Source organism: Micromonospora sp. NPDC093243, assembly GCF_044753725.1.
Taxonomy (GTDB): domain Bacteria; phylum Actinomycetota; class Actinomycetes; order Mycobacteriales; family Micromonosporaceae; genus Micromonospora.
Genome location: NZ_JBIVNT010000002.1, coordinates 370,842 through 427,266 on the forward strand (window position 1 = coordinate 370,842; position 56,425 = coordinate 427,266).

56 protein-coding genes (1 of these 56 running past the window's edge) are annotated in these 56,425 nt (G+C 72.6%); 40 read left to right on the forward strand and 16 right to left on the reverse strand.

What is annotated here, in order from left to right:
• Positions 1-2,389, forward strand: a 2,389-nt coding sequence (locus tag ACIP9D_RS06510; RefSeq protein WP_350868174.1) for an ATP-binding protein, incomplete at its 5' end; no start/stop codon positions are given.
• Positions 2,386-2,940 (forward strand): response regulator, encoded by a 555-nt coding sequence (locus ACIP9D_RS06515; protein ID WP_350868172.1) that lies wholly within the window; start codon positions 2,386-2,388, stop codon positions 2,938-2,940. The genes ACIP9D_RS06510 and ACIP9D_RS06515, both read left to right, overlap by 4 nt.
• Before the next feature lie 15 nt (positions 2,941-2,955).
• Here ACIP9D_RS06515 and ACIP9D_RS06520 read toward each other — a convergent pair whose 3' ends face one another.
• Positions 2,956-3,291, reverse strand: coding sequence for an STAS domain-containing protein (locus tag ACIP9D_RS06520; protein ID WP_350868170.1), 336 nt, complete (start codon positions 3,289-3,291; stop codon positions 2,956-2,958).
• 139 nt (positions 3,292-3,430) lie between these two features.
• On the opposite strand from ACIP9D_RS06520, the gene hemL reads away from it, so the two are divergent.
• Genes hemL through ccsB form a run of 6 tightly spaced genes read left to right on the forward strand, consistent with a single transcriptional unit; the run spans position 3,431 to position 9,464 of the window.
• Positions 3,431-4,768, forward strand: coding sequence for a glutamate-1-semialdehyde 2,1-aminomutase (hemL, locus tag ACIP9D_RS06525; protein ID WP_350868168.1), 1,338 nt, complete (start codon positions 3,431-3,433; stop codon positions 4,766-4,768).
• A gap of 5 nt (positions 4,769-4,773) precedes the next feature.
• Positions 4,774-5,421, forward strand: coding sequence for a histidine phosphatase family protein (locus tag ACIP9D_RS06530; protein WP_350868167.1), 648 nt, complete (start codon positions 4,774-4,776; stop codon positions 5,419-5,421).
• A complete protein-coding gene (locus tag ACIP9D_RS06535; RefSeq protein WP_350868165.1) occupies positions 5,421-5,993 on the forward strand; it encodes a TlpA disulfide reductase family protein in 573 nt (190 codons plus the stop codon). The genes ACIP9D_RS06530 and ACIP9D_RS06535 overlap by 1 nt, the downstream gene beginning before the upstream one ends.
• Entirely contained in the window at positions 5,993-6,817 is an 825-nt protein-coding gene (locus ACIP9D_RS06540; protein ID WP_350868164.1) for a cytochrome c biogenesis protein CcdA, read from the forward strand. The genes ACIP9D_RS06535 and ACIP9D_RS06540 overlap by 1 nt, the downstream gene beginning before the upstream one ends.
• The gene (locus ACIP9D_RS06545) at positions 6,817-8,481 is read left to right on the forward strand and encodes a cytochrome c biogenesis protein ResB (RefSeq protein WP_350868163.1); all 1,665 of its coding nucleotides are present in this window, start codon (positions 6,817-6,819) and stop codon (positions 8,479-8,481) included. The genes ACIP9D_RS06540 and ACIP9D_RS06545 overlap by 1 nt, the downstream gene beginning before the upstream one ends.
• Entirely contained in the window at positions 8,481-9,464 is a 984-nt protein-coding gene (ccsB, locus tag ACIP9D_RS06550; protein WP_350868162.1) for a c-type cytochrome biogenesis protein CcsB, read from the forward strand. The genes ACIP9D_RS06545 and ccsB overlap by 1 nt, the downstream gene beginning before the upstream one ends.
• A 134-nt stretch (positions 9,465-9,598) precedes the next feature.
• Here the strand turns inward: ccsB and ACIP9D_RS06555 are convergent, their stop codons facing one another.
• Entirely contained in the window at positions 9,599-10,075 is a 477-nt protein-coding gene (locus tag ACIP9D_RS06555; RefSeq protein WP_350868161.1) for a MarR family winged helix-turn-helix transcriptional regulator, read from the reverse strand.
• A 70-nt stretch (positions 10,076-10,145) separates the two neighbouring features.
• Between ACIP9D_RS06555 and ACIP9D_RS06560 the strand changes: the two genes are divergently transcribed.
• From ACIP9D_RS06560 to mqnP, 3 genes are all read left to right on the forward strand, one after another.
• Entirely contained in the window at positions 10,146-10,754 is a 609-nt protein-coding gene (locus ACIP9D_RS06560; RefSeq protein WP_350868160.1) for a carboxymuconolactone decarboxylase family protein, read from the forward strand.
• Positions 10,755-10,823: 69 nt separating this feature from the next.
• On the forward strand, positions 10,824-12,284 hold the full coding sequence (locus ACIP9D_RS06565; protein ID WP_350868159.1) for a menaquinone biosynthesis decarboxylase: 1,461 nt from the start codon (positions 10,824-10,826) through the stop codon (positions 12,282-12,284).
• Positions 12,284-13,195, forward strand: a complete 912-nt coding sequence (gene mqnP / locus ACIP9D_RS06570; RefSeq protein ID WP_350868158.1) for a menaquinone biosynthesis prenyltransferase MqnP — start codon at positions 12,284-12,286, stop codon at positions 13,193-13,195. The genes ACIP9D_RS06565 and mqnP overlap by 1 nt, the downstream gene beginning before the upstream one ends.
• A 49-nt stretch (positions 13,196-13,244) precedes the next feature.
• Here mqnP and ACIP9D_RS06575 read toward each other — a convergent pair whose 3' ends face one another.
• Positions 13,245-14,225, reverse strand: a complete 981-nt coding sequence (locus ACIP9D_RS06575) for a terpene synthase (RefSeq protein ID WP_350868157.1) — start codon at positions 14,223-14,225, stop codon at positions 13,245-13,247.
• Positions 14,226-14,420: 195 nt separating this feature from the next.
• On the opposite strand from ACIP9D_RS06575, the gene ACIP9D_RS06580 reads away from it, so the two are divergent.
• Positions 14,421-15,050, forward strand: coding sequence for a UbiX family flavin prenyltransferase (locus tag ACIP9D_RS06580; protein ID WP_350868156.1), 630 nt, complete (start codon positions 14,421-14,423; stop codon positions 15,048-15,050).
• Between the two features lie 73 nt (positions 15,051-15,123).
• Here ACIP9D_RS06580 and ACIP9D_RS06585 read toward each other — a convergent pair whose 3' ends face one another.
• Positions 15,124-15,390, reverse strand: coding sequence for a BldC family transcriptional regulator (locus tag ACIP9D_RS06585; RefSeq protein WP_350868154.1), 267 nt, complete (start codon positions 15,388-15,390; stop codon positions 15,124-15,126).
• A gap of 268 nt (positions 15,391-15,658) precedes the next feature.
• On the opposite strand from ACIP9D_RS06585, the gene ACIP9D_RS06590 reads away from it, so the two are divergent.
• From ACIP9D_RS06590 to ACIP9D_RS06600, 3 genes are read left to right on the forward strand one after another with little or no spacing between them, the layout of a single operon-like run.
• A complete protein-coding gene (locus ACIP9D_RS06590; RefSeq protein WP_350868152.1) occupies positions 15,659-16,117 on the forward strand; it encodes an Lrp/AsnC family transcriptional regulator in 459 nt (152 codons plus the stop codon).
• A gap of 50 nt (positions 16,118-16,167) precedes the next feature.
• Positions 16,168-16,998, forward strand: a complete 831-nt coding sequence (locus ACIP9D_RS06595) for an SDR family NAD(P)-dependent oxidoreductase (RefSeq protein ID WP_350868150.1) — start codon at positions 16,168-16,170, stop codon at positions 16,996-16,998.
• Positions 16,999-17,023: 25 nt separating this feature from the next.
• Entirely contained in the window at positions 17,024-18,115 is a 1,092-nt protein-coding gene (locus ACIP9D_RS06600) for a PLP-dependent cysteine synthase family protein (protein WP_350868149.1), read from the forward strand.
• Positions 18,116-18,163: 48 nt separating this feature from the next.
• On the opposite strand, the gene ACIP9D_RS06605 is transcribed toward ACIP9D_RS06600, so the two are convergent.
• The 4 genes from ACIP9D_RS06605 to ACIP9D_RS06620 all read right to left on the reverse strand — a co-directional run bounded on the left by ACIP9D_RS06605 (position 18,164) and on the right by ACIP9D_RS06620 (position 24,308).
• On the reverse strand, positions 18,164-18,784 hold the full coding sequence (locus ACIP9D_RS06605) for a putative glycolipid-binding domain-containing protein (RefSeq protein ID WP_400449601.1): 621 nt from the start codon (positions 18,782-18,784) through the stop codon (positions 18,164-18,166).
• A 138-nt stretch (positions 18,785-18,922) separates the two neighbouring features.
• Entirely contained in the window at positions 18,923-20,707 is a 1,785-nt protein-coding gene (locus tag ACIP9D_RS06610) for a DEAD/DEAH box helicase (protein ID WP_350868146.1), read from the reverse strand.
• 228 nt (positions 20,708-20,935) lie between these two features.
• On the reverse strand, positions 20,936-22,672 hold the full coding sequence (locus tag ACIP9D_RS06615) for a hypothetical protein (protein WP_350868144.1): 1,737 nt from the start codon (positions 22,670-22,672) through the stop codon (positions 20,936-20,938).
• 112 nt (positions 22,673-22,784) lie between these two features.
• Positions 22,785-24,308: a C40 family peptidase gene (locus ACIP9D_RS06620; protein WP_350868142.1), complete on the reverse strand. Its 1,524-nt coding sequence runs from the start codon at positions 24,306-24,308 to the stop codon at positions 22,785-22,787.
• Positions 24,309-24,541: 233 nt separating this feature from the next.
• Here ACIP9D_RS06620 and mqnE point away from each other — a divergent pair, with 233 nt between their 5' ends.
• From mqnE to ACIP9D_RS06640, 4 genes are all read left to right on the forward strand, one after another.
• A complete protein-coding gene (gene mqnE, locus ACIP9D_RS06625; protein WP_350868141.1) occupies positions 24,542-25,711 on the forward strand; it encodes an aminofutalosine synthase MqnE in 1,170 nt (389 codons plus the stop codon).
• Between the two features lie 23 nt (positions 25,712-25,734).
• Positions 25,735-26,157 (forward strand): hypothetical protein, encoded by a 423-nt coding sequence (locus tag ACIP9D_RS06630; RefSeq protein WP_350868139.1) that lies wholly within the window; start codon positions 25,735-25,737, stop codon positions 26,155-26,157.
• A 70-nt stretch (positions 26,158-26,227) separates the two neighbouring features.
• A complete protein-coding gene (locus ACIP9D_RS06635; RefSeq protein ID WP_350868138.1) occupies positions 26,228-26,518 on the forward strand; it encodes a DUF4229 domain-containing protein in 291 nt (96 codons plus the stop codon).
• A gap of 68 nt (positions 26,519-26,586) precedes the next feature.
• The gene (locus ACIP9D_RS06640; protein ID WP_350868136.1) at positions 26,587-27,069 is read left to right on the forward strand and encodes a hypothetical protein; all 483 of its coding nucleotides are present in this window, start codon (positions 26,587-26,589) and stop codon (positions 27,067-27,069) included.
• A 54-nt stretch (positions 27,070-27,123) separates the two neighbouring features.
• On the opposite strand, the gene ACIP9D_RS06645 is transcribed toward ACIP9D_RS06640, so the two are convergent.
• Positions 27,124-28,488, reverse strand: a complete 1,365-nt coding sequence (locus ACIP9D_RS06645; protein ID WP_350868134.1) for a C39 family peptidase — start codon at positions 28,486-28,488, stop codon at positions 27,124-27,126.
• A 214-nt stretch (positions 28,489-28,702) separates the two neighbouring features.
• Between ACIP9D_RS06645 and ACIP9D_RS06650 the strand changes: the two genes are divergently transcribed.
• From ACIP9D_RS06650 to ACIP9D_RS06665, 4 genes are all read left to right on the forward strand, one after another.
• Entirely contained in the window at positions 28,703-30,577 is a 1,875-nt protein-coding gene (locus ACIP9D_RS06650) for a M14 family zinc carboxypeptidase (protein ID WP_350868132.1), read from the forward strand.
• 439 nt (positions 30,578-31,016) lie between these two features.
• The gene (locus ACIP9D_RS06655; RefSeq protein WP_350868130.1) at positions 31,017-31,952 is read left to right on the forward strand and encodes an ABC transporter substrate-binding protein; all 936 of its coding nucleotides are present in this window, start codon (positions 31,017-31,019) and stop codon (positions 31,950-31,952) included.
• A 31-nt stretch (positions 31,953-31,983) separates the two neighbouring features.
• A complete protein-coding gene (locus ACIP9D_RS06660) occupies positions 31,984-33,081 on the forward strand; it encodes an iron ABC transporter permease (RefSeq protein ID WP_350868128.1) in 1,098 nt (365 codons plus the stop codon).
• Entirely contained in the window at positions 33,078-33,878 is an 801-nt protein-coding gene (locus ACIP9D_RS06665) for an ABC transporter ATP-binding protein (protein ID WP_350868126.1), read from the forward strand. The genes ACIP9D_RS06660 and ACIP9D_RS06665 overlap by 4 nt, the downstream gene beginning before the upstream one ends.
• Positions 33,879-33,884: 6 nt before the next feature.
• On the opposite strand, the gene ACIP9D_RS06670 is transcribed toward ACIP9D_RS06665, so the two are convergent.
• From ACIP9D_RS06670 to ACIP9D_RS06680, 3 genes are all read right to left on the reverse strand, one after another.
• Positions 33,885-34,652: a VOC family protein gene (locus ACIP9D_RS06670; RefSeq protein WP_350868125.1), complete on the reverse strand. Its 768-nt coding sequence runs from the start codon at positions 34,650-34,652 to the stop codon at positions 33,885-33,887.
• 93 nt (positions 34,653-34,745) lie between these two features.
• Positions 34,746-35,483, reverse strand: coding sequence for an ABC transporter permease (locus tag ACIP9D_RS06675; RefSeq protein WP_350868123.1), 738 nt, complete (start codon positions 35,481-35,483; stop codon positions 34,746-34,748).
• Between the two features lie 10 nt (positions 35,484-35,493).
• Complete coding sequence (locus tag ACIP9D_RS06680; RefSeq protein ID WP_350868121.1) at positions 35,494-36,420, reverse strand: ABC transporter ATP-binding protein; 927 nt, start codon at positions 36,418-36,420, stop codon at positions 35,494-35,496.
• Between the two features lie 116 nt (positions 36,421-36,536).
• On the opposite strand from ACIP9D_RS06680, the gene ACIP9D_RS06685 reads away from it, so the two are divergent.
• Positions 36,537-37,136 carry a hypothetical protein gene (locus ACIP9D_RS06685; RefSeq protein ID WP_350868120.1) on the forward strand — a complete coding sequence of 200 codons (600 nt, stop codon included), beginning with the start codon at positions 36,537-36,539 and terminating at the stop codon, positions 37,134-37,136.
• A 53-nt stretch (positions 37,137-37,189) separates the two neighbouring features.
• On the opposite strand, the gene ACIP9D_RS06690 is transcribed toward ACIP9D_RS06685, so the two are convergent.
• Both ACIP9D_RS06690 and ACIP9D_RS06695 read right to left on the reverse strand, forming a co-directional pair.
• Positions 37,190-39,280 carry an AAA family ATPase gene (locus tag ACIP9D_RS06690; protein ID WP_350868119.1) on the reverse strand — a complete coding sequence of 697 codons (2,091 nt, stop codon included), beginning with the start codon at positions 39,278-39,280 and terminating at the stop codon, positions 37,190-37,192.
• A 170-nt stretch (positions 39,281-39,450) separates the two neighbouring features.
• On the reverse strand, positions 39,451-40,278 hold the full coding sequence (locus ACIP9D_RS06695) for a carbon-nitrogen hydrolase family protein (RefSeq protein ID WP_350868117.1): 828 nt from the start codon (positions 40,276-40,278) through the stop codon (positions 39,451-39,453).
• A 101-nt stretch (positions 40,279-40,379) separates the two neighbouring features.
• On the opposite strand from ACIP9D_RS06695, the gene ACIP9D_RS06700 reads away from it, so the two are divergent.
• The 3 genes from ACIP9D_RS06700 to ACIP9D_RS06710 are packed head-to-tail and all read left to right on the forward strand — an operon-like array spanning position 40,380 to position 43,204.
• Complete coding sequence (locus tag ACIP9D_RS06700) at positions 40,380-40,961, forward strand: metalloregulator ArsR/SmtB family transcription factor (RefSeq protein ID WP_350868115.1); 582 nt, start codon at positions 40,380-40,382, stop codon at positions 40,959-40,961.
• Between the two features lie 41 nt (positions 40,962-41,002).
• Positions 41,003-42,319 (forward strand): MFS transporter, encoded by a 1,317-nt coding sequence (locus tag ACIP9D_RS06705; RefSeq protein WP_350868114.1) that lies wholly within the window; start codon positions 41,003-41,005, stop codon positions 42,317-42,319.
• Between the two features lie 33 nt (positions 42,320-42,352).
• Positions 42,353-43,204: a menaquinone biosynthesis protein gene (locus ACIP9D_RS06710; RefSeq protein ID WP_350868113.1), complete on the forward strand. Its 852-nt coding sequence runs from the start codon at positions 42,353-42,355 to the stop codon at positions 43,202-43,204.
• Between the two features lie 51 nt (positions 43,205-43,255).
• Here ACIP9D_RS06710 and ACIP9D_RS06715 read toward each other — a convergent pair whose 3' ends face one another.
• Complete coding sequence (locus ACIP9D_RS06715) at positions 43,256-44,218, reverse strand: hypothetical protein (RefSeq protein ID WP_350868111.1); 963 nt, start codon at positions 44,216-44,218, stop codon at positions 43,256-43,258.
• Positions 44,218-45,174 (reverse strand): hypothetical protein, encoded by a 957-nt coding sequence (locus ACIP9D_RS06720; RefSeq protein ID WP_350868110.1) that lies wholly within the window; start codon positions 45,172-45,174, stop codon positions 44,218-44,220. The genes ACIP9D_RS06715 and ACIP9D_RS06720 overlap by 1 nt, the downstream gene beginning before the upstream one ends.
• 368 nt (positions 45,175-45,542) lie before the next feature.
• Between ACIP9D_RS06720 and paaA the strand changes: the two genes are divergently transcribed.
• The 13 genes from paaA to ACIP9D_RS06785 all read left to right on the forward strand — a co-directional run.
• Positions 45,543-46,610 (forward strand): 1,2-phenylacetyl-CoA epoxidase subunit PaaA, encoded by a 1,068-nt coding sequence (gene paaA / locus ACIP9D_RS06725; RefSeq protein WP_350868109.1) that lies wholly within the window; start codon positions 45,543-45,545, stop codon positions 46,608-46,610.
• Positions 46,607-46,927: a 1,2-phenylacetyl-CoA epoxidase subunit PaaB gene (gene paaB, locus ACIP9D_RS06730; protein ID WP_350868107.1), complete on the forward strand. Its 321-nt coding sequence runs from the start codon at positions 46,607-46,609 to the stop codon at positions 46,925-46,927. Before paaA ends, paaB begins: the two co-directional genes overlap by 4 nt.
• A gap of 76 nt (positions 46,928-47,003) precedes the next feature.
• Positions 47,004-47,729, forward strand: a complete 726-nt coding sequence (gene paaC, locus ACIP9D_RS06735) for a 1,2-phenylacetyl-CoA epoxidase subunit PaaC (RefSeq protein WP_350868106.1) — start codon at positions 47,004-47,006, stop codon at positions 47,727-47,729.
• On the forward strand, positions 47,726-48,202 hold the full coding sequence (gene paaD, locus ACIP9D_RS06740) for a 1,2-phenylacetyl-CoA epoxidase subunit PaaD (RefSeq protein WP_350868105.1): 477 nt from the start codon (positions 47,726-47,728) through the stop codon (positions 48,200-48,202). Before paaC ends, paaD begins: the two co-directional genes overlap by 4 nt.
• Positions 48,199-49,311, forward strand: a complete 1,113-nt coding sequence (gene paaE / locus ACIP9D_RS06745) for a 1,2-phenylacetyl-CoA epoxidase subunit PaaE (RefSeq protein ID WP_350868103.1) — start codon at positions 48,199-48,201, stop codon at positions 49,309-49,311. Before paaD ends, paaE begins: the two co-directional genes overlap by 4 nt.
• Before the next feature lie 172 nt (positions 49,312-49,483).
• Positions 49,484-50,674: a cyclic dehypoxanthinyl futalosine synthase gene (gene mqnC, locus ACIP9D_RS06750; RefSeq protein WP_350868101.1), complete on the forward strand. Its 1,191-nt coding sequence runs from the start codon at positions 49,484-49,486 to the stop codon at positions 50,672-50,674.
• A gap of 511 nt (positions 50,675-51,185) precedes the next feature.
• Complete coding sequence (locus tag ACIP9D_RS06755; RefSeq protein WP_350868099.1) at positions 51,186-52,385, forward strand: cell wall anchor protein; 1,200 nt, start codon at positions 51,186-51,188, stop codon at positions 52,383-52,385.
• 100 nt (positions 52,386-52,485) lie between these two features.
• Positions 52,486-53,196, forward strand: a complete 711-nt coding sequence (locus ACIP9D_RS06760) for a demethylmenaquinone methyltransferase (RefSeq protein WP_350868097.1) — start codon at positions 52,486-52,488, stop codon at positions 53,194-53,196.
• A 63-nt stretch (positions 53,197-53,259) separates the two neighbouring features.
• Entirely contained in the window at positions 53,260-53,484 is a 225-nt protein-coding gene (locus ACIP9D_RS06765; RefSeq protein ID WP_350868095.1) for a hypothetical protein, read from the forward strand.
• A gap of 160 nt (positions 53,485-53,644) precedes the next feature.
• Entirely contained in the window at positions 53,645-54,922 is a 1,278-nt protein-coding gene (locus ACIP9D_RS06770; RefSeq protein WP_350868094.1) for a geranylgeranyl reductase family protein, read from the forward strand.
• 146 nt (positions 54,923-55,068) lie between these two features.
• Positions 55,069-55,434, forward strand: coding sequence for an NADH-quinone oxidoreductase subunit A (locus ACIP9D_RS06775; protein ID WP_350868092.1), 366 nt, complete (start codon positions 55,069-55,071; stop codon positions 55,432-55,434).
• A gap of 14 nt (positions 55,435-55,448) precedes the next feature.
• Complete coding sequence (locus tag ACIP9D_RS06780; protein WP_350868090.1) at positions 55,449-56,126, forward strand: NADH-quinone oxidoreductase subunit B family protein; 678 nt, start codon at positions 55,449-55,451, stop codon at positions 56,124-56,126.
• A protein-coding gene (locus ACIP9D_RS06785) for an NADH-quinone oxidoreductase subunit C (protein WP_350868089.1) crosses the window boundary here: on the forward strand, positions 56,123-56,425 show its start. The gene runs 435 nt beyond the window's last position; only the first 303 of its 738 coding nucleotides appear in the window; the start codon lies at positions 56,123-56,125; the stop codon falls past the right edge of the window. The genes ACIP9D_RS06780 and ACIP9D_RS06785 overlap by 4 nt, the downstream gene beginning before the upstream one ends.

Consider the following 56,425-nt stretch of genomic DNA (forward strand, 5'->3'; position numbering starts at 1 on the left):
GATGGCGTCGAACCTGACCAGCCAGGTCCGCAACATCGCCTCGGTGACCACGGCGGTGGCCAAGGGCGACCTCGGCCAGAAGATCACCGTCGACGCGCAGGGCGAGATCCTGGAGCTGAAGAACACCGTCAACACGATGGTCGACCAGCTCTCGTCGTTCGCCGACGAGGTGACCCGGGTCGGCCGGGAGGTCGGCATCGAGGGCAAGTTGGGCGGTCAGGCCCAGGTCAAGGGGGTCTCCGGCACCTGGCGGGACCTCACCGAGAACGTCAACCAGCTCGCCTCCACGCTGACCACCCAGCTCCGGGCGATCGCCCAGGTCTCCACCTCGGTCACCCGGGGCGACCTGACCCAGCGGATCAACGTCAAGGCGCAGGGCGAGATCGCCGAGCTCAAGGACAACATCAACCAGATGATCGTCACCCTCCGGGAGACGACCAAGAAGAACGCCGAGCAGGGCTGGCTCGACTCCAACCTGGCCCGGATCGGCGGGCTGTTGCAGGGCCAGCGCGACCTCGGCGAGGTCTGCCGCATGATCATGGTGGAGGTGACCCCGCTGGTCGACGCGCAGCTCGGCGCGTTCTTCCTGTCGGACACCTCCGACGGGAGCATGCGGCTGCGGCTGACCGCCTCCTACGGGTACGTGGCCCGCGGGCACGACGTCACCTTCGGGCCGGGTGAGGGGCTGGTCGGCCAGGCCGCGCTCTCCCGCCGCACCATCCGGGTGAGCGCCGCACCGGACCGCGCGCTGACCCTGCGCTCCGGCCTGGCCGACACGCCCCCGACCGACCTGGTCGTGCTCCCCATGCTCTTCGAGGGCGAGCTGCTCGGGGTGATCGAGTTCGCCAGCGTGGCCGCCTTCTCCGAGCTGCACCTGTCGTTCCTGGAGCGGCTGGTGGTCACCATCGGCATCGCGGTCAACACCATCCAGGCCAACCGGCGTACGGAGGAGCTGCTGGCCCAGTCGCAGCGGCTGGCGCATGAGCTGCAGGAGCAGTCGGCGGAGCTCCAGCGGACCAACGCCGAGCTGGAGGAGAAGGCCACCCTGCTCTCGGAGCAGAAGGGCAACATCGAGACCAAGAACCGGGAGATCGAGCTGGCCCGGATCGGTCTGGAGGAGAAGGCGCAGCAGCTCACCCGGGCCTCGGCGTACAAGTCGGAGTTCCTGGCCAACATGAGCCACGAGCTGCGGACCCCGCTGAACTCGCTGCTCCTGCTGGCCCGGCTGCTCGCCGAGAACTCGGAGCAGAACCTCTCCCCGAAGCAGATCGAGTTCGCCCGGACCATCCACAGCGCCGGCTCCGACCTGCTCTCGCTGATCGACGACATCCTGGACCTGTCGAAGATCGAGGCGGGCCGGATGGACGTCGAGCCGACCGAGGTGCGGTTCAACGAGATCCGCGGCTACGTCGAGCAGGCGTTCGCGCCGCAGGCCGAGGAGAAGGGCCTGGACTTCCAGGTGCGGGTCAGCAAGGACCTGCCGTCGGCGCTGGTCACCGACGCCCTGCGGCTCCAGCAGATCCTGCGCAACCTGCTCTCCAACGCGGTGAAGTTCACCGACAACGGCGCGGTGACGCTGCGGATCGCGCCGGCGGCGGAGAACGCCGTCTTCGACGTGCCGGCGTTGACCAACGCCCGGCGGGTGATCGCGTTCACCGTGATCGACACCGGCATCGGCATCTCGGACGACAAGCTGTCGATCATCTTCGAGGCGTTCCAGCAGGCGGACGGGACCACCAGCCGCCGCTACGGCGGCACCGGCCTCGGCCTGTCGATCAGCCGGGACCTGGCCCGGTTGCTGGGTGGCACCATCACCGTCTCGTCGGCGCCCGGGCAGGGCTCCACCTTCACCCTCTTCGTCCCGGAGGTGCTGGCGCCGGACGCGGTGGTCGCGCCGCTGCCGCCGTCGCCGACCCGGGCCGGCCTGCCGTCGTCGCTGCTGATGCCGCCGCTGGAGCTGCCGCAGCCGGCGGCCGGGCCGACCAGCCGGCGACTGGACGGCGCGACCGTGTTGATCGTGGACGACGACGTCCGGAACGTCTTCGCCCTCACCAGCGCGTTGGAACTGCACGGGATGACCGTGTTGTACTCGGACAACGGGGCGGACGGCGTCCGCCTGCTCGCCGAGCATCCGGAGGTGGACATCGTCCTGATGGACGCCATGATGCCGGACCAGGACGGGTACGAGACCACCCGCCAGATCCGCCGTAACCACCGCTTCGCGGACCTGCCCATCGTCTTCCTGACCGCGAAGGCGATGCCGGGGGACCGGGAGTCGGCGCTCGCGGCCGGGGGCAGCGACTACATCACCAAGCCGGTGGACCTGGACGAGCTGATCGAGCTCATGTCGTCCTGGATCAGTGGCAGCCGGACCGAGGAGAACTCGTGACCCAGATGGCCAAGGCGCTGCTCGTGGACGACCGTCGGGAGAACCTGATGGCCCTGGAGGCGATCCTCCAGGGCCTGCCGGTCCAGTCGGTGGCCGTGGAGAGCGGTGAGGCAGCGCTCAAGCAGCTGCTGGTGGACGACTTCGCGGTGATCCTGCTCGACGCCCAGATGCCGGACATGGACGGCTTCGAGACGGCGAGCCACATCAAGCGCCGGGAGCGGACCCGGCACGTGCCGATCATCTTTCTCACCGCCGCCGACCGGGACGCCCAACTGGCCCTGCGCGGCTACGCGGTCGGCGCGGTCGACTACCTCACCAAGCCGTTCGACCCGTGGGTGCTCCGGGCCAAGGTGTCGGTCTTCGTGGAGCTGTGGGTGAAGACCCGGCAGTTGGCCGCGCAGTCGGATCTGGTCCGGGAGCGGGACGCGCAGTGGCGGGTGCTGACCGACGCGGTCGACGAGGCCACCACGCTGCTCCGTGGCGACGAGCCGGACGCCGGTGAGCGCGCCGCCGACCTGCTCGAGCAGGCCCGCTGGGGCAACCCGGGCTGATCCCCGCGTCGCGGGTCAGCCGGTGGTCTGGTCGTTGCGGATCATCAGGGCCGAACGCAGGCCGGTGATGTCCAGCACCCGGAGCAGGAAGTCGCCCACGTGGGTGAGCATCAGCAGGCTCTGGGCGTGGCTCGCCTTGCGGCTGAGCACGACCAGGGTGCCCAGCCCCTGCGAGTCGCAGAAGGTGACCCCGCCGAGGTCCAGCACGATCCGCGGGGGCGGGTCGGCGAGCACCTCGTTCACGACGGTCGAGAGCTGGGCGGCCGTGAGCATGTCGATCTCACCGGCAAGGCGCAGCACAGCTTCGTCGCCCGTCCGGTGTAGCGTGATGGACAGTTCGGCACGATCCACCCGGTCAGCCTAACCCGATCCGGTCGGTGTGGCCCGTCGAGGCGATGCAGCCCGCCGGCGCCCGGCCCGGGTGAGCCGGGTAACCCCAGCCCGGGGTGGCTGCCGCCGCATCCGCCGGCGCTGACACAATGGCGGAATCGTGACCGACACCTTTTCCGCCGGATCTGGCCGCTACCCGGCCGACGCGCCGGCCTCCGAGGCCCTGTTCGACCGCGCCCGCGCCATCGTGCCGGGCGGGGTCAACTCCCCCGTGCGCGCCTTCCAGGCGGTGGGCGGCACGCCGCGCTTCATGGTCCGGGGGGAGGGGCCCTGGCTCTACGACGCCGACGACCGGCGCTACGTCGACCTGGTCTGCTCGTGGGGCCCGCTGATCCTCGGTCACGCGCACCCGGAGGTGGTCGCCGCCGTGCAGGCCGCGGCCGCCCGGGGCACCAGTTTCGGCACCCCCACGCCGGCCGAGGTGGAGCTGGCCGCCGAGATCGTCGACCGCACCCCGGTCGAGCAGGTCCGGCTGGTCAACTCCGGCACCGAGGCCACCATGTCGGCGATCCGGCTGGCCCGGGGCTTCACCGGCCGATCCAAGATCATCAAGTTCGCCGGGTGCTACCACGGGCACGTGGACGCGCTGCTCGCCGCCGCCGGCTCCGGGGTGGCCACCCTCGGCCTGCCCGACTCGCCCGGGGTCACCGGCGCTGCCGCGAGCGAGACCATCGTGCTGCCCTACAACGACATCCGGGCGGTCGAGGAGGCCTTCGCCGCCGAGGGGCCGCACATCGCCGCGGTGATCACCGAGGCCGCGGCCGGCAACATGGGTGTGGTCGCGCCGCGCGACGGGTTCAACCAGGAGCTGGCCCGGATCGCGCACGCGCACGGCGCCCTGCTCATCGTCGACGAGGTGATGACCGGGTTCCGGGTGTCCCGCTCCGGTTGGCACGGCCTCGACGCGTCCGACGCCGACCTGTGGACGTACGGCAAGGTCATGGGTGGTGGCCTGCCCGCCGCGGCGTTCGGCGGGCGCGCGGAGATCATGGCCCGGCTCGCCCCCGCCGGCCCGGTCTACCAGGCCGGCACGCTCTCCGGTAACCCGCTCGCCTGCGCCGCCGGCCTGGCCACCCTGCGGCTGGCCGACGAGGCGCTCTACCAGCGCCTCGACCAGACGGCCGCCGTCGTGGGCAAGCTCGCCGCCGACGCGCTGGCCGCCGCCGGGGTCCCGCACCGGCTGTCGTACGCGGGCAGCATGTTCTCGATCTTCTTCACCGACGCCGACGTGGTCGACTACGACAGCGCCCGGACCCAGCAGGTCCCGGCGTTCAAGGCGTTCTTCCACGCGATGCTCGCCGCCGGCGTCTACCTGCCGCCGAGCGCGTTCGAGTCGTGGTTCGTCTCGGCGGCGCTGGACGACGCCGCCCTGGATCAGATCGCCGCGGCGTTGCCGTCGGCGGCGCGGGCAGCGGCAGCGGCGGGTCACGGGGGGTAGGCGCGGTGAGCAAGACGGTGGTCCACGTGCTCCGGCACGGCGAGGTGCACAACCCGGGCAGGATTCTCTACGGGCGGCTGCCCGGTTTCCGCCTCTCCGAGCTGGGCGTGCAGATGGCCAAGGCCGCCGCGCAGGGGCTCGCCGAGCGTGAGGTGGTGCACGTGGTGGCCAGCCCGCTGGAACGCGCCCAGCAGACCGCCGAGCCGATCGCGGGGCAGTTCGGCCTCCCGGTCGGGGTGGACGAGCGGCTGATCGAGAGCGCGAACTGGTTCGAGGGCAAGCAGGTCTCGCCGGGCGACGGCTCCTTCCGCGACCCGCGCAACTGGTGGGTGCTGCGCGACCCGGTGACCCCGTCCTGGGGTGAGGCCTACCGGGCCATCGCCGAGCGGATGTTCGCCGCGCTGCACGCCGCCCGGGTCGCCGCCGAGGGGCGCGAGGCGGTGCTGGTCTCGCACCAGCTGCCGATCTGGACGCTGCGCCGCTACGTCGAGCGCAAGCGGCTCTGGCACGACCCGCGCCGGCGGCAGTGCGGCCTGGCCAGCCTCACCTCGTTCCACTTCGACGGCGCCAAGGTGGTCGGTATCGGCTACACCGAGCCGGCCGCCCACCTGATCGCGATGTCGCCGACCGCCCGGACGGCCAAGGGGGCCTGATGCGTGCCCGGAGGTGGACCGCGGGTCTGCTCGCCACCGTCGCCGCGGTGGCGCTGGTCGGCTGCACCTCGCCGAGCCAGGAGAAGACCTGCGCCACCAACGCCGACGGCGTGATCGAGTGTGCGCCGGACCAGCGCTCCGCGCCGCCGAAGATCTCCGGTGAGCTGCTCACCGGCGGCAGCTACGACGTCTCCCAGGCCCGTGGCCAGGTCGTCGTGGTCAACTTCTGGGGTTCCTGGTGCGCGCCGTGCCGCGCCGAGGCCGACGACCTGGAGGCCACCTACCAGGCCACCAAGGCCTCCGGGGTGAGCTTCCTCGGCATCAACGTGCAGGACAGCAAGGACAAGGCCCTGGCGTTCGAGGAGGGCCGGGTGAGCTACCCGAGCCTCTTCGACCCGCCGAGCCGGTTGGCCCTCGCCATGGACATCCCGCCGAACACCATCCCGGCCACCGTCGTGCTCGACCGCGACGGCCGGATCGCCGCGGTGATCCGGGCCGCGGTCAAGCAGGAGGGCCTGCAACCCATCGTCGAGCGGGTCGCCGCCGAGCAGCCGGGCTCCGGTTCCCGCTGATGGGCGAGACGTTCCGGCAGGTCGCCCTCTCCGGGCCGCTGCTGCTCGCCATCGGCGCGGCCGCCCTCGCCGGCCTGGTCAGCTTCCTCTCCCCGTGCGTGCTGCCGCTGGTGCCCGGCTACCTGTCGTACGTCACCGGGCTGGCCGGCGCCGACCTGGAGGGGCGCCGCGTGCGCGCCGGGGACGCTCCGGCCGCGGACGCTCCGGGTGGCGGCGTCGCGGTGGCCACCCGGCCGGCCGCCGCGGTCAAGGGCCGGGTGCTCGCCGGGACGCTGCTCTTCATCGCCGGTTTCACCGTCGTCTTCACCGCCACCGCGGTCCTCTTCGCCAGCGTGGGGAAGGTCTTCTTCACCTACGAGCGGACGCTGGAGATTGTGATCGGCGCGCTCATCATCGTGCTGGGGCTGGCCTTCGTCGGTCTGGTCCCCGGCATGGAGCGGGAGTTCCGGATCCACCGGCTGCCGGCCGCCGGGCTGCTCGGCGCGCCGGTGTTCGGGGCGGTCTTCGCGCTGAGCTGGGTGCCGTGCGTCGGCCCCACGCTGGCCGCCGTGACCGGCATGGCCACCGTCAGCGGCCAGGTCGACCGGGCGGTGGTGCTCGCCGTGGCGTACTGCCTGGGGTTGGGGATACCGTTCGTCGTCTTCGGGCTGGGCTTCCAGCGCCTGCTCGGGGTCTTCCGCGCCATCCGCCGCAACAGCCGCTGGGTCACCCGGATCGGTGGCGCCCTGCTGATCCTGATCGGCCTCGCGCTGGTCACCGGGGGATGGACGAACGTCGTGATCTGGCTGCAGACCACCTTCGGGGTGGGCGAGGTGAGCATCTGATGACCGCCGTGGACGAGCGACCAGCCACTCCCGCCTCGGCGCCCCGGCGTCGGCCGAACCGGATGCTGGCCCTGCTGCGCAACTCCTGGCGGCAGCTGACCAGCATGCGTACCGCGCTGGTGCTGCTCTTCCTGCTCGCGATCGCGGCCATTCCCGGCTCGGTGCTGCCACAGCGCGGGATCAGCCCGGAGAAGGTCAACGAGTACTTCGTCGAGCACCCCGACCTCGCGCCCCGGCTCGACCAGATCGGCGCGTTCGAGGTCTTCAGTTCGATCTGGTTCTCCGCCATCTACCTGCTGCTCTTCACCTCGCTGATCGGCTGCATCACGCCGCGGCTGCGCGACCACGTCCGGGCGCTGCGGGCGAAGCCGCCGGCCGCGCCGAAGCGACTGGACCGGCTGCCCCAGCACACGGTGCTCGCCGCGCCGGCCGGCGGCACGGCCGCGATCGTCGAGGTGCTGCGCCGGCGCCGCTGGCGGGTGACGGTCCGCGGCAACGAGGTCTCCGCCGAGAAGGGCTACCTCAAGGAGAGCGGCAACCTGCTCTTCCACAGCTCGCTGATCGTCGTGCTCGTCGGCGTCGCGCTCGGCTCCTGGTACGGCTGGCACGGCAACCGGCTGCTCGTGGCCGGCGCGGACAACGCCTTCTGCAACACCCGCCAGCAGTACGCCGAGGCGCAGCTCGGCCCGCAGGTGGAGAGCGGGGACCTGCCCGCCTTCTGCCTGACCCTGGACGCGTTCCAGGCCCGGTTCCTCGACACCGGCCAGCCGGAGTTCTTCAACGCCACGGTGAGCGTGGAGGAGCCGGGCCAGGCCACCCGGACCGCCGATTTCTCGGTGAACTCGCCGCTGCGGCTGGACGACGCCAACGTCTATCTGCTCGGGCACGGTTACGCCCCGATCATCCGCTACACCGACCGCTACGGCCGCAGCCAGACCAGCACCACGCCGTTCCTCACCACCGGCGACATGGGCCTGACCAGCGAGGGGCTGGCGGCGTTCCCGGACGCCAACCTCGACCCGAAGACCGGCAAGCGGGACCCGAACCTGCAGATGGCCTTCACCGGCCTCTACCTGCCCACCGCGCCGGACTCCGCGCCGTATGTGCGGTCGCAGTATCCGACCGAGCGCAACCCGGTGCTGAACCTGGTCGCCTACCGGGGCAATCTCGGCCTCGACGCCGGCATCCCCGGCTCGGTCTACCAGCTCGACCAGCGCCAGGTCCAGACCGGCCGGGTCAAGCAGGTCGGCGACAAGCTGCTCAAGCAGGGCGAGACCTGGAAGCTCGACGACGGCAGCACGCTCGAGTTCCTCGGTACGAAGCGGTACATCACCCTCTCGGTGCGGCACGACCCCGGCTCGGGGCTGCTGCTGGTGGCCTGCGGGGTGCTGCTCGTCGGGCTGATGGGTTCGCTCTTCGGCCGGCGCCGCCGGGTCTTCTTCCGGGTGACGCCCGCCGGATCCCCGGACCCCGCCAGCGCAACAACGACGGCCGGTAGTAGTTTGGTGGAGGCCGGTGGGTTGCCGCGCACCGACTATCCAGGGTTCGCCGACGAGTTCGCGCAGCTCGTCGCCGCGATCAGCGGTGACGAACGATCGGGCGAGCGGGCCGGCACGGAGCGCGAAGGCAGCGACCAGGCCGGGACGCGAGAAGGGACCGAGTGATGTCCGCACTCTCCGACCAGCTGGTGACGTTCGCGATCCTGGTGTACCTGGTCGCGATGATCAGCCACGCCGTCGAGTACGCGCTCGGCAACGCGCGGGCCCGGATCGTCAAGGCCGCGCCCGTGCGGGAGCTGGTCGGCGCTGGCGCCGGTGGGCCCGGTGGGACGGTCGAATCCCCGGTGGACCCGGCGCCGCCGGTACGCAGCGCGGCCGACCGTAGCGCCGGCCGGGCCCGGCTGGCCGGCCTGATCGCCGTCGGGGCTACCGCGGTCGCCGTCCTGCTGCACCTCGCGGCGCTGGTCACCCGCGGCATCGCCGCCGACCGGATGCCGTGGGGCAACATGTACGAGTTCGTGCTCACGGTCTCGTTCATCGGCGCCGCCGCCTGGCTGGCGGTGCTCGCCAAGCGGCCGTCACTGCGCCGGCTCGGGCTCTTCCTCACCCTGGTCATGGTGCTGCTGCTGGCCATCGCCGAGCTGGTGCTCTACGTGCCGATCGTGCCGCTGGTGCCGGCGCTCAACTCGTACTGGTTCGTCATCCACGTCTCCACCATCGTCTTCTCCTCCGGCATCTTCCTGCTCGGCGTGGTGCCGGCGGTGGCGTTCCTGATGCGCAACGGCTACGAGCAGGGCAGGCGGAGCTTCCCGTACACCCTGGCCAAGCGGCTCCCGGCGGCCGCCGCCCTGGAGCGGCTGACCTTCGCGCTGCACGCCTTCTCGTTCCCGATCTTCACCTTCGCGGTGATCGCCGGCGCGATCTGGGCCGAGGCGGCCTGGGGTCGGCCGTGGGGCTGGGACCCGAAGGAGACCTGGGCGTTCATCTCCTGGGTGGTCTACGCCGGCTACCTGCACTCCCGGGCCACCCCGAGCGTCAAGCGCAACGTGGCCACCTGGATCGCGGTGCTCGGCTTCCTCACCATGCTGATGAACCTGTTCGGCGTGAACATCTTCTTCACCGGCCTGCACTCGTACGGCGGCCTGTGAGTTGACCGGCGGCCGCTAGATCCCGGGGCGGCGCCGGCGGACCTCGGCTTGATCGACACCAGGTCGCCGATATCGCGGTGTCCGGCGCCCCGCAACACCGCCAGATCGGCGACATCGTGTCGATCAACCCGGCCTCAGCCGCCGAACCAGCCGGGGACGTCGAGGCGGAACCAGTTCGCGGGGGTGACCGCGCGCAGGTCGTCCTCCATCGCGGCGACCCGGTCCGGGCCGAGGGTGTCGGCCCACCGCTGCCGGAGCTGGTCGAAGACGACCGCGGAGCGGTGCAGCCCGTCCCGGCCCCGCGCGGTCGTCCGGACCAGCTTGCGCCGGGCGTCCCGGGGGTCGTCGACCCGCTCCAGGTAGCCGAGGGCGACCAGCCGGTCCACCGTCTTGCCGGCCGCCTGCTTGGAGATGCCCAGCCGCTGGCCCAGCTCGGTGGCGGTGGTGCCCTCGACGCCGACGGCCTGGAGCACGAAGCCGTGCAGCGGCCGTAGCTCGGTGTGTCCCTGCCGGGCCAGCTCGGCGTGCAGGTCGTCGATGAGGGTGCGGAAACCGGCCAGCAGCAGCAGGGGCAGCAGGAAGCCGGGCCGTTCAGGGTCAGTCGTTGCCACGTTCGACAACCACGTTTACTATTTGGTCAACCACGTTGACGATCGTACGCCACCCGAGAGCAGGTACCCCGTGCACCGAACCGTCTTCCCCGTCCACACCGTCGCCACCGCGCCCGATGCCGCCCGGCCGGTCGTCGAGGGCGTCCGCCGCGGCTTCGGCTGGCTGCCGGCGGCGGTCGCGCTGATGGCCGACTCGCCCCAGCTGCTCAACGGATTCCTCACCGCCAACCGGATCTTCGAACAGACCGACCTGACCCCGCTCGAACGCGAGGTGGTCGTCTTCACCGTCGCCACCGGCAACGAGTGCCACGTCTGCGTGGCGCTGCACACCGCCACGCTGGCCAAGCTGGCGGCCAGCGCCGAGCTGACCGCCGCGCTGCGGGCCGGCGGCGCCCTGCCCGAGCCGAAGCTGGAGGCGCTACGCCGGTTCACCCGTGCGGTGCTGGCGCACTCCGGCGCGGTACCCGACCCGGAGCTGGACGCCTTCCTGTCCGCCGGCTACCAGCCCCGGCACGCGCTGGACGTGGTGCTCGGCGTCGGGACGTACACCATCTCCACCTTCGCCAACCGGCTCACCGGCGCGCCGCTCGACCCGCCGCTGGCCCGGTACGCCTGGCAGCCCGCCACGACCGGCGCCACCCAGCCGGGGCCGGCGCGTGTCCCCGCCCAGGGCCGGTGACCGCGCTCGACCTCACCTCCGCCCACCCGGCTTGGTCACCGACCGGGCCGGTGCGGGAGACTGGCGGGCATGGCGGCTCGTGGCTTCCCGTACACCGACCTCAAGGACTTCCTCGCGGCGCTGGAGCGCGCGGGCGAGTTGCGGCGGGTGAGCGTCCCGGTCGACCCGACCCTGGAGATCAGCGAGGTGGTCACCCGGACGGTCCGCGCGGGCGGCCCGGCGCTGCTCTTCGAGCGGCCCACCCGGGGCGAGATGCCCGTCGCGATCAACCTCTTCGGCACCGAGAAGCGGATGGCGATGGCGCTCGGCGTCGAGTCGCTCGACGAGATCGGCGCGCGGATCGGCGCCCTGGTCAAGCCGGAGCTGCCGGTCGGCTGGTCCGGCATCCGCGAGGGCCTCGGCAAGGTCATGCAGCTCAAGTCGGTGCCGCCGCGCAAGGTCAAGACCGCGCCCTGCCAGCAGGTGGTCTACCGAGGCGACGACGTCGACCTGAACCGGCTGCCCGGCCTGCAGGTGTGGCCCGGTGACGGCGGCATCTTCCACAACTACGGGCTGACCCACACCAAGCACCCGGAGACCGGCAAGCGCAACCTCGGTCTCTACCGGCTCCAGCAGCACTCGCAGAACACGCTCGGCATGCACTGGCAGATCCACAAGGACTCCACCGCCCACCACGCGGTCGCCGAGCGCCTCGGCCAGCGACTCCCGGTCGCCATCGCCATCGGCTGCGACCCGGTGGTGTCGTACGCCGCGTCCGCGCCGCTGCCCGGCGACATCGACGAGTACCTGTTCGCCGGCTTCCTGCGCGGCGAGCGGGTGGAGATGGTCGACTGCCTCACCGTGCCGCTCCAGGTGCCCGCGCACGCGCAGATCGTGCTGGAGGGCTACCTGGAGCCCGGTGAGCGGCTGCCCGAGGGCCCGTTCGGCGACCACACCGGCTACTACACCCCGGTCGAGCCGTTCCCGGTGCTGCACGTCGAGACGATGACCATGCAGCGCGACCCGGTCTACCACTCGATCGTCACCTCGCAGCCGCCGCAGGAGGACCACGGCCTCGGCAAGGCCACCGAGCGGATCTTCCAGCCGTTGCTCAAGCTGCTGATCCCGGACATCGTCGACTACGACCTGCCGGCCGCCGGCGTCTTCCACAACTGCGCGATCGTGTCGATCCGCAAGCGCTACCCGAAGCACGCGCAGAAGGTGATGAACGCGATCTGGGGCGCCCACCTGATGTCGCTGACCAAGCTGATCGTGATCGTCGACGAGGACTGCGACGTGCACGACTACAACGAGGTCGCCTTCCGCGCCTTCGGCAACGTCGACTACGCGCGCGACCTGCTGCTCACCGAGGGCCCGGTGGACCACCTCGACCACTCGTCGTACCAGCAGTTCTGGGGCGGCAAGGCGGGCGTCGACGCGACCCGCAAGCTGCCGGCCGAGGGCTACACCCGGGGCTGGCCGGAGGAGATGCGGATGTCGCCCGAGGTGGCCTCGCTGGTCGACAAGCGTTGGAAGGAGTACGGGATCTGATGACGGCCGTGCTGGAGCCCGTGGAACGACCGGGTCGGGTCAAGTCCTTCCTCAAACTGGTCACCATCGAGCACTCGGTCTTCGCGCTGCCCTTCGCGTACCTGTCGGCGCTGACCGCGATGCAGGTCGACGGCGGGCACGTCCGCTGGCTCGACCTGCTGCTGATCACCGTGGCGATGGTCGGAGCGCGGACGTTCGCGATGGCCGCCAACCGGATCCTCGACCGGCGGATCGACGCCCGGAACCCGCGTACCGCCGGGCGGGAACTGGTCACCGGGGCGGTCAGCGTGCGGACGGCCTGGACCGGCGCGGCCGTCGCGCTTGTCGTCTTCCTGATCGCCGCCGCGCTGCTCAACCCGCTCTGCCTGGCGCTCGCCCCGCTCGCCGTGGTGCCGCTGGTCGTCTACCCGTACGGCAAGCGGTTCACCAACTGGCCGCACGCCATCCTGGCGATCGCCCAGGCGGTCGGGCCGGTCGGCGCCTGGCTGGCGGTCACCGGCACCCTCAGCGGGTCCGGGCCGGCCTGGCTGCTGGGCGCGGCGGTCGGTCTGTGGATCGGCGGCTTCGACCTGATCTACGCCTGCCAGGACGACGAGGTCGACCGGAAGATCGGCGTGCACAGCGTCCCGGCCCGGTACGGTCGGCGCTTCGCGCTGCACGCCTCCACCGTCGCGCACGTGGTGACCTTCGCGCTCTTCGTCTGGTTCGGCGCGCTGGTCGGCTTCGGCTGGCTCTGGTGGATCGGGTTGGCGCTGACCGCGGTCGCGTTCGGCTACCAGCACCTGGTGGTCACCCCGACCGACCTCAGCAAGGTCAACCGCGCGTTCTTCACCGCCAACGGCTTCGTCGGCATCGCGCTGTTCGCCTTCGCCCTGCTCGACCTGGTGATCCGGCTCGGCCTGCGGGCGTGACCGCCGGCGGGCCGCCGGCGGCCGATCCGGCCCGGCGACGACGGCCGGGTCAGCCGGTGGCGGCGGGTTCGAGGTGGGCGTCCGGATAGCGGGCGCTCTCCATCGTCCAGTCGATGGTGCCCCGGACCGCGTTGGCCACCCCGTCGAGCAGGTCGGTGACCGGCTCGTCCAGCGCCGGACCGAACGACGGCACCGCCGCGCGCAGCTCGACGAAGCGCCGCATCGAGGCCCGCCACCGCTCGGCCACCAGCTCCGCCGCCGTGTCGGTCGGCACGCCCCGCTCGCCGGCGAGCGCCAGCACCAGGTTGTGCCCGCCCGCGGTGGCCCGGTCCCGCTCCAGCGATGCCAGGTCGTTGTACCAGGAGAGCAGGTCGTTGCCGGTGTCGGCGAACCGGCGCAGCAGCGGGTGGTGGTAGACCGGGTCCGGCAGCGGACGCCCGGTCACGAACTCGGTCAGCGGGAACGACACGTACGCCGCCGAGGTGGCCCGGCGCAGCTCGACGTACTCGGCGACGGCGGGGCGGCGGCCGAGGGTCTTGTTGACCGCCTCCCGCACGGTGCCGTCCAGGTGGTGCCCGACCGCGTCGGCGAACCGGTGCCGCCAACGGGCCGGCATCCGCCGGTGGGGCTCCCGCCACGCCCGGACCAGCAGCCGCCGCAGCGGCCCGGTCAGCCCGGCGTGCTGGTGGCGGTGCCCGCTGCGCAGCACCGTCAGCGCGCCGTCGCGCAGTGCGCGGATCTGCGCCGGCGTCAGCCGGTCCGGCCCGTCGCAGGCGTCGTCGACCAGGAAGAACCAGGTGAAGAGCGCGGTCAGCACCCGCAGGTCGGCCTCGGTGGCATTCGGGTAGAGGCGTCCCGCGTACCGGGCGAAGCCGGCGCGGGCCAGCCGCCGGGCGGCGGCGTCGTCCAGCGGTACGCCGAGGCCGGGCAGGAACTCGATCAGCCACTCCTGCACCCCGTCGGCGTAGGGCGAGAGCCGGGGGGCGATCGGGCACTCGGACCGGAGCGACCGGAGGAGCGCGGCGGTCATCAACCGACTCCTCCCCGGCAGCCCTGCCATCGTGCGGACGATTGCCGCAGCATGCCAGGTCGCCGAGGTCGCCGCCTCCCCCGGACGGGCAGCCGGGCACACGCGGGCGATCCCGCGAACCGCCGGAGGTCGGGGGCGGCCCGGAAGCGGGGGCCGGCCGCCGGGCAGCGACGATGACCAGGCAGGCTGGACGGCATGCGCGAACCATGGGTGGTCGGCGTCTCCGGTGCGTCCGGCACGCCGTACGCGGCGGCCGTCGTACGCGGGCTGCTCGACGCCGGGGAGCCGGTGGACCTGATCGTCTCCCGGGCGGCCCGGCTCACCCTGCTCGACGAGACCGGCCGTCCGTTCCGGGACGCGCACTGGGCCGACGACCTCGCCGCCTGGCTGGGCCGGGAGTTGGGCGACGCCGACGTGCGGCACTGGCCGGCCGGCGACCTGGCGGCCGGGCCGAGCAGTGGTTCGTACCGGGTGCGCGGGATGGCTGTGGTGCCGGCGAGCACCGCGGCCTGTGCCGGCATCGCGATCGGGCTCTCCAAGGACCTGCTGCAACGGGCTGCCGAGGTCAACCTCAAGGAGCGGCGGCCGGTCGTGGTGGTGCCCCGGGAGACCCCGGTGACCCGCAGCCACCTCGAGCACCTGATCGCGTTGCACGATGCCGGCGCGGTGGTGCTGCCCGCCAGCCCCGGCTTCTACGGCGCCGGCGCGTCCGCGTCGGCCCAGCAGTTGGTCGACTTCGTCGCCGGCAAGGCGCTGGACGCGTTGGGCGTATCGCACACGCTGTTCCGCCGGTGGTCAGGAGAGCTTGGCGCGGGTCGGGACTGACGCCGACCGTCACCCGGATGCCGGGACGCGGACCGGACCTCGCGCCCGGCCCGCGTGGCGATGTCCGTAACGCTCAATACATGCCGGCGTTGGCTGGACCGGGACCGGTCGAGGCGGCCGGACCGGCGTTGCGCGGCCTGCCCACCTCGTCGCTCTCGTCCAGCATGCCCTCCCCCTCAAGCAGGGCTCGCACCTCGGATTCCCGAAACCGGCGATGCCCGCCTGGAGTCCGGATGCTGCCGATCCGACCGGCCGCCGCCCATCTCGTCACAGTCTTCGGGTCAACCCGAAACAGCGCGGCGACCTCACCCGGTGTCAGCAGGCGATCTCCAGTGTCCACAGCCCCCTCCTCGCGTCGACGAAGCCCCCGGCTGAACACACTGCCCCCGGCCGGTGCGAGCCCAGAGCCGTCATGAGGGACGTATGGCAATTACAGCACCAGCGAACTGGCCTGTCCGCCAAACGCGAAAAACGCACTGAGTGGGGAGTTAGTAAATGATACCGGCGCTGCGCTCCTTATACCGTCCGTACGCGAGGCGTTACCTTCCGTATGGGCAACGGATGCCGGAGTCAGGGCGTTACGCCCTACCGGCTAGGGTCTACCTTCCGTGGACACCATCGACCTGAGCCTCGTGGAGCTGCTACGCGGCAACGCCCGCCTCTCCTACGCCGAACTTGCCCGCCAGGTCGGGCTCTCCGCACCGGCGGTGCACGAGCGGGTCGGCAAGTTGGAGGCCAGCGGCGTGCTCCGGGGCTACCGGGCCGACGTGGCGCCGGAGGCGATCGGGCTCGGCGTCACCGCGCTGATCGGCATCGTCGAGGACTCCGGCGCGGACACCGACGACGTGCTGGCGGCGTTTCGGGCGATGCCCGAGATCGAGTCCTGCTACTTCATGGCCGGCGTCGAGTCGTTCCTGCTCAAGGCGCGGGTCGGCACGATCGCGGAACTGGAACAGCTGATCGTGCGGCTGAACCGGACCCCCGGCGTGGCCTCCACCCGGACCAGCATCGCGCTCTCCACCAAGTGGGAGAACCGCCCGCAGCCGGTCACCCCGCCCCCCGCCTGACGGCCCGGGCGGCCCTGGCGTCGGCCGGCCGACGGCGATAGGTTGCGCCGGTGACCTCGCCAGCCCGCGGCGCGGCCGTGGTGACCGGTGCCGCCGGTGGCCTCGGCCGCTCCATCGCCGCCGCGCTGCACGCCGACGGCTGGCCGGTGTTGCTCACCGACGTCGACCCGGGCGCGGTGGCCGCCGTGGCGGCCCCGCTCGGCGGCTGGTCCCGAGCCCTGGACGTATGCGACGAGGCCGGCTGCGCCGAGGTGGCCGCCGAGGCGGCGGCGCGCGACGGTGGCCTCGGGCTCTGGGTCAACAACGCCGGCATCCTGGTCACCGGCCCGGCGTGGGAGCAGGACGGGTCGACCCGGCGCCGGGTGCTCGACGTCAACGCGCTCGGCGCGATGAACGGGACGCTCGCCGCGCTGGCCGTGATGCGTGCCCAGGGACGCGGCCACGTGCTCAACGTCGTCTCGCTGGCCGGGTTGGTCGCCGCGCCCGGCGAGACGGTCTACGCGGCCAGCAAACACGCCCTGCTCGCGTTCAGCCTCGGCACCCTCGCCGACCTGAGGATGGCCGGCTACCGCGGGGTGCACGTCTCCTGCCTCTGCCCCGACGGGATCTGGACCCCGATGCTGCACGACCGGCTGGACGACCCGGGAGCGCTGGCGTCCTTCACCGGCTCGATGCTCAGCCCTGAGCGGGTCGCCGCCCGGGTGGTCCGGCTGGCCCGGCGACCCCGCCCGGTGGTGACCCTGCCGCGCTGGCGTGGCGCCCAGGTCCGGTTGCTGGACGCCGTACCCCGGCTCGCCCTCGGGCTGACCCCGGTGGTCCGCGCCGTCGGCCGGGCCGGGCAGCGGCGGCAACGCCGTCGGGCCGGAGTGGACCCGCACTGAGCCGCGTCCCTGCTACGTTTCCGGCGTGACTCACCTGGATCGATGCGACGAGGTCAGCCGGAGGTGGGTGACCGAGGCGATCGCCGCGGTCGAGGCGGACGCCAACCGCTCGGCCGACACCCACCTCCTGCCCTTCCCGCTGCCCCGGGACTGGGGAATCGAGCTCTACCTGAAGGACGAGTCGGTGCACCCGACCGGGTCGCTGAAGCACCGGCTGGCCCGCTCGCTCTTCCTCTACGGGCTCTGCAACGGCTGGATCGGGCCGCGGACCACCATCGTGGAGGCGTCCTCCGGCTCGACGGCGGTCTCCGAGGCGTACTTCGCCCGGATGCTGGGGCTGCCGTTCATCGCGGTGATGCCCGCCGCCACCTCACCGGAGAAGATCGCCCAGATCGAGTTCCAGGGCGGTCGCTGTCACCTGGTCGACGACCCGGCCCGGGTGGTGGCCGAGGCCCGCGGGCTGGCCGAGGAGACCGGTGGGCACTTCATGGACCAGTTCACCTACGCCGAACGGGCCACCGACTGGCGGGGCAACAACAACATCGCCGAGTCGATCTACGCGCAGCTCGCCCTGGAGCGGCACCCGGTACCCGACTGGATCGTGGTGGGCGCCGGCACCGGCGGCACCAGCGCCACCATCGGCCGGTACATCCGCTACCGCCGGCTGCACACCAAGCTCTGCGTGGTCGACACGGAGTACTCGGCCTTCTATCCCGCCTGGCTCGCCGCCGACTGGACGCTGCGCATCGAGAAGGGGTCCAGGATCGAGGGGATCGGCCGGCCGAGCGTGGAGCCTTCCTTCGTACCCCCGGTGGTGGACCGGATGGCGCAGGTGCCGGACGCCGCTTCGCTCGCCGCGATGCGCACCGGCTCGGCCGTGCTCGGGCGGCGGGTGGGCGGCTCGACCGGCACCAACCTGTGGGGGGCGTTCGGGCTGATCGCCGGGATGCTGGCCGAGGGACGGAGCGGCTCCCTGGTCACCCTGATCTGCGACGCCGGCGAACGGTACGCCGACACCTACTACTCGGACGACTGGGTGGCCGGCCAGGGTCTCGATCTGGCCCCGCACCTGGCCACCGTCGAGCGTTTCCTGGCCGACGGCGCCTGGCCGGCCTGAGCGCGTCCACGCCCTGCCCGGCCGCGAGCTGGGGCGGCCGGCCCGGGGTCAGCGCGGGTCGATCCGCTCGGCCAGCCCCGGGTAGCGCAGCACGTAACCCGCCACGTCCAGGTCGATGTCGGCGGTGTAGGTGTCGCTGACGAACCGGACCCGGCCCGGCCCCAGCGACGTGTAGACCTGCTCGGCCGGGATCACCACGAGACTCGGCACCAGCACCCACGCGACGCTGATCCGGTGCCCGGTGTCGGCCGGGGCGTTGGTCAGCCCGAGCCGGTGCACCGGCAACGCGTTCAACAGCGGCGAGCCGCCGAGGTCGACGTCGAGCGCGTCGGCCAGCCGGTCCGGATCGTCGGTGCCGGGCAGCCCGACCGGAGCATGCCCCGCGGCGGTCAGCGCCGCGTCCAGGTCACCCTGCTCGGCGGTGGTCACCCGCCACCGGTCGGCCGCCCGTTCCAGACGTACGCTGCGCAGCCATCCGGTCCCCTCCACCTCGACCTCGAAGCGGGTGGTCGTCCAGTCGGGCGCGGTGCTCAGCTGGTAGCGCGCGGTCCACGGGATCGGATCGACAGCGATCATGGTGCCCCGGGCCGCCAGCCCCCGGCCGTCGTCGAAGAGGGCGTGCTCGCTGCCGGCGGTGTCGGTCCGGGTCCAGAAGAGCGACTTCGGCATGGTCGGCATGAGCCGGACCTTACGCGACCGGACCGTCACCGGCAGCGATGCGGAGCCGGTTCGTGTGGAAACACGGAAGATCTTGGTAGGAGACGGCCGGGGAGGGCCGAAACCTACCAAGATCTCCCGTTGACGTACCTAGTGAGTGCGGGCCGGGCCGCGGGCGGCGAAGCCGCGCTGGTCGTCGCGCGGGTGGTCGTCGCGACCGCGCCCCTCGGAGCGGAAGCCGCCGCGCCGGTCGCCCCGGTCGCCGCCGGCACGCCCGTCACGGTCGGCGAACCGCCGCTCGCCCTGCGGCCGGTCGTCGTAGCGGCGCTCGCCCTGGGGGCGGTCGCCGTACTGGCGTTCACCCTGGGGGCGGTCGCCGAAGCGGCGCTCGCCCTGCGGACGGTCGCTGTAGCGGCGCTCGCCCTGGGGGCGGTCGCCGTACTGGCGCTCGCCCTGCGGACGGTCGCTGTAGCGGCGCTCGCCCTGGGGGCGGTCGCCGAACCGGCGCTCGGAGAAGCTCCGGTCGCCGAAGCGCCGCTCGCCGTGGCCGGTCCGGTCGCCGTAGCGGCGCGGGCCGCCGGGGCGGTCGCCGTGCCGGCGGGGCTCCTCCGGCTCCTCGCGGACCGCGACGCCGCTCGGCTCCCGGGCTCCGGTCAACTCGGTGAGCACCGGGTCGCCGGCCCGGACCCGGGCCTCCGCGGGTGCGACGCCGGCCTTCTCCAGCATGGCCAGCGTGGTCCGGCGCTGCTTCGGCAGCACCAGGGTGGCCACCGCCCCGGACTCGCCGGCGCGGGCGGTCCGGCCGGCCCGGTGCAGGTAGTCCTTCGGGTCCTTCGGCGGGTCGACGTGCAGGACCAGCGTGACCCCGTCCACGTGGATGCCGCGGGCCGCCACGTCGGTGGCGACCAGCACGTTCATCCGACCCTCGCGGAACTCGGCCAGAGTGCGGGTACGCATCCGCTGGGTCTTGCCGCCGTGCAGGCCGCCGGCCCGTACGCCGACCGCGGCGAGCTGGGTGACCAGCCGGTCCACGCCGAGCTGGGTCCGGGCGAACACCATGGTCCGGCCGTCGCGCGCCGCGATGGACGCGGTCACCGGGAACTTGTCGTGCGGCGGAATCAGCAGCAGGTGGTGGTCCATCGTGGAGACGGCGGCGGTCGCCGGCGCGGTCGAGTGCGTGACCGGGTCGGTCATGAACCGCTTGACCAGCGCGTCGACGTCACCGTCCAGGGTGGCCGAGAAGAGCAGCCGCTGCGTGCCGGCCGGGGTCTTCGCCAGCAGCTCGGTGACCTCCGGCAGGAAGCCCATGTCGGCCATCTGGTCGGCCTCGTCGAGCACGGTCACCTCGACGTCGTCGAGGCGGCAGACACCCCGCGCGATGAGGTCGCCGAGCCGCCCGGGGGTGGCCACGATGATCTCCACGCCACGGCGCAGCGCGTCGATCTGCCGGTCGTACGGAACCCCGCCGACGGCCGTCTTGAGGAAGACGCCCACCGACTTGCCGAGCGGCAACAGGGCGTCGTTGACCTGCATGGCCAGTTCCCGGGTCGGGACCAGCACCAGCGCGCGCGGGTGCAGCGGCCGGGCCCGTTCGCCGGCGGCGACCCGGGCGAGCAGCGGCAGCCCGAAGGCGAGGGTCTTGCCGGAGCCGGTCTGGCCCCGGCCGAGCACATCCCGGCCGGCGAGCGCATCCGGGACGGTCGCCCGCTGGATCTCGAACGGACTGGTGATGCCCTCCCGGGCGAGAGCGCGGACCAGCTGCTGGGGCAGGCCGAGCGCGGCGAAGTCGCGGGTGTCGCTCACGGTCTGCTCCGCGACCCGAGCGGTCTGCTCCGAGGTCGGGTTGGTCTGCTCGTCGGCCGGGCTGGTCTGCTCCTGGGCCGCGGCGGCGTCGAAGGCGGACGGAAACGTGCTGGGGTCAGCAAAGGTGGTCAAGAAGTGCCTTTCAAGCGGGGCGCATCTTCGCGATGGCCTGCCGCAGCTGAACGCCGCCGGATCGCCCGCAAGATCGCCCATGGGCGCACGGGACGCGCGCCAGGTCAGTGATCTACACAAGTGTACGGCGACCGTCGCCAGCCGCCACCTGGCCGTGACCGTAGTGGGCGGGCTCACCCGCCCGGAGGGGCCGTTGGGCGCCGCCCGGCAGGGCATGGCGGGCCCGGGTCAGCCGCTCAGCACGCTGCCGATCAGCCCGTCCACCGCGTCACCGGCCAGCAGCACGACGAGCACGCTGATCACCACCAGCAGCCCGAGGGAGGCGGCCAGCACGACCACCACCCGGGTGGTGCTCGACCGCTCGGCCGGCGTGTCCGACCAGCCCTGCGCCAGGATGTGCCCGGTCAACGAACCGGAGGTCTCCGTCGGGCTCGGCAGCGCGATCGTGGTGAAGCCGGGGCCGTCGGTGCTGGCGCTGTAGACCGTGCCGAGGTCCGGGCCGCCGTCGTAGCGTCCCGGGTGGGCGCTGCCCGACCCGCCCACCTGGGTGCTGCCGCCGGCCGGGGTGCGGGCGGCCGGTACGCCACCCGGCGCGGACGTGGACGGCGCGCCGGACGATTGGGCCCCGCCCGCCCAGGAACCGCCGCGCGCCCCCGCCGTCGAGGAGCTCCCGACGGAGCCCAGTTCGGCCGGGCTGGCTGCCGGCGGCCAGCCCGGCAGCGCCGGCTCGGGCACGATCGGCGACGCCGAGTCGGGTGCGCCGGCCCGACCGCCGGGCGGCGTGGAGATGGGCGCGGTGGCCTGGCCGGCGGGCGGCCCGGAAGTGGGTGCGCTGGCCGAACCGGCGGGCGGCACGGACGCGGGCGCGCTGGCCCAGCCGGCGAGCGGCGCGGAGACGGACGCGCCGGCCCGTCCGCCGGGCGGTGCCGAGATCGGCGCGGCGGCGCGAGCAGCCGGCGCGGACGTCGGGAACGCGGACGTCGCCGGGGGTGGGGGGAAGGGCGGCGCCGGCATCGGGCCGGGCGGCGACGGTGGCGGCGGCACCGCTGGCCCGGGCGGTGGCGCCGGCGGGCCCGGCAGGGGCGGCACCGGCCCGGGCGGCGGCGTCGGGCGCGGTCCCGGAGGCGGCGTCGGACGCGGCCCCGGAGGTGGCGTCGGGCGCGGTCCGGGCGGGGTCGGCCCGGGCACCGGCGGGGCGGGGGAGGGTGGGGTCGGCCCGGGCACCGGCGGGGCGGGGGAGGGTGGGGTCGGCCCGGGCACCGGCGGGGTGGGCGCGGGGGCCGGCTCCGGTTCCGGGGTCGGCGGCTTCGGTGGCTGCGCCGGCTCCGGTGGTTGTGCGGGCTCGGGTGGTTCCGGGTTCACCGGGCCGGACCGGTAGACGCCGGGCGTCCCGGCCCGCGCCCCCGCTTCCGCCTCCTCGGCGGTGGCCCGGCTCGAACCGGGGACCGCGACGCTGGCCCGGGCAGCGCCCGTGTCGGCGGTGGCCTGGCTGGTGCTGGGCGCCGCGACGCTGGCCCGGGCGGCCGGCGTACCCGCCGTCCCGGCCGCGACCCGGTCCGTGCCCGGAACGGACGCGCGGGCCCGGGCGGGGGCGGTCGAGCCGTGCCGCTGGCCCGGCAGGGCGGAACCACCGGGACTGTCCGAGCCCGCGCCCCGGTAGGTCGTGCCGGCGTTCGCGCCGGCCGGCGGCGCCCCCTCGACGGGTGCGGCGGCGGTGGTCACGCTGGCGCGTGCGCGTACCGGTTTCGCCGGTTCCGACTCGTCCCCGCCCACCGCCGACTCGGCAGGTGCCGGCTCGGCGTCCGCCGGGCTCGCGTCGGCCGAGCGCTCGGCGTCCCCGCTCACGGGGGCGGCCGTCGGGCCGTCGGAGGTGGCGTCGGGGCGCATGCGAGGCGGGGTGTCGGCCCCGCCGTCGGGCGTGGGAGCCGGGCCGGACGTCTCCGCCGGGACCTTCTGATCGGCCATGCTCGCCCTCCGCGCAACGCTCGCACCCGGAACCCGGCCGGGACCGGGCGTGCCTGGGTGCCACGGTGCCACATTCCACCCCGGCGGGACAGCCGGAGTCCCGCCTTCCGACCTAGTTGCCCGCGCTCTGGGTCTCGGAGGACGACGCCGACGGACTGCCGGTCGAGGTGTCCTCGCTGGCGCTGGTGGACGGCGCGACGCTGGACGGCGCCACACTCGGCGTCGGGCTGGTCGAGGTGCTCGGCGTGGGCGTGGGGGTGGTCGGCTTCGGCGGGAGCGGAGGCTTGGTCGCGCCGGTCGTCTTCGTCGGCGTGGGTCGCGGCGTGCTCGAGCCGGTGGGCGTGGGCGTCGGAGTCGGGGTCGGGGTCGACGTGGGGGGTGGCGTGGGCGTCGGAGTGCCGGTGGGTGGCGCGGGAACCGCCCCGATCACCCGGGTGGCGGCGTAGAGCCGGGACCAGGTCACCGTGGAGATCTTGACGACGTCGCCGGTGGTCGGGGCGTGCACCATCTTGCCGTTCCCGATGTACATCCCGACGTGGTGGATCGTCGACCAGTTGCTGCCCGAGGCGAAGAAGAGCAGGTCGCCGGGGAGCAGCGCGCTGCGGTCCACCGTGCGGCCGCGGGTGGCGTAGTACTGGTCGCGGGAGACCCGGGGCAGGTCGAAGTAGTCGGCCCCCTTGGAGCGGTAGGCCGCCCACATGAGGCCGGAGCAGTCGAACCGGTTCGGCCCCTCGGCGGCCCAGAGGTAAGGGTCGCCGAGCTGGGCGAGGGCGTAGCGCACCGCGGCCATGGCCCGGGGGTGGGCGGCCAGGCCGTTGACGTCCTGACCCTGGAGGTAGCCGGCGCCGAGCTGCTGTTCGGCGGCCTCCTGCTGGCGCTCGAGCTGGATGAGCTGCGCGGAGTTGTCGCGGCGCAGCTTGAGCAGCTTCGCCTCCTCGGTGTGCAGCGCCTTCTCGCCGGCGGTGAACTCGGCCCGGGCGGCGTTGAGTGCCGTCTCCGCCGCCGAGTAGGCCTGGTAGGCGGCCTGCTCGGCGGCCCGGGCCCGGGCCAGCTCACCGGCCGCGGCCGTGGTCGACCCTTCAACCTTCTCGCCCCGGTTGATCCGCTGGAGCTCGCTGAGCCCCTGGATGTCGGTGGCGAACTCGCCAGGGGGCAGTGCCGCGGCGGCCTTGAGCGCCTCGGCGGCGACCGTGTCGGCCTGCTCCTGGGCCCGGGTCAGGCCGTCCCGGGCGAGCTTCATCTCCTGGTCGGCGGCGGCGAGCCGGGTTTCCGCGTCGGTGCGCTTCTGGCGTAGTTGAAGCAGCGTCTCGCCGAGCAGCCCGACCTGGGTCTGTGCGGTGTAGACCTGGGTCGCCAACGGCCCGCTGCCGAGGGTGCCGCCGACCGGGGTGCCCGGGGTCACCGGGGTGCCGACCACGGGCGCGCCGCCGGGAAGTTGGAACGAGCCGGTGACCGAGGGCCGGACGCCGGAGTCGGGCACGGTGGTGGGTACGCCGGGGTCGGCGTACGCCGGGGCGGCCAGCACCGCGGCGGCGATCGCGCCGAGCAGGGCGGACCAGAGCCGCGGACGCAGCACCGGCGAGACCACCGGGCTACGCCGTCGTCGCCGTCGTCGCCCGAGCCCGCTGTCAACCATTCCGCTCCCCGTCCGACAGGCAGACGCCGCGCCGGTGGCGCGGCCGTGGGGACGCTATCAGTGTGTCGCTCCCCACCCGTTCTTACCTCAATCAGGGCAATGTTGTCGATGCGTGGCCGGGTAACGGGAGGCTGAGAATCTGCTGAACCGGGTCGCTTCCGCGGACCGTGCCGGCGGGGTGGTCGGTGCTCCGACGTACCCTCGACCGGGACCGCAGGTGGAAGGGACGTGCCATGGACGCCGGACTCAAGCGAGAGCTCGAAGCGAAGGTGTACGCCGGGGAGCGGCTGACCCGGGAGGACGGGATCGCCCTCTACGGCAGCGACGACCTGGTCTGGCTGGGTCGGCTGGCCCACCACCGGCGTACCGAGCTCAACGGCGACCGGGTGATGTTCAACGTCAACCGGCACCTCAACCTCACCAACGTCTGCTCCGCCTCGTGCGCCTACTGCTCCTTCCAGCGCAAGCCGGGTGAGAAGGACGCCTACACGATGCGCATCGACGAGGCGGTCCGTAAGGCCAAGGAGATGGAGGACGAGCAGCTCACCGAGCTGCACATCGTCAACGGCCTGCACCCGACGCTGCCCTGGCGTTACTACCCGAAGGTGCTGCGCGAGCTGAAGGCGGCGCTGCCGAACGTCAAGCTCAAGTGCTTCACCGCCACCGAGGTGCAGTGGTTCGAGAAGATCAGCGGCCTGAGCGCCGACGAGATCCTCGACGAGCTGATGGACGCCGGCCTGGAGTCGCTCACCGGCGGCGGCGCGGAGATCTTCGACTGGGAGGTCCGCCAGCACATCGTGGACCACGCCTGCCACTGGGAGGACTGGTCGCGGATCCACGCCCTGGCGCACAGCAAGGGCATGAAGACCCCGGCCACGATGCTCTACGGGCACATCGAGGAGCCCCGGCACCGGGTTGACCACGTGCTGCGGCTGCGCGAGCTGCAGGACGAGACCGGTGGCTTCGCGGTCTTCATCCCGCTGCGCTACCAGCACGACTTCGTCGACTCGGCGGACGGCAAGATCCGTAACCGGATCCAGGCCCAGACCACGATGGCCTCGCCGGCCGAGTCGCTGAAGACCTTCGCGGTCTCCCGGCTGCTCTTCGACAACGTCCCGCACGTCAAGTGCTTCTGGGTGATGCACGGCCTCTCGGTGTCCCAGCTCTCGCTGAACTTCGGCGCCGACGACCTGGACGGCTCGGTCGTCGAATACAAGATCACGCACGACGCCGACTCGTACGGCACGCCGAACACCATGCACCGCGACGACCTGCTCCACCTGATCTGGGACGCCGGCTTCCAGCCGGTCGAGCGGGACACCCGCTACAACGTCGTCCGGGAGTACGACAGGGCGCCGTCGCTGGCCGAGCGGCGCGCCGAACCGCAGCAGGTCTGGGCCTGAGCCGGCACGTACCCTCGTTGTCGATGACGGAACAGCAGAGCGGTTTTCCCCGGCGTGACGCCGAGGGGCGCATCCGCACCCTCGGTGACCTGCTCGGGGTGAGCCTGGCCGGCTGGGTGATCGGAGTGCTCGCCCTGGTCCTGTTCGACTGGGCCTTCGCCTCGTTCGGGGCGGGCGAGTTCGGGCGGGCGAACGGGTGGCTCGCGGTGATCCTCCCGGCCTGGCTCTTCTGGGAGGACTTCCGGGCCTGGGGGTTCGGCGCGGCCCGGGTGGTGGCGGGGTTGCTCGCCGCCGCGGTCGCGGTGGTCGCCGGGCTGCTGGTCGCCGGGGCGGCGGCCGGGTTGCCGTCGCTGCTCACCGGCGCGCTGGCGGCGGCCGCCTTCACGGTGGTCTACGCGGTGCTGTGGTTTCCCGGTGTCCGGTGGCTGGCCCGCCGGACGGGCTGAACCGCCCGCCGGTCGGGCAGGCTGTAGGGGTACGCCGGACAGGCCGGCGGCGGAGAACGGAGTGGTGCAGGTGAGCGCGTCGGTCAAGTACACGCTGGGCCGGATCGGGCTGTTCGTGCTCGTGCTGGCGGCCCTCTGGCTGGTCGACATGAACCTCTTCCTGAGGCTGATGCTGGCCCTGGTCTTCTCCGCCGCGCTCTCGTTCTTCCTGCTCAAGGGCTGGCGGGACGAGATGGCCGAGGAGATGGCCGGTGCGGCCGAGCGGCGCCGGAGCGAGAAGGAGCGGCTTCGCTCGGCGCTGGCCGGCGACGACCAGCCGAGCGACGACCAGCCGGGCGAGGGCCAGCGGCGGGTCGACTAGGGCCGGCGGCGGGGGCGGGCCGGAAACGGGGCGGTACGACCGGGTCCGGCTCGCTAAGGTCTGCCGCCGTGGGAATCTTCAGCACAATCAGCGACTGGCGGGCCAAGGTGTTCGTCTGGGTCGGCCTGCCGGTCATCGCCGTCATCGGACTGGTCATGGGCGCCGGCGACCTCGGGCCGGCCTGGCAGGCCAAGGGCGGCGGCGGGACGGCGGGCACCTTCACCGCCGTGCAGGAGGAGTGCGGGCGGCGTAGCTGCACCTGGCACGGGGACTTCGTGGCCGAGAGCGGCGAGAAGCGGGCGGACGTCATCCTCTACGACGCGCCCGACGGGCTCACGCAGGGCGCAACGGCGCCGGCCCGGGATTCGGGCGCCCGCAAGGGAGTCTTCTCCACCACCGGCGGCTCCACCTGGCTGATCGTCACCGGGCTCTCCCTCGCCGGCGTGGTGGCCGCGCTGATCTGGGTGGTCGTCATCCTGCGCGCGGTGCGCCGGCGCCGCGAGCAGCGGGCTGCGGACAGGGCCTTCTCGACCGCCACCGGGCAGGACTGATTTCACCGGCGAGCCCGGCACGGTCGACCGCGACCGTGCCGGGCTCGTCCGTTCTCACCAGTTGGTGGAGCCGGGGACGTGCGGCCAGGGCTTGTGCGCCGGCTTGATCAGGTAGGCGATGCCACCGGAGCCGCCGGAGACCCCGCCACTGGCGTTGATCCGCTTGGTCCGCAGCCAGATCTGCTCGAACTGCTCCCGCTGGTAGACGTTGCGCACCACGTCGTTGCTGGACGACGCGGGGTCGTTGACGATCACGTCGCCCTCGGCGGTGAAGCCGACCACCACGAACAGATGGCCCGAGGTGCCGTAGTTCGCCCCGTCCAGCTCGCTGGCGAGGAACGACTGGCTGGTCACCACCGGAATGCCGGCGGCGATGAAGCGCTCCAGCTCGTCCAGGGAGTGCAGCCGGGTCACCCGTCCCTCCAGGCCCGGGAAGCTGGCGGCGTACGCGGTGTTGAACGGCCAGTTGCCGGCGCCGTCGTAGGCGTAGTCGTAGGTCATCCGGGCGGCGTGGTTGACCGTCGGGTCCGGGTAGGTCGGGTCCACCCAGGCCGTGTCGGCCGCGGACGGCTTGCGTCCCCAGTACTCGACCACCATCTCGGTGGAGGTGGGGGAGCACCAGGCCTCGCCGCCGCCGTCGTACTCGGGGTAGTGGCCGGAGTGGACGTTCTGCGAGTAGCGCGGCACCGGCAGCTCGACGCCCCAGGCGATGTGTCCGGCGCTGGGGGTGACGGTGAACCGGTCCGGCACGTTCGAGCTCATCGCGCCGAGCATGTGCACCACCGGCGCGGCGGTCTGCCCGGGCGCCCGGTAGAGGGTCAGCCGCAGCTGGTAGGCCCGCAGCAGCACCCCGGCCGTGGCGTCGTCGATGCTGAAGGTGTCGGTCCAGATCGTCGACCAGGGGTCACCCTGCCGGTTGACGGTGGTCCGTTTGATGTCGGCGTCCCCGGCGGCCCAGCGACCCATCACGTACCACGGGGTCTGCTCGCCGGTGTTGTAGCTGCCCTGGAGCTCTACCTGGATCCACGTCCCGGCGGGCGTCTTCGCGTTCCAGGAGGCGACCAGTTCGGTGGCGTCGAAGCCGACCTGGGTGACCGGCGAGGTCCAGGTCGCGTACTCCCAGCTGCGGGTGGTCCCGGTGTGCGGGTCGGTGTAGTCGGTGGTGCCGGCGGGTCGGGCCAGGGTCAGGCCCGGGTTGGCACCGGGCACCGCCCGGGTGCCGGCGTGGCTGCCCCGGCGCCAGTCCGGGTAGCGGGACCACTCCTGGAAGGTGATCTGCTCGTCGTGGCTGATCGGCCGGGACGCGGCGGTCCGGTCGACGGCGACCGGGGCGGCCGCGCCGGCGGGCACGGCGGTGCCGAGGAGGGTGAGCGCGGTGACGCCGGCGAGGGCGGCCACGCGTAGGCGTGATCTGGCCATGGGTGCTCCGCGGGTCTGGAGGTCGGGCATCGTTGCTGGTCAGTCTCCCGCCCGGAAGGAAGTTTCGCCAGATGTAGACAGATGGAAAATCATTGCCAGAGTGATGATCCGCTTGGCATGGATTAGGCAGCGATCAATATTGATATGACCATGTGACGGATGGTGAAGTGTGCAGCACCGAACGGGATCTCCCCGTACCCCGAGGAGGTTGTCCATGGCCCTCCGCACGCCCATCACTCTCCGCCGTGCCCTGGCGCTCGCCGTCGCCACCGGCGTGGCGCTCGCCACCGTCGTCACCGGACCGGTCTCCGCCCGGCCCGCCCCGGAAACCGACGCCGCCCCCGCCGCCAGCTACCGGGTGCTCGGCCCCCGTACCCTCGCCGACCGCAACGCGGTGGCCCGCACCGGAGCGGCCATCGACTACAGCGAACACGGCGTGCTGCACATCTCGGCCACCTCGGCCGAGGCCGCCGCGATCGCCCGGCTCGGCTTCCGGCTGGAGCCGATCGCCGAGCCACCGACCCATGAGCACGCGGACGGCGACGTGGGCGTTCAGGCCTTCCCGCCGGCCGACTCGAACTACCACGACTACGCCGAGCTGACCGCGGTGGTGAACCAGGTCGTCGCCGACCACCCGGGGATCGCCCGCAAGCTCAGCATCGGCAGCTCGTACGAGGGCCGGGACCTGATGGCCGTGAAGATCTCCGACAACGTCGGCACCGACGAGAACGAGCCGGAGCTTCTCTTCAACGCCCAGCAGCACGCCCGCGAGCACCTCACCGTGGAGATGGCGATCTACCTGCTCAACCTCTTCACGGACAGCTACGGCAGCGACTCGCGGATCACCAACCTGGTCAACGGGCGGGAGATCTGGATCGTGCCGACGGTCAACCCGGACGGCAGCGAGTACGACATCGCCACCGGTTCGTACCGCTCCTGGCGGAAGAACCGGCAGCCGAACAGCGGTTCGTCGAGCGTCGGCACCGACCTCAACCGCAACTGGAGCTACAACTGGGGCTGCTGCGGTGGCTCGTCCGGCTCCACCTCGTCGGAGACCTACCGGGGGCCCTCGGCGTTCTCCGCGCCGGAGACCCAGGCGCTGCGCAACTTCGTCAACAGCCGGGTGGTCGGCGGCGTCCAGCAGATCAAGGCCAACATCGACTTCCACACGTACTCGCAGCTGGTGCTCTGGCCCTACGGCTACACCACCGCGAACACCGCGCCCGGCATGAACGCCGACCAGTACAACACCTTCGCCACCATCGGCCAGCAGATGGCGGCCACCAACGGCTACACCCCGGAGCAGTCCAGCGACCTCTACATCACCGACGGGGACAGCATCGACTGGATGTGGGCCACCCACGGCATCTGGGCCTACACCTTCGAGATGTACCCGGGCTCCGCCTCCGGCGGCGGCTTCTACCCGCCCGACGAGGTGATCCCCGCGCAGACCTCCCGCAACCGGGAGGCGGTGCTGATCCTCAGCGAGTACGCCGACTGCCCGTACCGGGCGATCGGCAAGCAGGCGCAGTACTGCGGCGGTGGTGGCGGCACCACGGTCTGGTCGGACACCTTCGAGACCGCCACCGGCTGGACCATCAACCCGGCCGGCACGGACACCGCGACCCTGGGGGCGTGGGAGCGGGGCGCCGCCCAGGCGACCACGTCCAGCGGCGCGAAGCAGCTCACCCCGTACGCCGGCAGCAACGACCTGGTCACCGGCCGGCTCGCCGGAACCGGGGCCGGCGACTACGACCTGGACGGCGGGTCGACCAGCGCCCGGTCCCCGGCGGTGACCCTGCCGGCGAGCGGAACGCTCACCCTCTCGCTGGCCTGGTACCTCGCGCACGGCTCGAACGCCTCGTCGGCCGACTACTTCCGGGTCAGCGTGGTGCACAACGGCGGCACCACGACCCTGCTCACCCAGGCCGGCGCGGCCAGCAACCGCAACGGCGCCTGGACCGTGTCGAACCTGAACCTCACCCCGTACGCGGGGCAGTCCGTCCGGATCCTGGTGGAGGCCGCTGACGCTTCCGGGGCCAGCCTGGTCGAGGCGGCTGTGGACAACGTCACCATCACCTCCTCCTGATCGGGTGGGGCCCCGTCCCGCCCCCGACGGGGCCCCACCACCCCGGCCGGCCCGCCGGATCTCGGACATACCGCCAGTGAACGACCGTTCCGGCCCGCCAGGCTGATCGACTCTCTCCGATCGAGTCGTCATCGATCGGGCACGTCCCGGCGGTGCGCTACCGTCTTACCGACCGATCCACAGCGAAGCCGGTGCGAAACCGGCGCTGTCCCGCAACTGTGATGCCCCACCGCGGCGCCCGGCCCGTCCGGCCGGATGCCGCCGGCGCCGGCCCTGCCGGCGCCGAGCCGCGTACGGCCCGCCGGCCGACGCCGCGCGGCGGGGACGAGCCAGGTCGCCTGCGGAGCGGTCGCGACCCGCGCTCTCGAGGAAGGGCGCCTCGCGGACGGGCGCACTCCCTGTCGGCGAAGCACCACGCTCCTCGGCCGACAGGAGGACCATGTCCAGACGTACCCCCCGGCTTCTCGCCGCGACCCTCGCGGTCGCCGCGCTCGCCCTCGGCGCCTGCGCGCAGAAGACCGATGACCAGCCCGCGGCCGGCACCGGCCCGTCGAGCGCCGCCTACCCGGCGACGGTCGGCAAGCTCACCCTCGACAAGCGCCCCGAGAAGATCGTCTCGCTCTCGCCGTCGGTGACCGAGATGCTCTTCGCCATCGGCGCCGGCCCACAGGTGGTCGCGGTCGACGACAACTCGAACTATCCGCCGGAGGCGCCGAAGAGCGACCTCTCCGGCTTCCAGCCGAACGCCGAGGCGATCGCCGCCAAGAACCCCGACCTGGTGGTGCTCTCCAACGACACCAACAAGGTCGTCGACCAGCTCACCGCGCTGAAGATCCCGGTACTGCTCACCCCGGCGGCGACCACGCTGGACGACTCGTACCGGCAGATCACCGACCTCGGCACGCTCACCGGGCACGCCGACACGGCGGCCGACGTCACCGGGCGGATGAAGGACGACATCGGCAAGCTGGTCAAGGACCTGCCGCAGCGCCCGGAGAAGCTGACCTACTACCACGAGCTGGGCACCGAGCTGTACAGCGCGACCAGCAAGACCTTCATCGGCTCGCTCTACGCGATGGCCGGCCTGGAGAACATCGCCGACCCGGCCGACGCCGACGGCAAGAACGGCGGCTACCCGCAGCTCTCCCAGGAGGTCATCGTCAAGGCCGACCCGGACTTCATCTTCCTCGCCGACACCAAGTGCTGTCAGCAGAGCGCCGAGACGGTCAAGGCGCGCAGCGGCTGGTCCGGGCTCACCGCGGTGAAGAACAACCAGGTGGTCGCGCTGGACGACGACATCGCCTCGCGCTGGGGCCCGCGCGTCGTCGACCTGCTCCGGTCCATCGTGGACGCGGTCGCCAAGGTGCCCGCGTGAACGACCTCCCCCGGTGACCAGGGCGCTTCCGGTGGCCCAGACCGCACCGCCGGCCCGTTCGGCCGGGACGCCGCCCGCGTCCCGGCCGGCCGGCCTGCGCCCGATCTGGCTCGTGGCCGGCGTGATCGCGGTGCTCGTCGCGCTGGTGGCCGGGGTTTCCCTCGGCCCGGTCACCCTGCCGCCCGGGAGCGTCGCCGCCGAACTGCTCAACCTGCTGCCCGGCGTGCACCTGGAGAGCGGACTCAACGAGCGCGAGATCGCCATCGTGACCGAGCTGCGGCTGCCCCGGGTGGTGCTCGGCCTGCTCGTCGGTGGGATGCTCGCCCTGGCCGGCGGCTGCTACCAGGGCGTCTTCCGTAACCCGCTCGCCGACCCGTACCTGCTCGGGGTGGCCGCCGGGTCGGGCCTCGCGGTCACCGCCGTGATCGCGCTCGGCGGCGCCGGCACGGCCGGCGCGCTCACCGGACTGCCGGTGACCATCCCGCTCGCCGCGTTCGTCGGCTCACTCGGCGCGGTCGCGATGACCTACCTGCTCGGCGCGGCGGGCGGCCGGAGCCGCTCCCCGGCGATGCTGATCCTGGCCGGGGTCGCGGTCTCCGCGTTCCTCTCCGCCGGGCAGACCTACCTGCTGCAACGGCACTCCGACAGCATCCAGGCGGTCTACTCCTGGCTGCTCGGCCGGCTGGCCACGGCCGGCTGGCACGACGTGCTGCTGGTGCTGCCGTACGCCGTGCTGACCGCCGTGGTGGTGCTGCTGCACGGGCGGGAGCTGGACGTGCTCTCGGTCGGTGACGACGAGGCGACCAGCCTCGGGCTGCACCCGCAGCGCTCCCGGTACCTGCTGGTCGCGGCGGCCTCGCTGGGCACCGCGGCGGCGGTCTCCGCGACCGGCCTGATCGGCTTCGTCGGCATCATCGTGCCGCACACCGTGCGACTGCTCGCCGGGTCGAGCTACCGGGTGATCCTGCCGCTCTCGCTGCTCTTCGGCGCCGCCTTCCTGGCGCTCACCGACGTGGTGGCGCGCACCGCCGCCGCGCCGGCCGAGATCCCGATCGGGGTGGTGACCGCACTGCTCGGCGGCCCGTTCTTCGTGCTGGTTCTGCGCACCGCGCGCCGGGTGCTGACGTGAGGCCCGCCCAGCCGTCCGCCGCCGCCCCCGCCGTCGAGGTGCGGGACCTGCACGTCACCCTGGACGGCGCCCGGATCCTGGCCGGGGTCGACCTGACCGTCGCCGTCGGCGAGTGGGTCACCGTCATCGGCCCGAACGGGGCGGGCAAGTCGACCCTGCTGCGCGCCGTCGGCGGCCTGCTGCCCACGAAGGGCGAGGTCACCCTCTTCGGTACGCCGATCGGGTCGCTGCGCCGCCGCGACCGGGCCCGGGTGGTGGCCACGGTGGCCCAGTCCCCGGTCGTGCCCCCGGGCATGTCGGTGCTGGACTACGTGCTGCTCGGCCGGACCCCGTACATCCCGGCGCTCGGTCGGGAGTCGGCCGCCGACCTGGCCGCCGTGCACGAGGTGCTGGCGCGGCTGGACCTGACCGGCTTCCACCGGCGCGAGCTGGCCACCCTGTCCGGCGGCGAACGGCAGCGGGTCTTCCTGGCCCGCGCGCTGGCCCAGGGCGCCACCCTGCTGCTGCTCGACGAGCCGACCAGCGCGCTGGACATCGGTCACCAGCAGGAGGTGCTGGAGCTGGTCGACCAGTTGCGCCGCGAGCACGGGCTGACCGTCTGCGCGACCATGCACGACCTCTCCATCGCCGGCGAGTACGCCGACCGGATGGTGCTGCTGGACGAGGGCCGGGTGGCCGCCGCCGGCGCCCCGCGCGAGGTGCTCACCGAGCGGCTGCTCGCCGCGCACTACGGTGCCAGCGTCCGGGTGGTCGACGGTGAGCACGGCCCGCTGGTCGTGCCGGTCCGCCGCCGCTGACCCCGATCAGTCGGTGCCGACGTCGATGACCGAGAAGAGCGCGCCCTGCGGGTCGCGCAGCGCGGCGAACCGCCCCACCGGGATGTCGCGCGGCGGCACCAGGATGGTTCCGCCCAGCTCGGCGGCGCGGGCCGCGGCGGCGTCGGCGTCGGCGACCGCGAAGTAGACCGTCCAGTACGCCGGCAGGTCCGTCGGGAAGTCGTCGGCCAGCGGCGGCATCATCCCGGCCACGATCCGCGCCCCCAGCCGCCAGCCGGTGTAGGTCATCGAGCCGACCGGCTGGTCGTCCGGCTGCCACCCGAAGACCAGCTCGTAGAAGACCTTGGCCCCCTCCGGGTCGGGGGTGACCAGCTCGTTCCAGCTCATCGCGCCCGGCACGTTGAACACCTCGCCGCCGGGCATCGCCATCGGCTGCCAGACGCTGAACGAGGCGCCGGCCGGGTCGGCGAAGACGGCCATCCGCCCCCGGTCGAAGACCTCGAACGGCGGCACGACCACCTGCCCGCCGGCCCGCTCGACCCGGCCTGCGACCAGGTCGGCGTCGTCGGTGGCGACGTACGTCGACCAGATCGGGATCTGGTCGGGGATGGCCGGCGGACCCGCCCCGGCCACGGCCTGGCCGGCCAGTTTGAACACCGTGTAGCCGCCCGCCTCCGGCTCCGGGGCCACCTGGCCGGTCCAGCCGAACAGCTCCGGATAGAAGCGTCGCGCGTCGGCGAGATCGGGGGTGGCCAGGTCGGCCCAGCAGGGCGTGCCCGGCGGGACGGTGCTCACGGCGACCCCTCTCGGCTCCGGTGGCCGGGACCGGCCCCCTGCCGGAATCCTGGCACCGTCCCGCCGACGTACGGGGCGAAATCGGACGAAAGTTCAGCTGAACCGGCGACCCTCGTCCCGTCGGTACGCCCAGCCGGCGAGCGCTGCCAGCAGCACCACCCAGACGCCCAGCATGGTCAGGGACAACGGGCGCACCGGGTGGTCGCCCACCGCCGCCCACATCAACTCGACCGCTCCGCGAGTGGGCAGGTAGGGCGCGAGCGCCTCGATGAACCCGGGCGCCTCGCCGGGGGCGGAGAGCAGGCCACCGCCGAAGGCGAGCGGGAAGAAGACGATCTGGGCGACCACGATCGCCGCCTTGCTCGGCAGCGAGTATCCGATGGCGAGCCCCATCAGGGTGAACGGCACCGAGACCACCGTGACCGTGCCGATCGCCAGCAGGAACGCCACCGGAGTGATCTGCGCGGCGGTCAGCGTCGCGCTGATCACCACCACCGGGATCAGCGAGAGGTAGGTGAGCACCAGACCGGCCAGCACCCGGCCGGCGAACCGGGGCGCCGGCCCGGCCGGCAGGGTCCGGGTGTACGGGTTCCACGGCTGGTCGCGGTCCTCGGCCACGCCGATGCCGTACTGGAAGATGTTGGCGCTCATCACCGAGAAGGTGACCATCGAGGCGGTGGCGAAGGTGGCGCCGGTCGGGTCGTCGCCGGCGAACGGGACCACGAAGAAGAGCATCGCGGCGGCCGGGAAGAACGCGCTGCCGACGACGGCGACCGGGATCCGGACGATCTCCAGCAACTGATAGCGGGCGTGGACCAGGGCAAGCTGCACGGTCGCCTCCTCAGGCGGTGGTGCCGGCCGGCGCGGCGTGGACGTCGGGCTCGTTCTCGGCGCCGGCCGATGGCGCGTCGGAGGTGATGGCGAGGAACGCCTCCTCCAGCGAGGTGGGGCGTACCTCCAGGTCGGTGAAGGCCACCCCGGCGGTGACCAGGGCCCGGACGAGCTGGTCGGCGTCGGTGGTGAGCAGGTGCGTGCGGCCGTCGATCCGCTCGGTGCGTACCACGCCTGGCAGGGTGGGCAGCCGGTCGGCGACGAGGCTGACCCGCCGTACGCCGACCACGGCCCGGACCGCCGCCATGGTGTCGTCGGCCAGCACCCGTCCCTGCCCGATCACCACGACCCGGCGGGCCAGCGCCTCCACCTCCTCCAGGTAGTGACTGGAGAGCAGCACCGTTCCGCCGTCGGCGTGGAACCCGCGGATCGCCTCCCAGAGGCTGTGTCGGGCCTCCACGTCCAAGCCGGTCGTCGGCTCGTCGAGCAGCACCAGCCGGGGCCGGCCGACGAAGGCCAGCGCCACCGCGAGCCGGCGGCGCTGGCCGCCGGAGAGCCCACCGGTCTGTCGCCGCGCCTGCTCGGTGAGGCCGAACCGGGCGAGCAGTTCGTCGCGGGGTACCGGGTCGGGGTAGTGCGCGGAGACGAAATCGACCACCTCGCCGACGCGCAGGGTGCCCGGGAGCCCGGTCTCCTGCGGGGTCACCCCGATCTGCCGTCGGGACGCCGGGTCGCGCGGGTCGCCGCCGAAGAGTTCGACCCGGCCCGAGGTCGGGCGGCGCAGCCCGACGAGCAGGTTCATCAGCGTGCTCTTGCCGGCCCCGTTCGGGCCGAGCAGACCGACCAGCTCACCGGCGCGTACCTCGAGGTCGATCCGGTCGAGGGCGAGGACGTCACCGTACCGGCGGCTGGCCTGGTCGGCGCGGGCGAGGATCATCAGGATTCTCCTTTGCCGGTGAACTGCCGGTTCTCTGTGTACCGTGTCGGCGCCAAATTTGTTGTCCCGACGAGCGCGGGGCACCGGGGCCGACCGCCACGACCGATACTGACCGGGTGCAGGAGACCAGGTACCGCGACCGGATCGGTCAGCTCGCCGAGCCGGATGAGCGGGTGTTGGCGTACGCGAAGGCCGAGGCCGCCAACGGGGCGACGCCGCCGCCCCCGCCCGAGCCGGCCGCGCCGGCGGCGCCCGGCCGGGTGACCGTCAGGTCGGCCCTGCTCAACGTGCTCGTTCCGCTGGTCACCTCGGCGCCCGGCGACCGACTGGTGGATCGGATCGCCTGGGGCGTCGCCGGCCGCGGGGTTCCGGGCTCCGCCGCCTCCCGGCTGCACCACGCGCTGCGATCGCCCCGGCCGACCGGGACGGTGCGGGACGTCCTGCTCGCCGCCACCGACCGGCGGCTGCTGGTCTGCCTCACCGGGCCGGTGAAGCTGCTGTCCACACGCGAGGACGACGAGCGGTCGCTGGCCGAGACCCGGATCGCCTGGTCCGCGTCGCGGGTAGAGGTGGCGTCGGCCCGGGTGGGCTGGCATCGGCTCAACCCGAAGCGGCTGCGCCTCGACTTCACCGACGGCTCGTGGCTCGCCTTCACCGTGCCGATCGCCGAGTCGGGCCGGCCGCTGCGCGCGGTCGCCGCCGCCCTCTCCGGCTGAGCGCCCCGGGGCGCAGCGCCGCTTCGCCGGGCCCCCGGGAGAGGCGCGCGCGGTCAGTCGGCCAGCAGCGCCGGCAGCGGCTCGGCGTGCAGCACCGTGAGCCGGGAGACCGCCCGGGTGAGCACCACGTAGAGCCGGTGCAGGCCGCGCGGCTCGGCCGCCACGATCGCCGCCGGCTCGACCACCACCACGTGGTCGTACTCCAGGCCCTTGACCAGGGTCGCGGGGACCACGGTGACCCGCGCCGCGGTGGCCACGTCGTCGGCGGTCGCGGTGGGCACACCGGCGTCGGCGAGCGCCGCGCGCAGCCCGTCCACCGTGTCGTCCGCGGCGATCACGCCGACCGAGCCGTCGTGCGCGAGCGCCGCCCGCACCTCGGCCACCGTCGCCGCGGCCAGGTCGGTCACGGTACGAATGTCCAGGCCGCCGTCCCGGCGCAGCGACTCGGCCGGGGGTACGTCCACGGCGAGCGCCGGCAGCAGCCGGTTGGCGAACTCGACCACCGCGGCCGGCACCCGGAAGCCGACGGTCAGCGGGACCACGGCGGCGTCCGGCTTGCCCAGGTGGCTCAGGGACTGACGCCAGTCCGTGGCGGCCCACGGCGCGGTGCCCTGAGCCAGGTCGCCGAGGAGGGTGATCGACCCGTGTTCGCTGCGTCGGGCGATGGCCCGGCACTGCATCGGGGAGAGGTCCTGTGCCTCGTCGAGCACCACGTGCCCGAAGCCGGCCGGCCGCTCGATCAGCCCGGACGCCTCGTCGATGAGGACCGCGTCCGCGGCCGTCCATCGGGTCGCCTTGGCGGTACGCGCCGGCTTGGACCAGGTCAGCAGGGCCTGCTCGGCCTCGGTGAGGAGTCCGTCCGCCGCCGCGGCGAGCGCCGCCGAATCGGCGAGCAGGGCGTACACCAGGCCTTCCGCGGTGAGCGCCGGCCAGACCGCGTCGAGGAACCCGGTCACCGGCCGGGACTTCCCCATCCGGCGCAGCCAGGGATCGCCGGGCGACTCCGCCCGGCGTGCCTCGGCCTGTCGTTGCAGCAGGCTGACCACCCGGGCCCGCACCCGCTCCCGGCCCACGCCGTACGGCAGCCCCTCCCGGCGGGTCTCCTCGATCACCCGGTGCAGCGGATCCAGTCCGATCCGCCAGCGGAACGAGCCGTCGGAGACCATGATCGGCTCGGTCGGCTCCCCGATGTGCGCCTCGACCGCGCGACGCAGCACCTCGGCCATCCGGGCGTCGTGCTTCAGCGTGGCCGTGGCGGGGTCCTCCACGGCCCGGATCGGCACCCGGGCGAGCAGGTCCTCCACCGTGGACTGCTCGACCTCCACCTCGCCGAGCGCCGGCAGCACCGCCGCGATGTACGACAGGAACGCCCGGTTCGGCCCGACGATCAACACGCCGGCCCGCCGCAACCGCTCCCGGTGCAGGTAGAGCAGGTACGCGGCGCGGTGCAGCCCGACCGCGGTCTTTCCGGTGCCCGGCGCTCCCTGCACGCAGATCGAGTCGGCGAGGTCGGCCCGGACCAGCTCGTCCTGCTCGGGCTGGATGGTGGCGACGATGTCCCGCATCGGCCCGACGCGCGGCCGCTCGATCTCGGAGGTCAGGATCCGGCTGGCCGTGCCCAGCTCCTCGCCCCGGTCCAGGTGCTCGTCCTCGAAGCTGGTGAGCACTCCGGTGCTGAAGCCGAACCGGCGCCGGGTCGCGATCCCCTGCGGGTCCCGGGCGCTGGCCCGGTAGAACGACCGGGAGATGGGGGCCCGCCAGTCGAGCACCAGCGGCTCGCCGCGCTCGTCGGTGACGTGGCGGCGACCGATGTGGTAGCGCCGGCCGGCGTGATCGGCGTACGTCGCGTCGCCGTCGACGGTGTCCGGGATCTCGCCGTCCAGACCGTCGGCACCCGCGCCGAAGTCGAGCCGGCCGAAGAAGAGCGGGGTGGTGGGGTCGTCGGCGAGCTCGGCGACCCGGCGGGCCAGCGTCCGGCCGAGCGTCTCGGCGGCGTACGCGTCGCCGGCCACCTGGTCACCGGTGGAGAAGAGGGCCTTGGCCCGCTCTCGCATCCGGCTCAGCGCGGCTCGGGAGGTGTCCAGGTGGGCCCGCTCGGCGGCTAGCTCCACATCCAGGGACTGATCTTGGGCGCGCAGGGTCATCCACGTACTCCTCGACACGGGGAAAAACGCTGCCGCTCGCGTTTCCGGCTCGTGGGCCGGCGCGGGGACGTCCGCTGCGGTGCATACTCACCGCGGCCGTCAGGCGGAAACGAAAAGCCTACTCCCGTGCGTCCGCCGGGCAACCGAATTTCGGTGCCGGCCGGCGCGGGTCACGCCGTGGGCCGGGCAACCGACGTTCCCTCGGCCGGCTGCCGGGCCGCCGGGTGGTACCGCAGGTCGAGGACGTCGCGGCGTTGCTGGTCGAGGTTCCAGTCGGAGACCTCGGCCAGGTCGACGGTGACCCGGAGCGTGCCGGTCTCGCCGGGCGGTAGCTCGGCGAGCACCTCGCCGCGGGGTGAGACCACCATGCTCGGGCAGTGCTGCCGCGGGTCGGCGAGGTTCACCGCGAAGACGAACCGCTGGTTCTCGGCCGCCCGGCTGATCAGGTGACTGCGCCAGAGACCCGGGACGGCCTCGGGGCTCGCGGCGTTGGTCAGGAAGACGAAGGCGGCGGCGCCCGAGCGGGCCAGGTACTGCCACTGCTCGGGGTAGCGGATCTCCCGGCAGAGCTGCACGCCCACCACGAGGTCGCCCCAGGGCTGAGGCACGCGCAGGGTGGGCAGTTCGGCGCCGGCCCGCAGCACGGGCCGCTCGTTCCACGCCAGGTTGATCTTCCGGTAGCTCCACCGGTCGCCGGACGGGGCGAAGTGCAGCGCGGCGTTCCACCAGGCGCCGTCCTCGAGCACCAGTGATCCGCAGAAGAGGTGGACACCCCGGAGCCGGGCCAGCTCGGCGACCGCCTCGATCGCCTCGGCGAGGTGCCGGGGATCGAGCGTGGCGAGCGGGGAGAGGTCCGGCGCGTACCCGGACAGGGCGCCCTCGGGCAGCAGCACGACGTCGTCGCGCTGGCTGTGGCTCAGCACTGTCTCGATCGAGGCGAGATTGGTGTCGATGTCCCAGCCGGTGGGGATCTGGCCGATCGTCACGGATGTCTTCATGCCCGCCTTCCTCGCCGTTGAGCCCGGCCAGCCTAGTGCCGCGCGACCGTTCGCGGCCGGGGGTGATGGCGGGTGCCCGGGCGGCCCGGGATCATGGGGGAATGACCGAGCCGAGCCCTGAGCAGCGTCGGGTGACGATCAGCGATCCGCAGGTGATGCGTGCGCTGGCCCATCCGGCCCGACTCGCGATCATGGACCATCTGAGCTCGCTGCCGGGCGGCGCGACGGCCACCGAGTGCGCCGAGATCGTCGGTCAGTCGCCGAGCGCCACCAGTTACCACCTTCGCGAGTTGGCGAAGGCCGGCCTGGTCGAGCCGGCGCCGAGCCGGGGCGACGCGCGGGAGCGGATCTGGCGCACGGTCAGCGCCAGCTGGACGGTCGACGCCGGAAGGGGCGCCGAGCCCGAGACCCGGGCGGCCGAACGCGCGTTGATCGAGGCGTGGTTCGCCCGCGACCTGGAGCGCAGCCGGGACTGGTTGCGGCGAGCGCCGGACGAGCCGGCCGAGTGGTACGACGTCGCCCGGCTCACCGACAGTCAACTACTGCTCACGGCGGCCGAGTTGAAGGAGGTGAACGAGGCGGTGTTCCGGCTGTTGGAGCCGTATCGCAAGCGGACCCGGGTGGATCCGCCGACTGACGCGCGGACGGTCTCGATCCAGTACAAGGCGCTGCCGATGGAGTGAGCGGGCTTGCCATCACAGGTGTGAAGGATTATTTTCGAAATATGTCCTTCACACCTGTCTCGTCGCGCTGGTCGGACGTCTGGCTGGTCACCGCCGCCCGGGGCCTCTCCAGCTGCGGGGACTTCCTCGCGGCCGCCGCGCTGACCCTGGCGTTGCAGACCGCGGGCGCCGGCGGTCTCGCGGTCTCGGGGCTGCTGCTCGCCGCGACCCTGCCGCTGGTCGCGCTGGCCCCGCTGACCGGGCGGCTCGCCGACCGGGTGGACAGCCGCACCCTGCTGGTCGTCGCCGGTGTGGCCCAGGCCGGCATCTGCCTCGCGCTGGCGTACACCGATAGCCCGCCGCTGGTCATCGTCCTGGTCGGCCTGCTCGCCGTCGGCCTGGCCGTGACCCAGCCGGTGCTCGCCGCCCTGGTCCCGGCGATGGTCAGGCCGGCGGACCTGCCCCGGGCCAGCGCTCTGCACCAGTCGGCCGGCACCCTCGGTGCGCTGGCCGGCCCGGCGCTGGCCGGGCTGCTGGTGGGCGGATTCGGCACGCGGGTCCCGCTGCTCGTCGACGCGGTCAGCTACCTCGCCCTGGTGGCGGCGGGGCTGCTCATCCGCACCCGACGGGGCGGCCGGCGGCGGGCGCAGCCGGTGGCGACCGGGACCACCGCCGACGGTCGCACCCCGGCCGGCTGGCGACTGCGCAGCGACCCGCTGCTGCTCGCGATGGTGGTGAGCGTGGCCGGGGTGGTCGGCGCGGTCGGGGCGATCAACGTGGTGGAGGTCTTCTTCATCCGGGAGACGCTGCACAGCACCACCACCATGTACGGGCTCGTCACCGGCGCGTGGACGCTGGGCATGCTGGCCGGAGCATGGATCTTCGCCCGGGTGGTCAGGCGGTTCCCGCAGGACGCCGCGCTGACCCGGGCGACCCTTGCCCTGCTCGGCGGATGCTGCCTGATGGTGCTGGTCTCGGCGGCCGTGCCGTCCGCCCTGCTGCTGGTGCCGATCTGGCTGATCGGCGGCGTCTGGAACGGCGGCAACAACGTCTTCGGCAACGTGCTGATGGCCCGGCGGGTCCCCGAGGCGGCTCGCGGTCGCGCCTTCGCGCTCTACGGTGGCGCGGTCCAGGGCGCGGCCATGGTCGGCTACCTCGCCGGTGGTCTGCTGCTGGAGTTCTTCGCGCCGCGGCCGCTGGTCGCCGTCGCCGGGGTAGCCGGGCTGGTCGCGGTCGCCCTGCTGGTGATACCCGTCAACCGCGCCGCCCGCGCCGAGCGGTCCGCCCAGGCCGAGCACGCCGAGGGTGTGGTGCGGCCCGAGCTTGCGGGGCTGTCGGCGCCGGATGCGGGGTTGGCCACTCCGGCGCCGGGCCGCTGAGCGGGTGCCGGTGGGCGGGGATACGGTCAGGGCATGGCTGAGCGCATCGCCCGTCCCCGGGTCGGACACATCCAGTTCCTGAACTGCCTGCCGATCTACTGGGGGCTGATGCGCTCCGGCGCCCTGCTCGACGTCGACCTCTACAAGGACACCCCGGACCAGTTGAACGCGGCCCTGGTCGGCGGTGACCTGGACATCGGCCCGATCACGCAGCTGGAGTACCTGCGGCACGCCGACGAGCTGCTGCTGCTGCCCGACCTCGCGGTGGGTAGCGACGGCCCGGTGCTCTCGGTCAACATCGTCTCCACCCGGCCGCTGAGCGAGCTGGACGGGTCCCGGGTCGCGCTCGGCTCGACCTCCCGCACCGGCGTGCTGTTGGCGCAGATGTACCTCGCCGAGCGGTACGGGGTCCGGCCGGACTACTTCCGGTGCCCGCCGGACCTGACCCAGATGCTGCTGGAGGCGGACGCCGCGGTGCTCATCGGTGACGTGGCGCTTCGCGCCCTCCACGAGGCGCCGCGCCAGGGCCTCGAGGTCACCGACCTGGGGCAGGCCTGGCGGGACTGGACCGGGCTGCCGATGGTCTTCGCCGTGTGGGCGGCCCGTCGCGACTTCGCCGCTGCCCACCCGGGCGTGGTCAAGGAGGTGCACGAGGCGTTCCTGCGCTCGCGCGACCTCAGCCTGGCCGAGCTCGACCAGGTGGCCGAGGCGGGCGCCCGTTGGGAGCCGTTCGACGCGGAGACCCTGGCCACGTACTTCCGTACCCTGGACTTCTCGTTGGGCGAGCGGCAGGTGGCCGGGCTGCGGGAGTTCGCCCGACGGGCCGCCGCCCTCGGCGAGGCCCCCGCCCTGCCGGCCGACGGGCCCGAGTTCTTCGCCGGCTGACCGGCCGGCCGGCCGGACTCACCGGGCGGGCGGGTCGCCCCGGCTCGCGGGTCAGACGCCGGGACGCAGCAGGGCTTCGGTGATCTTCTCGCAGTTCTTCATGCCGTAGTCGTAGCCCATGTTGATCGGGTACTGGACCATCACGCCCATCGTCCAGGTGTCGCCGATGGCCAGGCAGTTGATGTGCATCTCCTGCTCCCTGGTCCGGTCGATCCACCCGTTCTTGATGGCGATCTTCTTCTGCTGCGCCGCCGGGAACGCCTTGCGGATGCCGAAGTCACCGGCGCCGCGGACCAGCCGCATCTCGTTGAGCAGCCACTTCGTCCACTCCGGGCCGGCCGCGGTGCCGTCGGCGATGCAGTTGCCCATTCGGGCGGTGTCCCGGGGCGACAGGGCGGTACGGCTCCAGCCGCCGTCGGGCGCGACGCTGCTGTCGGTGAGCTTGCACATCGAGATCAGCCGCTTGATCGACGCGGCCCGGCCGACGCTGTTGTAGAACTGCTCGGCCCGGGTGTTGTCGCTGTCGCGGATGATCCGGGTGGCGTCGGCGAGCTTGGCGTCGCTCGGGGTCTGGCCGTTCTCGTCGGCCCGACGCAGGTAGTCGGCGACGATCCAGGCCTTGATCAGCGAGGCGGTGGTGCTGGTCTCGTCCATGTTCTTCGAACCGATGATCTTTCCGGTGCGCCGGTCCAGCACGCTCCAGGAGTACCAGCCCTCGATGTCCAGGTCGAGATCCTTGGCCACGAACGGCAGCGGTGCCAGCGACGGGCTGGGGCTCGGCGACGGACGGGTGCGGCGGTCGCCGGGCGTGCCGGTGGAGCGCTCCGCCGGCGCGTCGGCCTCGCCCCACCGCGAGGCGGCCTGGGACTCGAACGGCGAGCCGGGCAGCAGGCGCAGCGACACGAGCACGAGTCCGATCAGGATCACCGCGATCGCGATCAACCGCAGCGGGGAGGCCTCGCCGCTCCGCCCCTCGGCGCCCTGCCGGTCGCGGCTGCGTCGGTCGCCGGCCATCAGAGCTTCCCGAGGGGCTGCTGCGGCACCTTGAGCGCCGCGCCGGGCTGTGGGGTCACCAGTTGGGTGGCCACGCTCGCGCAGGCCTTCGCCCCGTAGGAGAGGCCGTTCTTCTGCGGGTAGCGAAGCATCACCGCGAGGCTCCACTTGCCGGTGACGGCGAGGCAGTTGACGTGCCAGTTGCCGTCGTACATGAGCGGGGTCCAGCCGTTCTTGATGCTGACCGGCCCCTGCGCCTTGATCGACGCCGGCAGGCCGTCGATGATCCCCCACTTGCCGCCGCCGGACTTCGCCTTCTGGGCGGTGACACTGCCGCGAACCTTGCTCATCTCGTCCAACAGGAACTTGGTCCACTTCTGCCCGGCGGCGGTGCCGTCGGCGATGCAGTCGCCGAGGCGTACCGCGTCGCGCGGGGACATCTGGGTGAAGCTCCACCAGCCGATGTAGCCGGGCACCTTGCCCGGCTTGGTGTCGGTCAGCTTGCAGGTGCTGGTCATCCGCTTGATGGTCGCGGCGCCGCCGTTCGCCTTGTAGAGCTGGTTGGCGGCGTCGTCGTTGCTGTCCCGGATCGCCGTGGTGATGGCTTGCTTCCAGCTGGCCGACAGCTCCTTGTCGCCGAGTCGCTTCAGGTAGTCGGCGGCGAACCAGGACTTGATCATCGACTCGGTCGAGCTGGTCGAGGCCATGTTCTTCGAACCGGAGATCTTCCCGGTCGCCCGGTCCATCAGGGCCCAGGAGAAGAACTCGCCCTTGAAGTTCACCGAGACCGGGCCGGCGGCCAGCGTCGGAGGCGGCGGCGGGGTCGGCGCGGGCGCGGCGACACTGCCGCCGCCACCGCCACCACCGCTGGCGGTGGCGTCGTCACCGGCGAGCCGGGCGTACGCGGCGGGAACGATCAGGACGCCACCGAGCAGGACCGCCACGACGGCAAGCACCATGGTCACGCGGGAACGCATGAGTGGGGGAGCTCCAGATGTCAGGGCCGGGGGGCCGGCTGTTGCCAGGACGACCGGCCGATCGCCGGGGCCGGGGGTTGCGGCCCGTGTGGTGATGGCGATCGTCAGGAGCCGATCGGTGTGACCGGGAAAGTCTACGTCTGGATCCGGTGTGCGCCAGGATCCGCCACCTGGCAACTTGCCATGAAGGCGGGAGATCGGCCCGCTATGCGGCCTCTGTGGGGATTCATCTTCGCCTCGTGAGCCAAGTCATAGGACCGATCGGGAGATTCCGGCCACTGGAAGCGGTGGTTCCGTGACGGAAGGTAGCTTCGGATTCCTGTTACACCCTCTGGTTTATTGAGTCGCGAGCTGTAACACTTGTCCTCATGTATGGCAACGACTTCGGCGCCCCGGAGGACGCACCCGGCGGCGGCCTGCTCGGCGAGGTCGAGGCGGCGGAAGTTGCGCTGCGCGAGGCGGCGGCGCGGCAGCGACGCGGCGGACCCGCGCCGGACGAGGACCTGGCGACGTACTTCGCCGAGGTCGTGTCGGCGGATCAGAAGATCGAGCCACGCGACTGGATGCCGGAGGCCTACCGCAGGACGCTGATCCGGCAGATCGCCCAACACGCCCACTCCGAGATCATCGGCATGCAGCCGGAGGGCAACTGGATCAGCCGGGCGCCGTCGCTCAAGCGCAAGGCGATCCTGCTCGCCAAGGTCCAGGACGAGGCAGGGCACGGCCTCTACCTCTACGCGGCCGCCGAGACCCTCGGCATCAGTCGGGACGAGCTCGTCCAGCTGCTGCTCGACGGCCGCCAGAAGTACAGCTCGATCTTCAACTACCCGACCCTCACCTGGGCCGACGTCGGCGCGATCGGTTGGCTGGTGGACGGCGCCGCGATCGTCAACCAGGTGCCCCTCTGCCGCTGCTCCTACGGCCCCTACGCCCGGGCGATGATCCGGGTCTGCAAGGAAGAGTCGTTCCACCAGCGGCAGGGCTACGAGATCCTGCACACGCTGGCGCACGGCACTCCGGCGCAGAAGGCGATGGCCCAGGACGCGGTGGACCGCTGGTGGTACCCGTCGCTGGCGATGTTCGGCCCGCCCGACGGCGACTCGACGCACTCCGAGCAGTCGATGGCCTGGAAGATCAAGCGTTTCTCCAACGACGAGCTGCGTCAGCGCTTCGTCGACATGTGCGTGCAGCAGGCCGAGATCCTCGGGCTGCGCATCCCCGACGAGGCGCTGCGCTGGAACGACGAGCGGCAGTCGCACGACTACACCCAGCCGGACTACGACGAGCTGATGCGGGTGATCAAGGGCGACGGGCCCTGCAACCGGCAGCGGATCGCGCACCGGCGGCAGGCCCACGCCGACGGCGCCTGGGTGCGCGAGGCGGCCGCGGCGTACGCGGCCAAGCGGGCCGAGGAGAAGGAGACGGTGGCCGCGTGAGCGAGCGCAGCGAGCGAACGGACCAGCCCAGCGTGACCGGTCATTCGCCTCTTTGGGAGGTCTTCGTCCGGGCCCGGCGCGGGCTGTCGCACACCCACGTGGGCAGCCTGCACGCGCCGGACGCCGAGCTGGCCCTGCGCAACGCGCGGGACCTCTACACCCGGCGACAGGAGGGCGTGTCGATCTGGGTGGTGCCGGCGGGCGCGATCACCGCGTCCAGTCCGGACGAGAAGGACGCCTTCTTCGACCCGGCGGCGGACAAGGTCTACCGCCACCCCACCTTCTACGACGTGCCGGACGGGGTGGCCCACCTGTGAGCGAGCGGAGCGAGCGAACCGGCCGGCTCAGCAACGGGGCCCTTCGCGCCACCGCCGGGCGAAGCGAGGCGATGGCGTGAACGGCCCGTTCGACTTCACGCTCGCGCTCGGCGACGACGCGTTGATCGCCGCGCAGCGGCTGGCCGAGTGGACCACCCGCGCGCCGGAGATGGAGGAGGACGTCGCGCTGGCCAACATCGCCCTCGACCAGCTCGGCGCAGCCCGCCTGCTGCTGACGTACGCGGGCGAGCTGGAGGGCGCCGGCCGGGACGAGGACGCGCTGGCGTACCTGCGCGACGACCGGGAGTTCCGCAACTGCCTCCTGGTCGAGCTGCCCAACGGCGACTTCGCGGTGACCATGGCGAAGCTGCTCTTCCTCGCCGCCTACCAGCTGCCGCTCTACACCGCGCTGGCCGGCTGCGCCGACGAGCGGCTGGCCGCGATCGGGGCCAAGGCGCGCAAGGAGTCGGCGTACCACCTGGACCACGCCTCGCTCTGGGTGCGGCGTCTCGGCGACGGCACCGAGGAGTCGCACCGCCGGATGCAGGCGGCGGTCGACCAGGTCTGGCCGTACGTCGGGGAGCTGTTCGCACCCGACCCGGCGGCACCGGTCGACCCGGCCACGCTCCGGGCGGACTTCGACGCCACCGTGGCCGCCGTGCTGACCGAGGCCACGATCACCCGACCGGAGACCCGCTGGGCGCCGGCGGGCGGGCGGCAGGGCGTGCACACCGAGGAGCTGTCGTACCTGCTCGCCGAGATGCAGGTGCTGCACCGCGCCCACCCGGGAGCACGCTGGTGACCGACCCGAGGGAGGCCGTGGCGTCGGTGGTGGATCCGGAGATCCGGGTGCTCACCATCGACGAGCTGGGCATCCTGCGGGCGGTCGACGCCGACCCGGCGACCGGCCGGGTGGTCGTCACCATCACCCCCACCTACACCGGCTGTCCGGCGATGGACGTGATCCGCGCCGACATCCGCCGGGCGCTGGCCGTGGCCGGCCACCCCGACGCCGAGGTCCGGACGGTCCACCGTCCGGCCTGGAGCACCGACTGGATCACCGAATCCGGCCGGGCCAAGCTGGCCGCCGCCGGGATCGCCCCGCCCGGGCCGGTCCGGGCCGGCGGCGTCGTGCCGTTGACCCTCGCGGTGCGCTGCCCGCGCTGCGGATCGCCGGAGACCGAGCAGCTCAGCCGGTTCGGCTCCACCGCGTGCAAGGCGCTCTGGCGGTGCCGCTCCTGCTCCGAACCCTTCGACCACCTGAAGGCGCTGTGACAGTCACCATCACCCGGCCGGTCCGCCGCCGGCCGGTCTTCCACCCGCTGCCGGTCGCCGCCGTCGACCGGCTCACCGACGACGCCGTGGCGGTCACCTTCGCGGTGCCCGCGGAGCTGCGGGAGACGTTCGCGTTCCGCGCCGGCCAACACCTCACCGTCCGGCGCCCCGCCCTCGACGACGGCGCGGACGTGCGCCGCTCGTACTCCATCTGCTCCACTCCGGACGAGCTGGCCCGGCACGGCCGGCTGCGGATCGGGGTGCGCGAGGTGCCCGGCGGCGCCTTCTCGACGTTCGCCTGCGGCGCGCTGCGCGGCGGGGACACCGTCGAGGTGCTGCCCCCGCTCGGCAACTTCAGCACGGCCTTCGACCCGGCCCGGGTCCGCCACTACGGCGCGGTGGTCGCCGGCTCCGGCATCACGCCGGTGCTCGCGCTGGTCGCGACCGCGCTCGCCGTCGAGCCGGCCAGCACCTTCACCCTGGTGTACGGCAACCGGACGGCGAACACGGTGATGTTCGCCGAGGAGCTGGCCGACCTGAAGGACCGCTACCCGACCCGGCTGCACCTGGTGCACGTGCTCTCCCGTGAGCAGGGCGAGTCGCCGCTGCTCTCCGGGCGGATCGACGCCGACCGGCTGGGCCGGTTGCTGGAGACCATCGTGCCCGGGGAGCGGATCGAGGAGTGGTTCCTCTGCGGCCCGTACGGCATGGTGCTCGACGTCCGGGAGGTGCTGGCCGGGCGCGGGGTGCCCGACTCGGCGGTGCACACCGAGTTGTTCCACGTCGACGCCCCGCCGGAGCCGCCGCGCCGCCCCGGTGACGAGCCCGGCGCCGGCGCCGAGGTGACCATCACTCTGGACGGCCGGTCGTCGAGTTTCACCATGCGCCGCGACGAGCGGGTGCTGGACGCGGCGCTCAAGGTCCGCGGCGAGCTGCCGTACGCCTGCAAGGGCGGCGTCTGCTCGACGTGCCGGGCGAAGGTCGTCGACGGCGAGGTCACCATGGCCCGCAACTACGCCCTGGAGCCCGACGAGGTGGCCGCCGGCTACGTCCTGACCTGCCAGTCCAGCCCCCTCACCGACCGCCTGACCGTCGACTACGACGCCTGACCACCACGCCTCCCGTGGCGATCATGCAGTCGTGGTGCCCGATCGCGCCCGCTTCGCGGCTTACGTGAGGCACCACAACTGCATGATCGGCGTGGGAGGGGTCTTGGGGTGTGGGTCACCGGGGGATGGAGTGGCGTGTGGCGGGTCGGCGGGGCGACGTAGGCTCGGGGGCGTGACGGTGAGCCGGGAGATCGACGACATCCTGCAGCGCGGCGCGGACGGCGGGCGGATCACGCCCGAGGAGGCCCTGCTGCTCTACACCGAGGCGCCCTTCCACGCCCTGGGCGAGGCGGCCGACGCGGTACGCCGGCGGCGCTACCCGGACAACATCGTCACCTACCTGATCGACCGCAACATCAACTACACCAACGTCTGCGTGACGGCGTGCAAGTTCTGCGCCTTCTACCGGGCGCCGAAGCACAAGGAGGGTTGGACCCACCCGACCGAGGAGATCCTGCGCCGCTGCGGCGAGGCGGTCGAGCTGGGTGCCACCCAGGTGATGCTCCAGGGCGGGCACCACCCGGACTACGGCGTGGAGTACTACGAGGAGCTCTTCTCCGCGGTCAAGCAGGCCTATCCGCAGCTGGTCATCCACTCGATCGGGCCGAGCGAGATCCTGCACATGGCCAAGGTCTCCGGCGTCAGCCTCGACGAGGCGATCGCCCGGATCAAGGCGGCCGGGCTTGACTCGATCGCCGGCGCCGGCGCCGAGATGCTGCCGGAGCGGCCGCGGAAGGCGATCGCCCCGCTGAAGGAGTCCGGCGAACGCTGGCTCGAGGTGATGGAGCTGGCGCACCGGCAGGGCCTCGAGTCGACCGCGACGATGATGATGGGCACCGGCGAGACCAACGCCGAGCGGATCGAGCACCTGCGGATGATCCGCGACGTGCAGGACCGCACCGGTGGCTTCCGGTCCTTCATCCCCTGGACCTACCAGCCGGAGAACAACCACCTCAAGGGACGCACCCAGGCGACCACGCTGGAATATCTGCGGCTGGTCGCGGTGGCCCGGCTCTTCTTCGAGACCGTGCCGCACCTGCAGGCGTCCTGGCTGACCACCGGCAAGGACGTCGGCCAGCTCGCGCTGCACATGGGCGTGGACGACCTCGGTTCGATCATGCTGGAGGAGAACGTCATCTCCTCCGCCGGCGCTCGACACCGGTCCAATCTGCACGAGCTGATCGGCATGATCCGCTCGGCCGGCCGGATTCCGGCCCAGCGCGACACGCTCTACCACCGGCTCGCCGTGCACCACACGCCGGCCGACGACCCGACCGACGAGCGCGTCGTCTCGCACTTCTCCTCGATCGCCATGCCCGGCGGTGGCGCCGGGAAGCCGCTGCCGCTGGTCGACGTCCGCTGACCTGACGCGGCCCGCCCGCCGCCCCGGCATCGGACGGCCGACGCCCTGGTCGGCCGAACGGATCGACCTGGGTGCGACCCGGCCATCGTCACCGGGGTACGGGTCGGCGCAAGCCCCGGCAAACCCGGACATCGACCTGCTGTGATCGGGTTGACCCGTCCGGCGTGGGGTGGCGTGGGTGCGGCCCGGCCGCTAACGTGCGCCGGCATACCGAGCCGAATCGGCGCGGCCGTGCCGGTCACGGTGGTGTGATGAGCCTGGTCGCGCGGCGGCGGCCGTGATCGGCGACGAGCAGAGCATCGCCCCGAGGCGGTCCTCCATCGGCCTGTGAGGGCCGTTCACATAACGCAGGGCAGCGCGGGCGGGATGGGCGACCATCCCGCCCGTACTGTCTATGCGCTCTGGACCGGACGGATGAAACCCGCCGCCCACGCTGGTGCCGGAGATCGACCTCGGATAGCGTCCGCTCGGTTCCGCAACCACTCTTCTTCCCTACCCCGAGGGACGACCCATGACAGCGTTCCACCGTTCGACGCTGGCGCGTGCCGGCGTCGCGGTCCTGCTCGCGGCCGGTGGTCTGGCCACCGTGGCCGCCCCGGCGTACGCCGCCGACCAGGCGGACCTCGCCCTGACCCCGGTCAGCTACGACCTGGCCAAGGGCGTCAAGCAGGCCAAGGCCAAGCCGTTCCAGTTCAACGTCGAGAATCTCGCGTCGGTCGACGCGAAGGCCGTCACGGTCACCGTCGACACGACCGGTCTCAAGCCGAAGAAGGTCGGCTTCGTGGTGCCGGACGGCTGCGAGGTGACCGGCGCGACCTACACCTGCCTGCTCGGTGACCTGCCGGGCGGCACGAGCGAACGCTTCGGCATCCCGCTCTTCTCCACCGGTGGTCGCGGTGCCGCCGGCACCCTGAAGGTCACCATCAAGGCGGACAACGCCGATGGGGACGAGGTCGACCACGACATCACCGTGGTGAAGGCCGGCTACGACCTCACCTCGTGGGCGCAGGACGTGCAGGCCAACGTCGTGGTCAACGGCGCGGTCGTCGACGAGCCGGACCTGAAGCCGGTGCCGCGCGGTGCGACGGTGCCACTCGACTGGGCGGTCTACAACGACGGCAGCCGCAAGGCGACCGGGATCTTCTACGGGCTCACCCTGCCGGCCGGCGTCAGCTTCGTGCAGAAGCCGGAGGGCTGCCTGGAGCAGGAGTTCCTCGGCAAGGCGCAGCTGTTCTGCGAGGACGCGGGCGCCGTCGTCAAGCCCGGCCAGTACTACACGGCGGACGTCACCGTGAAGGTCGGCGAGGGCGTGACCGAGCCGGTGCTGCACGAGGGCGACCTGTTCGCGTACGGGCTGGACGTTGCCGAGGGGCAGCCGGAGGAGGAGCCGGAGGTCGCCGGCGCGCAGCAGCGGAAGGCGTTCACCGAGGCCGACGAGTTGGACAACCACACCACCTTCGAGGCGTTCGTGGACCTGTCCGCTCAGCCCACCCCGACTCCGACGCCGACCGGCGCGCCCACGGCCACGCCGACCCCGGGCACCGGTGGCGGCAGCGGTGGTGGCGGCGGTCTGCCGGTGACCGGCGTGCAGGCCGGCCTGATCGGTGGCATCGGTGCGGCCGTCCTGCTGGCCGGTGGCGTGCTGCTGCTGGTCTCCCGCCGGCGCAAGGTCGTACTGGTGGCGCCGGGCGACGAGAAGTCCGAGAACTGATCAGAACGGAACGCGAGGGCGGGGTGGGCGACCACCCCGCCCTCCGTGCGTGGTGGGGGCCTGCGGCCGGGCGTGCGGGTCGGGCTGGCAGAGTGGAGGGGTGAGTCGTACCCCCCACGGCCAGCGGGCCAGCCTGGACAAGCAGCCGCACGAGGTCGCCGCGATGTTCGACGGCGTGGCGGCGCGCTACGACCTGACGAACACCGTCCTCTCCTTCGGACAGGACCGGTCCTGGCGGCGGGCGACCCGGGCCGCGCTCGGGCTGCGCCCGGGCGAGCGGGTGCTCGACGTGGGCGCGGGCACCGGGGTCTCGACCGAGGAGTTGGCCCAGTCCGGGGCGTACGCGGTCGGCGCCGACCTGTCGCTCGGCATGTTGTACGCCGGCAAGCAGAGTCGCCCCAGCGTGCCGCTGCTGGCCGGGGACGCGCTGCGGCTGCCGTTCGCCGACGCCAGCTTCGACGCGGTGACCATCTCCTTCGCGCTGCGCAACGTGACCGACACGGACGCCGCGTTGCGTGAGCTGGCCCGGGTCACCCGGCCCGGCGGCCGGCTGGTGGTGTGCGAGTTCAGCACCCCGGTCAACCCGGCCTTCCGCACGGTCTACCTGTCGTACCTGATGCGTTCGCTGCCGGCGGTGGCCCGCGCGGTCTCCAGCAACCCGGAGGCGTACGTCTACCTGGCCGAGTCGATCCGGGCCTGGCCGGATCAGGCGGCGCTGGCCGGGCGGATCGGCGCGACGGGTTGGCAGCGGGTGGGTTGGCGCAACCTGACCGGCGGTGTCGTCGCTCTGCACCGGGCGATCCGCAGCTAGGGTCTGGCACCCTCTTTCGTGAATATCCGATTTTAGTCCACTTTGCGCCGTAAGCTCGCCCCCATGACGGGACCAGAGCGGGCGGAGCACGCGGCCGCCACCGACGACGACGCGGCCGAACTCATCACGCAGCTGCGGGAGCTGGCCGGCGCCGATCCGGCCGACGTCCGTCAGGTGGTCGCCGAGGTGCTCGCGGCGCTCGACCGTGCGGCCGGTGGTGCGCTGCGCGAGCACCTGCCCGAGACGATCCGGGTCGATGCCGGCCTGGACGCCCCCAGTCGGGCCTGATCTCACGGGCGCGCGGCCTGACATCAGGGGCACGAAAACGCCCCTCAGCTGTCACATCAGCAACTTAGGTACCCCTGGTCGGGCAGGGGTGAGACGCCGGTCATAGACTCCCACCGTCTGGCTTGTGAACCATTTCACGAGCAGTCGGGAGGAGGCGCGGATGACCGCGGTGGAGCACGACGCCGACGTGATCGTCGTGGGCGCCGGTCCCGGTGGGTCGGCGACCGCGTACCACCTGGCCCGGCACGGGGTCCGGGTGCTGCTGCTGGAGAAGACCGAGTTCCCGCGGGAGAAGGTCTGCGGCGACGGGTTGACCCCGCGCGCGGTGCGCCAGCTGATCCGGATGGGCGTGGACACCTCGCCCGAGGCGGGCTGGCTGCACAACCGGGGCCTGCGGGTCATCGGTGGCGGCGTCCGGCTGGAGCTGGACTGGCCCGATCTCGCGAGCTTCCCCAACTACGGCCTGGTCCGCACCCGGCTGGACTTCGACGACCTGCTCGCGCAGCGGGCCGTCGGCGCCGGCGCCGAGCTGCGTACCGGCGTGAACGTCATGGGGCCGGTGCTCGACGAGGACGGCCGGGTGATCGGCGTGCAGGCCGAGGTCGGGCCGGACAAGGCGCCCGGCACCTTCCACGCCCCGCTGGTGGTCGCGGCCGACGGCGTCTCCGGCCGCTTCCCGCTCGCGCTCGGGCTGGCCAAGCGGGAGGACCGGCCGATCGGGGTGGCCGTCCGGCGCTACTACCACTCGCCGGCCAAGGCCGACGACAACTACCTCGAGTCCTGGCTGGAGCTGCGCAGCAAGGAGGGCGGCGACAACCTGCTGCCCGGGTACGGCTGGATCTTCGGGCTCGGTGACGGCCGCGTCAACGTGGGCCTCGGCGTGCTCAACTCCTCGTCCGCGTTCGGCAAGACCAACTATCGCCGGTTGCTCACCGACTGGCTGGCCAACACCCCGGCCGACTGGGGCATGACCGACGAGGCGAACGCCGACGGCCCGATCCTCGGCGCCGCGCTGCCGATGGGCTTCAACCGGGTTCCGCACTACACCCGCGGCGTGCTGCTGGTCGGTGACTCCGGCGGCATGGTGAACCCGTTCAACGGCGAGGGCATCGCCTACGCGATGGAGTCCGGCGAACTGGCCGCGGAGGTCGCGGTGCAGGCCCTCGCGCGGCCGGCCGGCCCCGAGCGGGAGCGGGCGCTGATGGCGTACCCGCAGGAGCTGAAGGCCCGGTTCGGCGGCTACTACCGGCTCGGTGGGGTCTTCGTGAAGCTGATCGGCCGTCCGGAGGTGATGCGGATGGCGACCAAGCACGGCATGCCGCACCCCATGCTGATGCGCTTCGTACTCAAGCTGCTGGCCAACCTGACCGATCCGCGCGGCGGAGACGCGATGGACCGGGTCATCAACGCGATGACGAAGGTGGCGCCGGCCGTGTAACACGAGGACTCGGCTTGCGCGCCTCGCGGTCGCGGACGAAGCAGGCACGGTGTAGGACCGCCCCCCGGCGGTGCCCGTCGTCGGGGACGTGAATAGTGTGATTTTCGTCAACCACGAGGGCAGGGAAGGACGAGCAGGAGAAGAAGATGTCGCTCTCGCCTTACGCACCCATCATCGGGCTGTTCGCCGTCGCCGCGGCGTTCGCGCTGTTCTCCGTGGCCGCCGCCCGCTTCGCCGGTCCCCGGCGCTACAACAAGGCCAAACTCGAGGCGTACGAGTGCGGCATCGAGCCCAGCCCGCAGCCGGTCGGCGGCGGGCGGTTCCCGATCAAGTTCTACCTGACGGCGATGCTCTTCATCGTCTTCGACATCGAGATCATCTTCCTCTACCCCTGGGCGGTCTCGTTCGACGCCCTGCCGATCTTCGGCTTCGTGGAGATGGTCCTGTTCATCGTCGCGGTCTTCGTCGCATACGCCTACGTCTGGCGGCGCGGCGGCCTGGACTGGGACTGAGGAAGGAACGTCAGATGGGCATCGAGGAGAAGCTCCCCGCCGGCGTCCTGCTCACCTCGGTGGAGAAGCTGGTCAACTGGTCCCGGAAGTCGTCCGTCTGGGGCGCGACCTTCGGCCTGGCCTGCTGCGCCATCGAGATGATGGCGGCCGGCGGCCCGCACTACGACATGGGCCGCTGGGGCATGGAGGTCTTCCGGGCCTCGCCGCGCCAGGCGGACCTGATGATCGTGGCCGGCCGGGTCAGTCAGAAGATGGCTCCGGTCCTGCGCCAGATCTACGACCAGATGGCCGAGCCGCGCTGGGTGCTCTCGATGGGCGTCTGCGCCAGCAGCGGTGGGATGTTCAACAACTACGCCATCGTGCAGGGCGTCGACCACGTCGTGCCGGTCGACATGTACCTGCCCGGCTGCCCGCCGCGGCCGGAGATGCTCATCGACGCGATCCTCAAGCTCCGCGAGAAGATCATGTACGAGCCGCTCGGCGCGAACGGCCGCAAGATGCTCGAGGCGCGCAAGGAACGCGGCGACGTGCCGGTCGTCCCCTACGGCTCGATGCCGTCGTCGTACCGCAGTGACAAGGCCCGCCGGGCCGAGTGGACCCAGGCGGTCCGCGAGGGCCGCGAGGAGCAGCTGCGGATCGAGAACTGGATGAAGGCCCAGACCCACCTCCAGCCGCACGGGGGCCACAAGTGACCGCACCTCATGACAAGCCGAACGACGGCGGCGTACCGGTACCGGTGACGCCCCCCGGTGCCAGCAGCGGCGCCCCCGCCGAATACCCACCGGCCAGCCCCGCCGGCCGTGGCATGTTCGGCAACCAGGGCTCCGGCGACGTCTCCGGCTACGGCGGCCTGGTCCGCCCGCGCCGGTCGATCGAGGCGGCGTCCCGGCCGTTCGGGAGCTACTTCGACGAGGTCCACGACGCGCTGGAGGAGGCCTACCCGGCCTTCGGTGACGCGATCGAGAAGGTCGTGGTCGACCGGGGCGAGCTG

Coding starts and splice junctions, on each gene's coding strand:
- ACIP9D_RS06535 (WP_350868165.1), top strand. CDS start 5,421: ATGCGTGCCCGGAGGTGGACCGCGGGTCTGCTCGCCACCGTCGCCGCG.
- ACIP9D_RS06575 (WP_350868157.1), bottom strand. CDS start 14,225: ATGACCGCCGCGCTCCTCCGGTCGCTCCGGTCCGAGTGCCCGATCGCC.
- ACIP9D_RS06720 (WP_350868110.1), bottom strand. CDS start 45,174: ATGCGTTCCCGCGTGACCATGGTGCTTGCCGTCGTGGCGGTCCTGCTC.
- ACIP9D_RS06705 (WP_350868114.1), top strand. CDS start 41,003: ATGTCCTTCACACCTGTCTCGTCGCGCTGGTCGGACGTCTGGCTGGTC.
- ACIP9D_RS06605 (WP_400449601.1), bottom strand. CDS start 18,784: ATGCCGAAGTCGCTCTTCTGGACCCGGACCGACACCGCCGGCAGCGAG.
- ACIP9D_RS06630 (WP_350868139.1), top strand. CDS start 25,735: ATGACGGAACAGCAGAGCGGTTTTCCCCGGCGTGACGCCGAGGGGCGC.
- ACIP9D_RS06655 (WP_350868130.1), top strand. CDS start 31,017: ATGTCCAGACGTACCCCCCGGCTTCTCGCCGCGACCCTCGCGGTCGCC.
- ACIP9D_RS06645 (WP_350868134.1), bottom strand. CDS start 28,488: ATGGCCAGATCACGCCTACGCGTGGCCGCCCTCGCCGGCGTCACCGCG.
- ACIP9D_RS06780 (WP_350868090.1), top strand. CDS start 55,449: ATGGGCATCGAGGAGAAGCTCCCCGCCGGCGTCCTGCTCACCTCGGTG.
- ACIP9D_RS06755 (WP_350868099.1), top strand. CDS start 51,186: ATGACAGCGTTCCACCGTTCGACGCTGGCGCGTGCCGGCGTCGCGGTC.
- ACIP9D_RS06695 (WP_350868117.1), bottom strand. CDS start 40,278: ATGAAGACATCCGTGACGATCGGCCAGATCCCCACCGGCTGGGACATC.
- ACIP9D_RS06615 (WP_350868144.1), bottom strand. CDS start 22,672: ATGGCCGATCAGAAGGTCCCGGCGGAGACGTCCGGCCCGGCTCCCACG.
- ACIP9D_RS06580 (WP_350868156.1), top strand. CDS start 14,421: ATGCGCGAACCATGGGTGGTCGGCGTCTCCGGTGCGTCCGGCACGCCG.
- ACIP9D_RS06650 (WP_350868132.1), top strand. CDS start 28,703: ATGGCCCTCCGCACGCCCATCACTCTCCGCCGTGCCCTGGCGCTCGCC.
- ccsB (WP_350868162.1), top strand. CDS start 8,481: ATGTCCGCACTCTCCGACCAGCTGGTGACGTTCGCGATCCTGGTGTAC.
- mqnP (WP_350868158.1), top strand. CDS start 12,284: ATGACGGCCGTGCTGGAGCCCGTGGAACGACCGGGTCGGGTCAAGTCC.
- ACIP9D_RS06690 (WP_350868119.1), bottom strand. CDS start 39,280: ATGACCCTGCGCGCCCAAGATCAGTCCCTGGATGTGGAGCTAGCCGCC.
- ACIP9D_RS06540 (WP_350868164.1), top strand. CDS start 5,993: ATGGGCGAGACGTTCCGGCAGGTCGCCCTCTCCGGGCCGCTGCTGCTC.
- ACIP9D_RS06715 (WP_350868111.1), bottom strand. CDS start 44,218: ATGGCCGGCGACCGACGCAGCCGCGACCGGCAGGGCGCCGAGGGGCGG.
- ACIP9D_RS06770 (WP_350868094.1), top strand. CDS start 53,645: ATGACCGCGGTGGAGCACGACGCCGACGTGATCGTCGTGGGCGCCGGT.
- mqnE (WP_350868141.1), top strand. CDS start 24,542: ATGGACGCCGGACTCAAGCGAGAGCTCGAAGCGAAGGTGTACGCCGGG.
- ACIP9D_RS06765 (WP_350868095.1), top strand. CDS start 53,260: ATGACGGGACCAGAGCGGGCGGAGCACGCGGCCGCCACCGACGACGAC.
- ACIP9D_RS06710 (WP_350868113.1), top strand. CDS start 42,353: ATGGCTGAGCGCATCGCCCGTCCCCGGGTCGGACACATCCAGTTCCTG.
- ACIP9D_RS06680 (WP_350868121.1), bottom strand. CDS start 36,420: ATGATCCTCGCCCGCGCCGACCAGGCCAGCCGCCGGTACGGTGACGTC.
- ACIP9D_RS06775 (WP_350868092.1), top strand. CDS start 55,069: ATGTCGCTCTCGCCTTACGCACCCATCATCGGGCTGTTCGCCGTCGCC.
- ACIP9D_RS06700 (WP_350868115.1), top strand. CDS start 40,380: ATGACCGAGCCGAGCCCTGAGCAGCGTCGGGTGACGATCAGCGATCCG.
- ACIP9D_RS06620 (WP_350868142.1), bottom strand. CDS start 24,308: ATGGTTGACAGCGGGCTCGGGCGACGACGGCGACGACGGCGTAGCCCG.
- ACIP9D_RS06545 (WP_350868163.1), top strand. CDS start 6,817: ATGACCGCCGTGGACGAGCGACCAGCCACTCCCGCCTCGGCGCCCCGG.
- ACIP9D_RS06565 (WP_350868159.1), top strand. CDS start 10,824: ATGGCGGCTCGTGGCTTCCCGTACACCGACCTCAAGGACTTCCTCGCG.
- paaA (WP_350868109.1), top strand. CDS start 45,543: ATGTATGGCAACGACTTCGGCGCCCCGGAGGACGCACCCGGCGGCGGC.